This is a genomic window from Actinomadura oligospora ATCC 43269 (assembly GCF_000518265.1).
Classification (GTDB): domain Bacteria; phylum Actinomycetota; class Actinomycetes; order Streptosporangiales; family Streptosporangiaceae; genus Spirillospora; species Spirillospora oligospora.
The window spans coordinates 398,287-453,539 of the sequence record NZ_JADG01000008.1 but is presented as its reverse complement, the minus strand read 5'-3'; the positions used below and the strand labels follow the sequence as shown (position 1 = coordinate 453,539).

56 protein-coding genes, 2 tRNA genes and 3 pseudogenes (2 of these 61 only partly in view) are annotated in these 55,253 nt (G+C 68.4%); 23 read left to right on the top strand and 38 right to left on the bottom strand.

Going from position 1 to position 55,253, the window contains the following annotated elements; translation table 11 throughout:
* Positions 1–1,117: the 5' portion of an adenylate/guanylate cyclase domain-containing protein gene (locus P696_RS45320; protein ID WP_064744014.1), read on the bottom strand. It extends 755 nt beyond the left edge of the window; the window shows 1,117 of its 1,872 coding nt (coding positions 1–1,117); its start codon is at positions 1,115–1,117; its stop codon lies off the left edge, out of view.
* A gap of 218 nt (positions 1,118–1,335) precedes the next feature.
* The gene (locus P696_RS0113950; protein WP_026412832.1) at positions 1,336–2,748 is read right to left on the bottom strand and encodes an amino acid permease; all 1,413 of its coding nucleotides are present in this window, start codon (positions 2,746–2,748) and stop codon (positions 1,336–1,338) included.
* A gap of 437 nt (positions 2,749–3,185) precedes the next feature.
* On the opposite strand from P696_RS0113950, the gene P696_RS0113945 reads away from it, so the two are divergent.
* The 5 genes from P696_RS0113945 (at position 3,186) to P696_RS0113925 (ending at position 6,040) form a co-directional block, all read left to right on the top strand.
* Positions 3,186–4,163 (top strand): ABC transporter substrate-binding protein, encoded by a 978-nt coding sequence (locus P696_RS0113945; protein ID WP_034484626.1) that lies wholly within the window; start codon positions 3,186–3,188, stop codon positions 4,161–4,163.
* Positions 4,160–4,948 carry an ABC transporter permease gene (locus tag P696_RS45315; RefSeq protein ID WP_051467509.1) on the top strand — a complete coding sequence of 263 codons (789 nt, stop codon included), beginning with the start codon at positions 4,160–4,162 and terminating at the stop codon, positions 4,946–4,948. The genes P696_RS0113945 and P696_RS45315 overlap by 4 nt, the downstream gene beginning before the upstream one ends.
* A complete protein-coding gene (locus P696_RS0113935) occupies positions 4,945–5,715 on the top strand; it encodes an ABC transporter permease (protein ID WP_051467508.1) in 771 nt (256 codons plus the stop codon). The genes P696_RS45315 and P696_RS0113935 overlap by 4 nt, the downstream gene beginning before the upstream one ends.
* A 153-nt stretch (positions 5,716–5,868) precedes the next feature.
* Positions 5,869–5,943 (top strand) — tRNA-Asp (locus P696_RS0113930).
* A gap of 23 nt (positions 5,944–5,966) precedes the next feature.
* Positions 5,967–6,040 (top strand) — tRNA-Phe (locus tag P696_RS0113925).
* Positions 6,041–6,127: 87 nt separating this feature from the next.
* On the opposite strand, the gene P696_RS0113920 is transcribed toward P696_RS0113925, so the two are convergent.
* From P696_RS0113920 to P696_RS0113875, 10 genes are all read right to left on the bottom strand, one after another.
* Positions 6,128–7,498 carry a tyrosine-type recombinase/integrase gene (locus P696_RS0113920; protein ID WP_026412829.1) on the bottom strand — a complete coding sequence of 457 codons (1,371 nt, stop codon included), beginning with the start codon at positions 7,496–7,498 and terminating at the stop codon, positions 6,128–6,130.
* Positions 7,498–7,677, bottom strand: coding sequence for a helix-turn-helix domain-containing protein (locus tag P696_RS0113915; protein WP_026412828.1), 180 nt, complete (start codon positions 7,675–7,677; stop codon positions 7,498–7,500). Before P696_RS0113915 ends, P696_RS0113920 begins: the two co-directional genes overlap by 1 nt.
* Positions 7,674–9,089, bottom strand: a complete 1,416-nt coding sequence (locus P696_RS0113910) for a replication initiator (RefSeq protein ID WP_051467505.1) — start codon at positions 9,087–9,089, stop codon at positions 7,674–7,676. The genes P696_RS0113915 and P696_RS0113910 overlap by 4 nt, the downstream gene beginning before the upstream one ends.
* A gap of 82 nt (positions 9,090–9,171) precedes the next feature.
* Positions 9,172–9,327, bottom strand: coding sequence for a hypothetical protein (locus tag P696_RS55885; protein ID WP_157429688.1), 156 nt, complete (start codon positions 9,325–9,327; stop codon positions 9,172–9,174).
* A gap of 33 nt (positions 9,328–9,360) precedes the next feature.
* A complete protein-coding gene (locus P696_RS0113900; RefSeq protein ID WP_026412826.1) occupies positions 9,361–9,696 on the bottom strand; it encodes a hypothetical protein in 336 nt (111 codons plus the stop codon).
* On the bottom strand, positions 9,660–9,992 hold the full coding sequence (locus P696_RS45310) for a hypothetical protein (protein ID WP_051467503.1): 333 nt from the start codon (positions 9,990–9,992) through the stop codon (positions 9,660–9,662). Before P696_RS45310 ends, P696_RS0113900 begins: the two co-directional genes overlap by 37 nt.
* A 19-nt stretch (positions 9,993–10,011) precedes the next feature.
* Complete coding sequence (locus P696_RS0113890; RefSeq protein WP_026412825.1) at positions 10,012–10,716, bottom strand: DUF2637 domain-containing protein; 705 nt, start codon at positions 10,714–10,716, stop codon at positions 10,012–10,014.
* Positions 10,716–10,955, bottom strand: a complete 240-nt coding sequence (locus P696_RS0113885; RefSeq protein ID WP_026412824.1) for a hypothetical protein — start codon at positions 10,953–10,955, stop codon at positions 10,716–10,718. The genes P696_RS0113890 and P696_RS0113885 overlap by 1 nt, the downstream gene beginning before the upstream one ends.
* Positions 10,956–11,046: 91 nt before the next feature.
* Positions 11,047–12,411 (bottom strand): FtsK/SpoIIIE domain-containing protein, encoded by a 1,365-nt coding sequence (locus tag P696_RS0113880; RefSeq protein ID WP_026412823.1) that lies wholly within the window; start codon positions 12,409–12,411, stop codon positions 11,047–11,049.
* 17 nt (positions 12,412–12,428) lie between these two features.
* Complete coding sequence (locus tag P696_RS0113875) at positions 12,429–12,779, bottom strand: SCO3933 family regulatory protein (protein ID WP_026412822.1); 351 nt, start codon at positions 12,777–12,779, stop codon at positions 12,429–12,431.
* A gap of 136 nt (positions 12,780–12,915) precedes the next feature.
* On the opposite strand from P696_RS0113875, the gene P696_RS0113870 reads away from it, so the two are divergent.
* The 3 genes from P696_RS0113870 to P696_RS45305 all read left to right on the top strand — a co-directional run bounded on the left by P696_RS0113870 (position 12,916) and on the right by P696_RS45305 (position 15,176).
* Positions 12,916–13,302: a winged helix-turn-helix domain-containing protein gene (locus tag P696_RS0113870; RefSeq protein ID WP_026412821.1), complete on the top strand. Its 387-nt coding sequence runs from the start codon at positions 12,916–12,918 to the stop codon at positions 13,300–13,302.
* A gap of 273 nt (positions 13,303–13,575) precedes the next feature.
* Complete coding sequence (locus P696_RS0113865) at positions 13,576–14,616, top strand: P-loop nucleotide/nucleoside kinase family protein (RefSeq protein ID WP_034484623.1); 1,041 nt, start codon at positions 13,576–13,578, stop codon at positions 14,614–14,616.
* A complete protein-coding gene (locus tag P696_RS45305; RefSeq protein ID WP_034484620.1) occupies positions 14,613–15,176 on the top strand; it encodes a guanylate kinase in 564 nt (187 codons plus the stop codon). Before P696_RS0113865 ends, P696_RS45305 begins: the two co-directional genes overlap by 4 nt.
* Positions 15,177–15,394: 218 nt before the next feature.
* Here the strand turns inward: P696_RS45305 and P696_RS0113855 are convergent, their stop codons facing one another.
* Both P696_RS0113855 and P696_RS0113850 read right to left on the bottom strand, forming a co-directional pair.
* Positions 15,395–15,616, bottom strand: a complete 222-nt coding sequence (locus P696_RS0113855) for a hypothetical protein (protein WP_026412819.1) — start codon at positions 15,614–15,616, stop codon at positions 15,395–15,397.
* 212 nt (positions 15,617–15,828) lie between these two features.
* On the bottom strand, positions 15,829–16,065 hold the full coding sequence (locus tag P696_RS0113850; RefSeq protein ID WP_026412818.1) for a hypothetical protein: 237 nt from the start codon (positions 16,063–16,065) through the stop codon (positions 15,829–15,831).
* Positions 16,066–16,220: 155 nt separating this feature from the next.
* On the opposite strand from P696_RS0113850, the gene P696_RS45300 reads away from it, so the two are divergent.
* Entirely contained in the window at positions 16,221–17,141 is a 921-nt protein-coding gene (locus tag P696_RS45300) for an AAA family ATPase (protein ID WP_084337423.1), read from the top strand.
* A 777-nt stretch (positions 17,142–17,918) separates the two neighbouring features.
* Here P696_RS45300 and P696_RS54395 read toward each other — a convergent pair.
* Together P696_RS54395 and P696_RS0113840 are read right to left on the bottom strand one after the other, a co-directional pair.
* Complete coding sequence (locus P696_RS54395; protein ID WP_170026436.1) at positions 17,919–19,496, bottom strand: reverse transcriptase domain-containing protein; 1,578 nt, start codon at positions 19,494–19,496, stop codon at positions 17,919–17,921.
* 434 nt (positions 19,497–19,930) lie between these two features.
* The gene (locus P696_RS0113840; RefSeq protein WP_157429687.1) at positions 19,931–20,566 is read right to left on the bottom strand and encodes a hypothetical protein; all 636 of its coding nucleotides are present in this window, start codon (positions 20,564–20,566) and stop codon (positions 19,931–19,933) included.
* Positions 20,567–20,961: 395 nt separating this feature from the next.
* On the opposite strand from P696_RS0113840, the gene P696_RS0113835 reads away from it, so the two are divergent.
* A complete protein-coding gene (locus tag P696_RS0113835) occupies positions 20,962–21,903 on the top strand; it encodes a tyrosine-type recombinase/integrase (RefSeq protein WP_051467499.1) in 942 nt (313 codons plus the stop codon).
* Positions 21,904–21,965: 62 nt separating this feature from the next.
* Here the strand turns inward: P696_RS0113835 and P696_RS0113830 are convergent, their stop codons facing one another.
* The 5 genes from P696_RS0113830 to P696_RS0113820 all read right to left on the bottom strand — a co-directional run bounded on the left by P696_RS0113830 (position 21,966) and on the right by P696_RS0113820 (position 24,010).
* The gene (locus P696_RS0113830) at positions 21,966–22,196 is read right to left on the bottom strand and encodes a hypothetical protein (RefSeq protein ID WP_211245732.1); all 231 of its coding nucleotides are present in this window, start codon (positions 22,194–22,196) and stop codon (positions 21,966–21,968) included.
* A gap of 79 nt (positions 22,197–22,275) precedes the next feature.
* A complete protein-coding gene (locus P696_RS0113825) occupies positions 22,276–22,569 on the bottom strand; it encodes a helix-turn-helix domain-containing protein (RefSeq protein ID WP_157429686.1) in 294 nt (97 codons plus the stop codon).
* 204 nt (positions 22,570–22,773) lie between these two features.
* Entirely contained in the window at positions 22,774–22,953 is a 180-nt protein-coding gene (locus P696_RS58745) for a DUF397 domain-containing protein (RefSeq protein WP_084337419.1), read from the bottom strand.
* Positions 22,954–23,034: 81 nt separating this feature from the next.
* Positions 23,035–23,241: a DUF397 domain-containing protein gene (locus P696_RS54385; RefSeq protein WP_084337417.1), complete on the bottom strand. Its 207-nt coding sequence runs from the start codon at positions 23,239–23,241 to the stop codon at positions 23,035–23,037.
* Entirely contained in the window at positions 23,225–24,010 is a 786-nt protein-coding gene (locus P696_RS0113820) for a helix-turn-helix domain-containing protein (protein ID WP_245627662.1), read from the bottom strand. The genes P696_RS54385 and P696_RS0113820 overlap by 17 nt, the downstream gene beginning before the upstream one ends.
* 24 nt (positions 24,011–24,034) lie before the next feature.
* On the opposite strand from P696_RS0113820, the gene P696_RS56920 reads away from it, so the two are divergent.
* Both P696_RS56920 and P696_RS52410 read left to right on the top strand, forming a co-directional pair.
* Positions 24,035–24,223: a hypothetical protein gene (locus tag P696_RS56920; protein ID WP_170026423.1), complete on the top strand. Its 189-nt coding sequence runs from the start codon at positions 24,035–24,037 to the stop codon at positions 24,221–24,223.
* A 717-nt stretch (positions 24,224–24,940) separates the two neighbouring features.
* Complete coding sequence (locus tag P696_RS52410; protein ID WP_051467497.1) at positions 24,941–25,651, top strand: ATP-binding protein; 711 nt, start codon at positions 24,941–24,943, stop codon at positions 25,649–25,651.
* Positions 25,652–27,030: 1,379 nt separating this feature from the next.
* Here the strand turns inward: P696_RS52410 and P696_RS59285 are convergent.
* The 4 genes and pseudogenes from P696_RS59285 to P696_RS58075 form a co-directional block, all read right to left on the bottom strand.
* A pseudogene (locus P696_RS59285) lies at positions 27,031–27,324 on the bottom strand (relaxase/mobilization nuclease domain-containing protein); the annotation flags it as partial.
* A gap of 199 nt (positions 27,325–27,523) precedes the next feature.
* Positions 27,524–27,952 carry a plasmid mobilization protein gene (locus P696_RS59280; protein WP_425394147.1) on the bottom strand — a complete coding sequence of 143 codons (429 nt, stop codon included), beginning with the start codon at positions 27,950–27,952 and terminating at the stop codon, positions 27,524–27,526.
* Positions 27,953–28,091: 139 nt separating this feature from the next.
* On the bottom strand, positions 28,092–28,487 hold the full coding sequence (locus P696_RS0113800; protein ID WP_211245731.1) for a DUF6193 family natural product biosynthesis protein: 396 nt from the start codon (positions 28,485–28,487) through the stop codon (positions 28,092–28,094).
* Between the two features lie 315 nt (positions 28,488–28,802).
* Positions 28,803–29,816: a HEAT repeat domain-containing protein gene (locus P696_RS58075; RefSeq protein ID WP_157429684.1), complete on the bottom strand. Its 1,014-nt coding sequence runs from the start codon at positions 29,814–29,816 to the stop codon at positions 28,803–28,805.
* Positions 29,817–30,056: 240 nt separating this feature from the next.
* On the opposite strand from P696_RS58075, the gene P696_RS54380 reads away from it, so the two are divergent.
* Positions 30,057–30,827: a DUF3800 domain-containing protein gene (locus P696_RS54380; RefSeq protein WP_170026430.1), complete on the top strand. Its 771-nt coding sequence runs from the start codon at positions 30,057–30,059 to the stop codon at positions 30,825–30,827.
* Between the two features lie 1,754 nt (positions 30,828–32,581).
* Entirely contained in the window at positions 32,582–33,217 is a 636-nt protein-coding gene (locus P696_RS0113785; protein WP_051467493.1) for an SMI1/KNR4 family protein, read from the top strand.
* 142 nt (positions 33,218–33,359) lie between these two features.
* On the opposite strand, the gene P696_RS56905 is transcribed toward P696_RS0113785, so the two are convergent.
* From P696_RS56905 to P696_RS59270, 3 genes and pseudogenes are all read right to left on the bottom strand, one after another.
* Positions 33,360–33,683, bottom strand: coding sequence for a DUF7507 domain-containing protein (locus tag P696_RS56905; RefSeq protein WP_425394150.1), 324 nt, complete (start codon positions 33,681–33,683; stop codon positions 33,360–33,362).
* A 124-nt stretch (positions 33,684–33,807) separates the two neighbouring features.
* Positions 33,808–33,852: pseudogene (locus P696_RS59275) on the bottom strand (hypothetical protein); the annotation flags it as partial.
* Between the two features lie 157 nt (positions 33,853–34,009).
* Positions 34,010–34,537: pseudogene (locus P696_RS59270) on the bottom strand (RCC1 domain-containing protein); the annotation flags it as partial.
* A 378-nt stretch (positions 34,538–34,915) separates the two neighbouring features.
* On the opposite strand from P696_RS59270, the gene P696_RS0113775 reads away from it, so the two are divergent.
* A complete protein-coding gene (locus P696_RS0113775) occupies positions 34,916–35,713 on the top strand; it encodes a bestrophin-like domain (RefSeq protein ID WP_084337411.1) in 798 nt (265 codons plus the stop codon).
* Positions 35,714–35,868: 155 nt separating this feature from the next.
* Positions 35,869–36,435, top strand: a complete 567-nt coding sequence (locus P696_RS0113770) for an EF-hand domain-containing protein (RefSeq protein WP_026412808.1) — start codon at positions 35,869–35,871, stop codon at positions 36,433–36,435.
* A 44-nt stretch (positions 36,436–36,479) separates the two neighbouring features.
* Here P696_RS0113770 and P696_RS0113765 read toward each other — a convergent pair whose 3' ends face one another.
* A complete protein-coding gene (locus P696_RS0113765; protein WP_026412807.1) occupies positions 36,480–37,055 on the bottom strand; it encodes a dihydrofolate reductase family protein in 576 nt (191 codons plus the stop codon).
* 72 nt (positions 37,056–37,127) lie between these two features.
* Between P696_RS0113765 and P696_RS0113760 the strand changes: the two genes are divergently transcribed.
* From P696_RS0113760 to P696_RS0113750, 3 genes are all read left to right on the top strand, one after another.
* On the top strand, positions 37,128–37,715 hold the full coding sequence (locus P696_RS0113760) for a TetR/AcrR family transcriptional regulator (RefSeq protein WP_026412806.1): 588 nt from the start codon (positions 37,128–37,130) through the stop codon (positions 37,713–37,715).
* A 76-nt stretch (positions 37,716–37,791) separates the two neighbouring features.
* Entirely contained in the window at positions 37,792–38,349 is a 558-nt protein-coding gene (locus P696_RS0113755; protein WP_026412805.1) for an RNA polymerase sigma factor, read from the top strand.
* A gap of 10 nt (positions 38,350–38,359) precedes the next feature.
* Entirely contained in the window at positions 38,360–38,827 is a 468-nt protein-coding gene (locus P696_RS0113750) for a peroxiredoxin family protein (protein WP_026412804.1), read from the top strand.
* 35 nt (positions 38,828–38,862) lie between these two features.
* On the opposite strand, the gene P696_RS0113745 is transcribed toward P696_RS0113750, so the two are convergent.
* On the bottom strand, positions 38,863–39,378 hold the full coding sequence (locus P696_RS0113745; RefSeq protein WP_245627651.1) for an HAD domain-containing protein: 516 nt from the start codon (positions 39,376–39,378) through the stop codon (positions 38,863–38,865).
* 94 nt (positions 39,379–39,472) lie between these two features.
* Here P696_RS0113745 and P696_RS0113740 point away from each other — a divergent pair, with 94 nt between their 5' ends.
* Positions 39,473–40,081, top strand: a complete 609-nt coding sequence (locus tag P696_RS0113740) for a dihydrofolate reductase family protein (RefSeq protein ID WP_026412802.1) — start codon at positions 39,473–39,475, stop codon at positions 40,079–40,081.
* Positions 40,082–40,552: 471 nt separating this feature from the next.
* The gene (locus P696_RS45255) at positions 40,553–41,203 is read left to right on the top strand and encodes a response regulator transcription factor (protein ID WP_051467490.1); all 651 of its coding nucleotides are present in this window, start codon (positions 40,553–40,555) and stop codon (positions 41,201–41,203) included.
* Between the two features lie 9 nt (positions 41,204–41,212).
* On the opposite strand, the gene P696_RS0113730 is transcribed toward P696_RS45255, so the two are convergent.
* From P696_RS0113730 to lanKC, 5 genes are all read right to left on the bottom strand, one after another.
* The gene (locus P696_RS0113730; RefSeq protein ID WP_026412801.1) at positions 41,213–43,210 is read right to left on the bottom strand and encodes a prolyl oligopeptidase family serine peptidase; all 1,998 of its coding nucleotides are present in this window, start codon (positions 43,208–43,210) and stop codon (positions 41,213–41,215) included.
* Positions 43,211–43,233: 23 nt separating this feature from the next.
* Complete coding sequence (locus P696_RS0113725; protein WP_245627650.1) at positions 43,234–44,853, bottom strand: ATP-binding cassette domain-containing protein; 1,620 nt, start codon at positions 44,851–44,853, stop codon at positions 43,234–43,236.
* Positions 44,854–44,999: 146 nt separating this feature from the next.
* Entirely contained in the window at positions 45,000–46,748 is a 1,749-nt protein-coding gene (locus P696_RS45250; RefSeq protein ID WP_034484842.1) for an ABC transporter ATP-binding protein, read from the bottom strand.
* A 170-nt stretch (positions 46,749–46,918) separates the two neighbouring features.
* Positions 46,919–47,050, bottom strand: coding sequence for a SapB/AmfS family lanthipeptide (locus P696_RS55875; protein WP_157429682.1), 132 nt, complete (start codon positions 47,048–47,050; stop codon positions 46,919–46,921).
* Positions 47,051–47,110: 60 nt separating this feature from the next.
* The gene (gene lanKC, locus P696_RS45245; RefSeq protein WP_051467486.1) at positions 47,111–49,855 is read right to left on the bottom strand and encodes a class III lanthionine synthetase LanKC; all 2,745 of its coding nucleotides are present in this window, start codon (positions 49,853–49,855) and stop codon (positions 47,111–47,113) included.
* Between the two features lie 687 nt (positions 49,856–50,542).
* On the opposite strand from lanKC, the gene P696_RS0113700 reads away from it, so the two are divergent.
* Together P696_RS0113700 and P696_RS45240 are read left to right on the top strand one after the other, a co-directional pair.
* Positions 50,543–51,784 carry a L,D-transpeptidase gene (locus P696_RS0113700; protein WP_245627649.1) on the top strand — a complete coding sequence of 414 codons (1,242 nt, stop codon included), beginning with the start codon at positions 50,543–50,545 and terminating at the stop codon, positions 51,782–51,784.
* Between the two features lie 216 nt (positions 51,785–52,000).
* Positions 52,001–52,669 (top strand): rhomboid-like protein, encoded by a 669-nt coding sequence (locus P696_RS45240; RefSeq protein WP_157429681.1) that lies wholly within the window; start codon positions 52,001–52,003, stop codon positions 52,667–52,669.
* Positions 52,670–52,695: 26 nt separating this feature from the next.
* Here the strand turns inward: P696_RS45240 and P696_RS45235 are convergent, their stop codons facing one another.
* The 3 genes from P696_RS45235 to P696_RS45230 form a co-directional block, all read right to left on the bottom strand.
* Positions 52,696–53,895, bottom strand: coding sequence for a hypothetical protein (locus P696_RS45235; protein ID WP_157429680.1), 1,200 nt, complete (start codon positions 53,893–53,895; stop codon positions 52,696–52,698).
* 295 nt (positions 53,896–54,190) lie between these two features.
* Positions 54,191–54,808 (bottom strand): hypothetical protein, encoded by a 618-nt coding sequence (locus P696_RS57430; protein ID WP_211245730.1) that lies wholly within the window; start codon positions 54,806–54,808, stop codon positions 54,191–54,193.
* 98 nt (positions 54,809–54,906) lie between these two features.
* A protein-coding gene (locus P696_RS45230) for a molybdopterin-dependent oxidoreductase (RefSeq protein ID WP_245627648.1) crosses the window boundary here: on the bottom strand, positions 54,907–55,253 show its end. Its footprint extends 784 nt past the window's final position; 347 of the gene's 1,131 nt are visible here — the last part of the coding sequence; the start codon falls outside the window, past its right edge; it ends in the stop codon at positions 54,907–54,909.

Sequence of the window (55,253 nt, the reverse complement as noted above, 5' to 3'; positions counted from 1 at the left end):
CGAACAGGTCGCGCAGCCGCTCGTGCTCGCGCAGCCCGGCGACCATGTCGTTGAACCCGGCCTGGAGCTGCCCGACCTCGCTCGCGTCGTACACCTCCACCTCTCCGGACAGGTCGCCGCGCGCGACCCGGGTCATCCCGCCGCGCACCGCCTTGATCGGGTCGGCGATCGCCCGGACGGCCAGGAACGTCACCCCCGTCCCGACGCCGAGCGCGGTCGCGCCGAGCGCCAGGATGGTCAGCGCGAGCTGCGTGGTGCGGATGCCGGGCGTGACCAGCGCGGCGACGCCGACGCACACCAGCCCGAACACCGGGACGGCCGTGCCGAGCGCCCACGCGAGCATGACCCGGGTCGTCACCCCCGGCAGCCGGACGTCCTGCGCCGACCGGGCCGCCGCGACGCTCTCCGCCACGACATTCCCCGCCGCGACGTTCCCCATCGCGAGGTTCTCTACTGCGGCGTCCCCCGCCTCGAGGTTCTCCGCCACGACGTTCCCCGTCGCGAGGTTCTCCGTCGCGCCGTTCCGTACGACGCTTTCCGCGGCGTTCCGTCCGGAGCGGCTCTCCAGCGCGAGCGCGGCGGCGGGGCGGAGCAGCCGCTCCGAGAGCAGGTAGACGAGCGTGCAGGTGGTGATCGCGCCGAGCAGGCAGGTGGAGCCGACCTTGGTCGCCATCCGCGCGTTGAACAGCGCCGCGTCCAGGGCGGCCCAGCCGATCGCGCCGACCGTCCAGAGCATCCCGACCAGGAGCGTCAGCCGGAGCGGGCCGAGCAGGACGGCCCGCCGCTGCGCCGCGTCCGGGACGCCGCCCTCGCGGGCCAGCCGGATCACCGGACGCCACAGGAACAGGCCGGTGGCCATCGCGACCGGCCCGGCGACCAGCGGATAGCTGAAGAACGCGACCGTGTTCACGAAACGGACATGCTCGACGTCGTGGATCGGCGGGTCCGGAATGACGAAGGTGGCGAACAGCAGCACCACCAGGGCGCCGCCCAGGTTCGCCGTGCCGACCACGATCAGCAGCACCCAGCGGACGCGCAGCTCCAGCATCGTCCGGGGCGCGATGGGGATGAGATCCAGTCGCGCGACCAGGCCGCGCTTCACGGTCCTGCCGGTCACCGGTCCCTCCCCCGTCGGGTGCGTCCACGATAGATCCGCACCCGGCCGGCGGCCCAGTCCGACTCACCCCGCTATGACCGCGTTCACTCGCAGTTACACCCGCCGTGACGGCCGGACCCGGCCGAAAACCCCGAAACCAGGACGGGGGCTCCCAGCGGATGCTGGAAGCCCCCCTCTGGGGAACGGCCTGGGCCGAAGGTCGGCCTGAAGCCCGGTCGTCAGACCGTGACCGGAGCCTCTTCGGTGGTCTCGGCGGCGCGCACCGAGGAGCGCCGCACGAACGGCCAGCCGATCAGCATGATGGCGGCCCAGCCGAGCATCGCCCACAGCGCGACGCGGGTGTCGGCCTCCCACGCGATCGTCACGACGACGAAGGCGAAGAACGCCAGCACCAGGTAGCTGGTGTAGGGCGCCCCCGGCATCCGGTAGGACGACGCCGGCAGCAGCCCGCGCGCGACCTTCCGCCGGTAGACCAGGTGCGAGACGACGATGACGCTCCAGACGAGCAGCGCGCCGCCGGTCGAGACCGAGGTGATGTAGTCGAACGCCTTGCCCGGCGCGATCGCGTTCACGACGACGCCGACGCACATGACCAGCGCGGAGATCACGACGGTCAACACCGGGACGCCGCGTCCGTTCAGCCGGCTCAGGATCGCCGGGCCGTCGCCGTTCACGCCCGCCGTCCGCAGCATCCGGGACGTGGAGTACAGCCCGCCCGCGTTGCAGGACGACAGCGCCGAGGTGAGCACGACGAAGTTGACGATGTCGCCGCCGTGCGCGATGCCGACCTTGTCGAAGGCGAGCACGAACGGGCTGGAGTCCGGGGAGAACGCCGTCCACGGCACCACCGACAGGATGACCAGCAGCGACCCGAGGTAGAACAGCGCGAACCGGATCGGCAGCGCGTTGATCGCGCGCGGGATGTTCTTCTCCGGGTCCTTGGCCTCGGCGGCCGTCACGCCGACGAGCTCGACGCCCAGGTAGGCGAACAGCACCATCTGCAGCGTCATGATCACCGGCGTCGCGCCCTCGGGGAAGAACCCGCCGTGCGACCACAGGTTGTCGACGGCCGCGGTCTTGCCCGCGTCGCCGAACCCGAACGCGACCACCGCGACGCCGATCGCGATCATCGCGACGATCGCGACCACCTTGATCATCGCGAACCAGAACTCCAGCTCGCCGAAGAGCTTCACCGAGATCAGGTTCACCACGAACAGGATGACCAGCGCGATCAGCGCCGTCTTCCACTGGTCGACGTCCGGGAACCACTTCTGGATGTACTTCCCGGCGGCGGTCAGCTCGGCCATGCCGGTCGTGACCCAGATGATCCAGTACGTCCAGGTCGTCGCGTAGCCCCAGAACGGTCCGAGGAACTCGCGCGCGTACCCGGCGAAGCCGCCCTCGGCCCGGCGGTACATGAGCAGCTCGCCGAGCGCCCGGACGACGAAGAACAGCATGAGCCCGGCCACCAGGTAGGTGACGATGAGGCCCGGCCCGGCCTTGGCGATGTTCTTGCCCGCACCGAGGAACAGGCCCGTGCCGATCGTCCCGCCGATGGCGAGCATCTGGATCTGCCGGGTCCCGAGGCCCCTCTGATACCCCTCAGCGGGGGTGGATTCAGATTCAGCCATGAGCCGCCTTTCTCTTCCGGACGCGCCCGGTCGAGCGGCGCGCCACGACGGGAGCTGGTGCAAAAGGCTACAAAAGCGAAGGAAGTGCTTTAAGCGCCACACTCTGCACCAAACCCGGTATCCGACCGCTACCGGCTCGTTACCTGGCGTGGATCTTTCTCCCCCGATTCCGGGGCGGAACACCCGCAGCGCCCACACCGCAAGGGTTCCGGACGTCCAGCCGGGTGTTTCGGTGGGCACCTTGGGGGTGGTTTCGGTGGGCCCGTCACCCAGTTTCCGCAACCGCCCGAACACGTTTCAGCAGGCCCGCGTCGGCGGCGGGCGGAGACGCCCCTCCCGACCCTCGATCGGACGTTTCGGCGCGCTCCGTCACGGAGAGATGATCTTCCGTACACTGACGCCTCTTCGCAGCTCCCCCGACGAGGAAATCCCCCCAGATGAAGCGCTCCCTCCTCGGGCTCGCGGCGGTCGCCGCGGGCCTCGTGCTGTCCGCCACCGCCTGCGGATCCGAGTCCGGATCCGGCGCGGACAACCCCCAAGGACTCGAGAAACCCGTCCTGAACGTGGGCGTCGTGCCCGTCCCCGACTCGGCGCCGCTCGCCATCGCGCAGCGCCGGGGCTTCTTCAAGGACGAGGGCCTGACCGTCCGGACCAGGCCGATCAAGGCGTCGCCCGAGGCCACGCCGATGCTGCTCAACGGCTCCCTGGACCTCGCCCTGCTGAACTACGTCTCCACCTTCACCGCACAGGACAAGGGCGCGGTCGACTTCCGCCTGGTCGCCGACTCCTACCAGGGCGCCAACGGCTCGTTCGCCCTCCTCACCGGCAAGGACTCCGGTGTCCAGGGCCTCGCCGGCCTGAAGGGCCGTAAGATCGCCGTCCCGGCCGTGCAGAGCATCACCGACCTGCTGCTCGCCGTCCAGCTGAGGAGCGCGGGCCTCGACCGCACCAAGGACGTGACGGTCGTGCCCGTCCCGCTGCCGAACATGGGCGCGGCTCTCAAGCAGGGCACCGTCGACGCGGTCGCCGCCGTCGAGCCGTTCGTCACCGACATCCAGTCCGTCCAGGGCGGGCACCTGCTCTCCGACCTGGTCACCGGCCCGACCGAGGACTTCCCGATCTCCGGCTGGGGCGGCACGTCCAAGTTCGCCGAGAAGCACCCGAAGACCATCGCCGCCTTCCAGCGCGCCATCACCCGCGCGACCAAGGTCGCCGCCGACCGCGGCGCGGTCACCGCGGTCCTCCCGACCTACACCCAGATCACCGCCGCCACCGCGGGCCAGATCTCGCTCGGCGCCTACCCCACCGCCCTGGACGCCGCGAAGCTGCAGAAGGTCGCCGGCCTCATGGAGCAGTACGGCTATCTGCAGAAGGCCCCGGACGTCCGAAAACTGATCGTGGCCCCGCCGAAGTGACCCCCGCGGCAGGAGCCCTCCGGAAGGCGGCGTGGACCCGGACGAGGCGCGGCGTCCAGGGCGTCGCCGCGTTCCTCCTCCTCGCCGAGCTGGCGTCCCGGACCGGCCTGGTGGACCGGGACGTCCTGCCGCCCCTCTCGTCCGTCCTGACCGAGGCCGGACGACTCGCCGGGGACGCCGCGTTCCGCACCGACCTGCGCGCCACCGTCACCGCCTGGCTGCTCGGCCTGGCGGAGGCGGTGGCGCTCGCCGTCCCGCTCGGCCTCGTCCTCGGCTCCCTGCCGCGCCTGGACGCCGTCGTCCGCCCGGTGCTGGAGTTCCTCCGCCCGATCCCGGCCGTCGCGATCATCCCGCTCGCGATGCTCCTGTTCCCGGACGCGCTGGACCTGAAGACGACGATCGTGGTCTACGCGTCCTGCTGGCCGGTGCTCATCAACACCGTGTACGGCCTGCGCGAGGTGGACCCGGTCGCCCGCGAGTCCCTGGCGTCCTTCGGCTTCGGGCCGCTCTCCGTCCTGTTGCGCGTGTCCCTGCCGTCCACCGCCCCGTTCATCGCCGCCGGCGTCCGCATGTCGGCGGGCATCGCCCTCATCGCCACGGTCAGCGCCGAACTCTTCGCGAGCGGCTCGGCGGGCATCGGCACGTTCATCAACACCGCCGGAAGCTCCGCCCGCATGGAACCCATGCTCGCCGCGGCCCTCTGGGCGGGCGTCCTCGGCCTGCTCGGCAACGGCGTCCTCGCCGCCCTGGAACACCGCCTGTTCCGCTGGAGGACGGCCCGATGATCCACCGCCTGGCCCGCCTCGCGTCCCTGCCCGCCGCCGTCGTCCTCTGGGAGATCGCCACCCGCCGCGCGGACGACCCGTTCTTCCCGCCGCCGACCGAGATCCTCACGCGGATGCACAAGGACTGGTTCTCCGGCCCCGCGTCCCACCTGTTCCTGACCCCCCAGGCGACCGGCAACATCTTCCCGAGCCTCGCCCGCCTCCTCACCGGCTGGGCCCTGGCCTGCGTCCTCGGCATCACGATCGGTCTCCTCGCCGGACGCTCCCCGCTCGTCGCCGACCATCTGGCCCCCTTGATCCACTTCTTCCGCGCCATCCCCCCGCCGGCCCTGGTCCCGCTCTTCCTCGCCGCCTTCAAGATCGGCACCGGGATGCAGGTCGCCACGATCGTCTTCGGCGTCGTCTGGCCCGTCCTGCTGAACACCATCGAGGGCGCCAGGGGCATCGACCCCCTCAAACTCGAGACCGCCCGCGCCTTCCGCCTCTCCCGCCGCGCGCGGATCCTCCGCGTCCTCCTCCCCGCCGCCGCCCCCAAGATCTCCGCCGGCCTCCGCCTCAGCCTCTCCACGGCCCTGATCCTCATGGTGGTCTCGGAACTCGTCGGCAGCGTCAACGGCATCGGCTACCTGCAGATGCTCGCCCAGAGCACCACCGACATCCCCGGCGTCTGGACCTGCATCGTCCTGCTGGGCGTCCTCGGCCTCACCCTGAACGCCGCCTTCCTCACCCTGGAACGCCGCCTCCTCGTCTGGCGGGGCCAGGCCTGACCCGGCCATCCAAACCCACCCGATCCCACCCCCGCTTATCGAGTTGGCACTCACCTCGAGCATCCCGTAAGCTCATGCCTGTCGCCGAGAGCGAGGGCCCGAAAAGCCCCGGTCACGGAACACCTCCGAACCAGCTAGACTCGGAGCACGCAAGGTCCTGTGGAGCAGCTAGGAGTGCTCGCCACCCTGTCAAGGTGGAGGCCGCGGGTTCAAATCCCGTCAGGACCGCAAGACGCGCGGACGCGTGTCATGGGTAGGTAGCTCAGTCGGTACGAGCGTCCGCCTGAAAAGCGGAAGGTCGGCGGTTCGACCCCGCCCCTGCCCACATCTTCTGAACAGCCAAAAAGCCCGGACACGTGATCGTGTCCGGGCTTTTTGACGGCAACCCTGACGGCAACGTCCAGCTACAGCCTCAGCCGAGCGCCTCCCCCAGCTTCCCGAGCGCCGCCCGCTTCTCGTCGAGCGAGGTGTGAGCGTAGATCGTCATCGTGACCTCGATGTCCGAGTGCCCCACGATCTCGCGGACGACATCAGGGGCAACGCCCAGGTGCAGCAGCAGCGAAACGCAGGTGTGCCGCATGTCATGGAAGCGGACACCGCCCAGCCCCGCCGCCTCGCGGACACGGCCCCAGCTCCGACGCAGGTTGTCCGGCTCCATCGGCGTCCCGACCCGAGACGGGAAGACGAGCCCGTGTTCCTGCCAGTTCGGCCAGGCGTCCGCGCGCTCGTCCAACTGGCGGGCCCTGTGCTTCGCCAGGCTCACGGCGCAGAACAACGGCAGCGGGATGGTTCGCTCGGAATCCTCACTCTTGGGCGAGACGAACCGCAGTTCGCCCCCGACGCGTTGGAGCGTCTGGACCACTTCGAGGGTGCCGCCCTCGACTCCCTGCCCTGAGCAGACCTCGCAGTCCTGACCGTCGACCTCACCGCCCTCACCGTCGCAGGCCCGGCAGGAGATCCAGCTCACGTCGTCCCAGCGCAGGCCGAGCAGTTCCCCGCGCCGCAGGCCAAGGCACAGCGCCAGGACGTACAAGGCGTGGAGCCGCTCATCCTGCGCGGCCCGCAGGACGGCGCGCGCCTGGTCGACCGTGAGGCCCCGGTTGACCCGATACTTGGGCGCGGAGACCCGGACGAGCTTGGCGACGTTGCGAGGCACAACTTCCTCCCGGACGGCCGACTCCAGGGCGTTCCGGAGGACGGCGTGGATCGACTGGACCATGCGGGTCGAGAGCAGCGACTCGCAGCACTTCCCGCCCTTGAGGGCACAGCAGCGCGGAACCTCCCGTGCGGCGTCCGCCCCGTGCTTGCAGCAGAGGCACTGAGCCCGGACACGCGAGATGAAGGCCCGGACGTCCCGCGCGGCCAGCTTCCCGAGCCGCTTGTTGCCCAGCTCAGGGATCAGGTAGAGCCGGATGACGCTCTCGTACCCCTGAACCGTCTTGGGCTTCCGCTCAGGCCGGACGATGTGTTCCAGCCAGTACGCGAGGTACTGCGCGAGAGTCCAGCTCTCAGCGGCGACAGGGATCCCCTGGTCTGCCTGCTCCAGAAGCTTCGTCAGCTTCCGACGGGCCTCGTCGCGAGTCCGGCCGTAGACGCGGATGCGCTTGAAGGTGCCCGCCGTGGTGGGGACGAAGGCCGCCCCCTCGTACCGGCCGTCCTTTCGCTGGTAGATCGTTCCTTCGCCGTTGGCCCGTTTGCGGGAGCGGGAGCGGCGGGCCTTGGCGGGCTTCTGCTTCTCCGACTCCTCCGGCTCGTCCGGGAAGGCGAGAGTGGTGACGGACATCAGGCAGCAACCTCCGAGAGCAGGTCGAGGCACTCCACGAGCGAGCTGACGGGAACGAGACGACGACGGCCGATCTTGACCGTGCGGAGCTGGTTGGAGCGGATGAGGTTGTAGACCGTCCAGCGGCTCACGCGGAGCCGTTCGGCGGCCTCGTCGACGGTGAGGACGAGTTCGGTCATGTGGACCTCCCTTGCGGCGAGCTGGACGGATCGAACAGCCGGACCGGATGGCCGGAGAGCGCAGCGGCGAGGAGAGATTCGCCGGGTGTGAGGCCGCGTCCCGCGTAGGACCAGTGCGCGACGACAAGCACCTGGTCTTCAGGTGTGAGGGGTAGGCGTCCGGTCGAGGTCTCGTGTTGTTGCTGGTTGTGGGTGATGCGTGCCTGGCGGAGTGCGCCGAGGGTGGTGGAGTACCGGCGGCTCTTGGTGGAGAAGTGGCCCCGGAAGCCGAGCATGTGAGCCCACTCGGTCAGGCGGAGTGCGGTCATCTCTTCGAGGGAGCCGAGGCGGAGGCATTCGGCGATCAGGCGGCGGGCGTGGGGTGTGATGGGGAGTGCGTTGAGGTTGTCGGCTGGGCCGATGCGACGGTCGAGGGTGCCGAGGCACTCAGCGGCTTTGGTGGCGTACTTGGCGATGTAGCCCGCAACGGCCTGGTCGGTGAGGTCTCCGCTTGTGGTGATCGGGCGGACGTCGAGTTGTGCGCCCCAAGTGAGGCGGCGGGACGGGACGCCGGGGGCCTCTGGGGTGGTGACCGAGACGGCTGGAACAGCCTGGTCAATGGCGTCGGCCAAGGCGTCATAGGTGGCCCAGGGCTGCGGCGATGAGGTTGGGCCGCCTGGTCCGTCGAGGCGGATGACAGCGTGGAAGTGGACGATGCCCCGGCGCTGGTACTCGGCGACTTTGGCGAACGAGAGGGTTGCGGCGGCGTTCAGTTCGGCGAGGGTGAGGCCCGCGGCTTTGGCGACGCGGCGGCGGAGGGCGAGGGTGAAGCGTCGCCACAGTTCCGGAGCGAGGGCGTTGAACAGCACCGATCCGGCGTAGTCGTAGCAGTCCGGGCACAGGGGTTCGCCGAGTCGGGCGTCTTCGGCGGAGTGACGTGTGGTGCAGGACTGAGAGCGGCCGTGGGGGCAGGCTCCCGCGTTGCGGCGAGGGTGGCAGGGCTGGACGTGGCCGTTCTTCTCGCGGTGGGTGTGGACGACACCGAAGGACGGGGCGGTGAGGGTGACGAACGCTGCCGGGTGCGAGGTCACCGAGTCGGGGACGCCCTTTCCGCCGACCAAGCCCGCGCGGATGAGCTGGTAGGTGTCGGCCCGGTAGGTCTCGGCGCAGGCGGGGCAGCGGGACGCCCGGCGGGTCTTGCAGGCGACGCGGAGGACGCCGCCGGGTTCGTGGGCGGTGGTGTAGCGGTGGAGCTGTTCGCCGGTCAGCGGGTCGCGGTGTTCGACGTGGCCGCGCAGGTGGATCGGTTGGGCACAGCCGTTGAGGCGGCGGAGCCGGGCGGCGAGACGCGGGTAGTCGGGGCGGTCGAGGCAGGCTGCGAGGGAGGACGCGGCGAGCGGGGTGACCAGTGGCGCGGCGGGTGAGTCTGGCATGGTCGGCGGTCCTCCTGTCGGTGGTGGGTGCCGGGGTCGGGCGTAGCCGGCCCCGGCATGGGCTGGCGTGCGGCGTGGTGGGTCAGAAGGCGGTGGCGAAGCGGGCCAGGCCCTCGGCGATGTGGCCGAGGAGGGCGAAGATGCCCTTGGTCGTGTGGGCGGCGACGGCGGGGTTGTTGACCATGAAGAGGATGAGGACGATCCAGAAGGCGGCGAATCCGAGGCGGCGGAAGAACATGGGCCGTGGTCCTTTCCGGACGGGTGGGACGGTCTAGAGGAAGCCCGTGCCGAGGCAGGCGGGGCAGGTGTCGCCGTCGCTGGTCAGGCCGCCGGAGCCGCAGTCAGCGCAGCGGTAGCGGACGGGCGGCGGGATAAGCAGGCGAGGGAGCCGGATGGCGCGGCGGGTAGCGATCTCGAAGAGCGTGATCTCTTCCGACCCGCACGAGTTGCAGGACGTTCCGTCCAGGTCGGGCGGCAGGTCCGGCCAGTCGGAGACGCGGGAGTGACCGCAGGTCCGGCAGCGGCACCAGAACTTCGGCGCCGGTTCCGGCGGCGGCTGGACGGCGAGCATCAGGCGGCCCGTCCGGTCTTCGAGGAGCAGCGGCACTTCTCGGGGATGAACACCGCCTTGTAGGCAAGCGGCCCGAAGTGCTTGATCGCGGTGTAGTGGCCGCGATCGGTCGTCCCGTCCTCCGGGACGGTGTCGAGGAGGGCGGCGATCCGGTCGATCTCGGCGCGCTGGCAGAACTCGCAGTCGTCCGAGTTGGTGAAGACGATCAGGTCGCGGCTCGCATGCGGAACCGGGACGCTGGGGTTTTCCTCCAGGAAGGTCGCCAGGGCGCGCAGGCCCATGACGAACTTGAGGCGGTCGAAGAGCTGGGACGGGCGGATGAAGTCGGTCATCGTGCGTTCTCCCTTGGGTTCAGGCGGCGGCCAGGTGGCCGAGCAGGTCGCGAGCGAGTTGGTCGGAGACGCCCAGGCGGGCGCGCAGGGCTTCAGCAGTGATCGGGTGTCCGTGGCGGGTGTAGTGCTCGTCAGCGACGCGGCGGGCGAAGGCGACCAGCGGCGCGGGCGGCGAGGCGGGCCCGTCCGCCGGACGAACCGGAGCAGGCTCAGGAGGAGCCGGACCCGTGATCTGCGGACGGGCGGGAGCAGGAGCGGCAGGAGCGTCCGGCTTGGCATCCGGGTTGCCGAAGGACGGCGGGACGATCAGAACCTCGGTGTCCTGCCCGGTTGACGTCCCGGGCGTCGAGGCGCGGCGTTCGAGCATGGAGACGGCGACCAGGAACGCACCAGCGGGAGTGGCGGCGACCATCCAGCCCCAGGCCGACAGTTCGGCCTGTGCGAGGTTGGCGGCCAGCGAGAGCAGGATGCCGCCGACCAGGACGAGCGCGGGCCAGGACGCCGCCCCGCCCGAGCGTCGACCAGTTCGGCGGTCGCGCTGGCGTTCACGTGCGGCCATAACACACGTCAGGTCGATGCAGACCGCCACGGCCCAGGCCATCAGCCCGTGCTGTCCGTGCTGGTCGGCGGTGTCGTGGATGTGAGTGAACGAGCCCGCAGCCGCGATGAGGGCCAGGACCAGCACCGGCCCGGAGTCTGCGAGCACCGCGCGGGGCCGTCCCATCAGGCAGCCCGCCCGACAATGACGACCTCGGCGAGCAGGGCGACCAACTCGGCGTCGCAGGTGTGGGTGTCGGCCCAGTCGTCCGCGTCGGCCAGGCCGAGCGCGGTGAACGCGTCGGCGCACCGGGAGCAGCGGGCGACATAGAGAAGCCGGGCGACGTCCCAATCGACCGTGACCAGCGAGACGACGACAGGGACGGGACGCGGACGACGCGGGAACGGGATGATGCGCGCGTTCATGGCGGGTGCCTCCAAGGCGGTTCAGGCATGGATCGGGTAGGGACTTGGCGTGATCAGGGCTCACGCCGAGCCGAAGGGCGGGTGTGATGGGCTATGCGGCCATGGGCCAGCCCCGGCCGGACGCGGGTGGGGCGGACGAGCCGATCAGGTCGCCCCAGGCCGGAGCGAGGTGCGCATACTCGCGGGCGGCGGCTTCGGCGTCTTCCTCGCTGACGTAGACCGAGCGCGCCCGGTACCAGGAGCCATCCGAACCAGCGACGATGCAGACGCCTGGAGTCTCGGCAGGGATGGCGCGCGCGGCGTCCAGAGCGGCGGGGTCCATGTCGCCAAGGGTCATGTTCGCGGTCTCGGGATCGTTGACGCGATGGCAGATGCGCCCCGAGAGCTGAGCACGGAGCGCGGTGACGCCGGGCCCGAGGTCAGAGCCGATGCGCTGACCGCAGATCACCAGGTAGACCGCGAACGCCCGGCCGAGCTGGGCGACGCGCAGCAGCGCGGTTCCGGTCTTGGCGATCTCGTCCTTCTCGCTCTTGTCCGCCATGAGGAACAGTTCGGCGACCTCGTCCACCAGGACGACGATGGGGACCGGCCGCAGGTCCTCCGGCAGCTTCCAGACGTTGCGTGCACCATGCGCCCGGCACAGCGCCATCCGGCCTTCCAGTTCGCCCACCAGGTCTTCCAGCAGGCCGACCGATTCCCTGCGCGTCGTGGCCAGCGCCGACAGCCGCGGAGCGTAGGGCGTGAGCTCCACCCCGCCCTTGAGGTCGAACCCGACGAGCGCGACCGGCTGAGGGGCGAGACCCTTGATCATCGCGTTCATGAGCGTGGACTTGCCCGACTGAGTTGCCCCGGCGTTCAGGTGGTGCGGCATGGTCCGGAAGTCCATGATCCAGTCCGTACCGTTCTCCAACTTGCCCGGACGGACCTTGAGCAGCTCCCCGGTCTCGGGCGACACCCTGACCTCGGTCAGCGGGTCACGCATGGTCGCCCACAAGGTGACCCGCCCAGGACGGGGATCCACCACGCGAACAGAGTGGACGCGCCAGGCGTGCGCGATCCCTTCGGCAGCCTTCTCGTAGTCGGCCGGAACCTGACCGTCCGCGAGCCGGACGCGCACACGCCAGCCGAGCCGAGTGGGTCGCATGAGCCCGATGCGCGGCGACTTCTCGACGTCGACCCGCCGCATCCGACGCCGGTACTGAACGACCGTGGCCGCACTCTTAGCCGCCTGTCCGACGACCGGGAGCGCATCGAGGGTGAGCCGCCACCGCCGCCGGTTCCGGGTGAGTGAGCAGCCAGACGCGACGTGATGCCACGTCAGGTAGGCCAGCACCGCGCGGCCAGGGAACTGGACGACGTACCACCACGACACGGGGTGGAACTTGCGCCAGGCCCAGAGCCCGGCCGCCACCGCAGCAGCGGCCAGGCCCACCAGGGCGAGGATGACGTTCGTCATCTCGGGACAGTCCCTTCTCAGGCCGCGTCAGCAGCAGCGGCGACGGCGGATGTGACGGCGTTGAGCTGCTTGGCGCGGTAGGCGATCCCCCACCGCTGGCGACCGCCGGTGTTCTGCTCCCAGGCCATCCCGATCAGGCCGACCGGCTGGACGACCTGTCCGATCGTCAGGTCCGGGTCGTGGGAGACAGAGACGTTGATCAGCTCGACGCGCCCCATCGCGTCGGCGGCGGACAGACCGACCGTGAACACGGTGTTGCCCTCCTTGTCGACCTTGATCTCTCCGGTCTCCTGCGAGACGAGCTTGGGACGGGGCGGCGAGACGCAGACGAACGTCAGGGCCGTGGTGTCGACGGGGATGTTGCGCATGATGTGACCTCCTGTGATCGAGTAACTACGTAGACAACATAGTCGGCTTGGTCGACCAAGTTGTCAAGGACTTCCTTGTTCACTTGGTCGACGAGCTGTGCTGAACTGGGAGGCGAGCCCCTACGGAAGGCGGACAATGGTCAAGAAGACCGGGCGGCCTGGATACCTCCAGATCGCCGATGACCTGCGGAAACAGATCAGTGACGGGACCTTGGCCCCCGGCGACGCGCTCCCCTCGATCGCCGAGTTGGTGAAGCGGCACGAGTCGTCCACCGGCGTGGTGAAGTCCGCGATCGGCGTCCTCCGCACCGAGGGGAGGGTGATCGGCCAGCAGGGCAAGGGCGTGTTCGTCCGCGACGCAGCCGACGCCGACACTCCCGGCGAGCCGACTGCCGGTGACGACCCGCTCATGAAGCAGCTTTCGGAGGTTCTGACGGCTGTCCGGGACCTCGGCGCGCGTGTCGGCCGACTCGAAGCGGCCGTGTACCCAGCGCCGCCGCGATCTGATCAACCCGACAAATGATCTCGTCCAGCTCTTCTAGGATCAGTTCCAGACGTTCTTCCGGACTCTGACCCCGCCCGCCGTTCGTCGTCACCGGGAACCGCCCCCTCGTGGTTCGTCCGTGCTGCCGTTCGGTAGACGAAATTCCATCGGAGAAGGCGAGTGATTCCCATCACACGTAGTTCGCCAGGATGCTGAACAGCGGTTTATACATCCGCTTTCACAAGCCTCACGCAGATCATTTAAGACGCCCGGAATGCTCCGCTTTCTGTAGTGATCGGAAAGGCAGGAACCATGGTCGCGACCAAGCCCCGTCCCGGATGGCAGCCCGAGCGCCTGCGCGAGCGACGCGAGAGCCACGGCCTCAGCCTTGAGGCGGCGGGCGACCAACTCAGACGGGTGGGCGAGCGGCACGGGCTGCACATCGGCGGCGACTTCCAGACCCTCTGGCGGCACGAGAACGGCACCGTCTACCCTGGCCCGCACTACCGGCGCGCCTACTGCCTCATGTACCGCTCGACCGAGCCTGACCTCGGATTCCGCCTCCCGCTCCCCGGCGAGAACATGACCGAGACCGCAGCCGTCCCGGTCCCCAGTCCGGCAACCGAACCAGCCGTCACCGAAGAGGCCGCGTTCACCATCACCAAGGGCCTCGACCAGGTCACCGACGCCACCCAGAACCGCGACCCGGAGGCGGGCGACGTCCTGAAGAACCGCGTCGTCACCGCCTGGCGCGGACGCGCCCTAACCGACGGCCTGAACAAGCCCGTTCTCGTCCTGGTCGGCGGTTACGCGGGATCGGGAAAGACCGAATTCGCCCGCTTCCTCGGCGACATCTCAGGCTGGGCATTCCTGGACAAGGACTCACTCACCCGACGTCTCACAGAACGCCTCTTGGAGAGCATGGGCGGCGACCCTCACGACCGCCACTCAAGCCTCTACCTGGATCACGTGAGGCCACTCGAATACAAATGCCTCATGGACACCGCAAACGACAACATCGACTGCGGAATCTCCACGATCCTCGCAGCTCCGTTCATCGCGGAACTCAATGACGAAGCGTGGCTGAGCCGCCTCACGAACCGGTGCCGCGCGAAGGGCGTGGACGTCGCGGCGATCTGGGTCCGGTGCGACGCCGACTCGATGCGCGAGTACATCGAGTTCCGCGACGCCCCACGCGACGGCTGGAAGCTGACCAACTGGGACCAGTACGCCGACGGCCTGAACACCCAGAGCAGCCCGCCCAGCGTCCACCTCACGATCGACAACCGCTTGGGCGCAGCGATCAGCACCGCCGACCAGACGAGGGAGGCGCTGCGTAAGATCCTGGCGTGACCAGGCGCGGCATCATCCTCTACGGCCCCCCGGCCAGCGGCAAGGACACCATCACAGCCGAACTGTCCCGGCTGGACAGCCGCTTCGTCCTGCTGACCAAGCTCAAGGCCGGGACAGGCCGAACCAACGGCTACCGTCACGTCCCCACCGCCGAACTAGACGCCCTCCGAGCCGCAGGCCGCCTAGTCCTGGAAACCGAGCGCTACGGCAACCGCTACGCCGTAGACCGCCAAGACATCGACGCCCTCACCAACACGGGACGCATCCCGGTCATCCACGTAGGCGACATCCCCGGCGTGACCGCCCTCAGCACGGCCGTCCCGCTCACCTGGACGCGCGTCCGCCTATGGACCCCACGCGACGTGACCGCCACCCGCTCGAAGCACCGCGGCGACACCGACACCCCCAGCCGACTCGCCGCATGGGACGAAGCCGAAGCCGACCGACGCACGAACGGTGAGGCCGTCACGTTCGACCTCACCATTCACACCCACGAGACAGACCCCGCCGAGGCCGCCAAGAGCATCAGCCACGCCACCCTCGGCAAGGCCCCGTCATGAAACGCGACGGCCACCAGGCGGCCAAGGCCACACATCAGCCCGCAGCACCGCTTCACGCAACTGCCGAGGCGTAGAAGCCTCCACCAGCCGCGAACCCCAAGGCACGCGCACCAGCGCCCACCAAGTACTGGTCGACTGTCCGTACCAGGCCGACAGCACACTCCCGAACTCACCCTTGAGCGCGGCCGCCACCTGCCGTTCGTCCACCACCCCGACCATCACTCGATGCCCGGCCTAATGCCCCAGGACCGCAACAGCTCCCCGAGCGTCTCAGCCGCGCGCGACGGCGCGTAGCAGGGCCCGAGCCATGCGCCCGTGCTGGACCGGTACCACCACAGCCGCTCACCCCGAACGACGCTCACGGTGTCGCCGATCGAGGACGTGAGCGAGGCCCGGACGAGCAGCTCCGGCGGCGAGTTCGAGTACCGAGGCGCGGACACCCAGCCGATTCGCCCCAAGTCCCGCGCGAGCCGATCCAGGCGGCGGCACGCCCACCGTGTCCGCCACCGCTCCCGGAAGGATTCAGAAGACGGCGCAGCCGACGAGGCAGGGGGTACCCCCGCCGGCCGCGCCGCCTTCCCTTCCCCTCCCGCAGGGGCCGCCCGGCCAGCGGCCCCCTCCGGTGACGAGCCGCCCGGGGGGACGGGCGCCATCACCGGTCCTCGTTCCGTACGGCCGCCTGCCGCTTCTCCTCCACCAAGGCGGAGCGCAGCGCGGACGCGTCGGAACAGATCACTGTCGGGTCGATCCCTGCGGCCGGATCGTGCAGGGACGCAACCCAGTCACCCAGCCGTCCATCCGAGCGCGCGGAACGCCAGATGCGATGGCCGGGGAAGTCGATTCGAAGCTGAGCCAGAGCCACATCGTCGGGACACTGCCTGGAAGCCATGACGAGACCTCACGAAGAATGCCGAACTCGTCCAGAGGAGGACGGATTCGTTCGCTGAAGTGGAACGCCACGAAGCATTCCGCGCACTCGACTTCCACGGAGGAGCCTGACAGGGGGCCAGGAGGGGGCCAGACTTGGAGCACGGGAGGTCCGTGATGCCCACGCAGCGCCAACGAGACTTCGGCCAGTACCTCGCACGCCTACGCGGAGAGCGCAGCCAACGCCAGCAGGCCGACCTACTGTGCGACCTCTCCGGGAAAGCCACTCTCACCCGGCACGAGGTGTCCCGCTGGGAGCGAGGCGAGCGCATCCCTGACGACTGGTTGCCCTACATAGCCCGCGCCAGCGAAGTCCCGCTCTCCGTCGTAGAAGCCAAGGCAGCGCACGCCAGGGGCAAGACCCCAACCCCGCCCGTGGACCTGTCGCCGTTCTTCCCCCAGGCCGAAGCACTCAAGGCGCGCATAGCCAGCGCCCTGCACACCCGCCGCGTCACCAGCGCCACCGCGGCCCCGCTCCTGGTGTTGGTCGGCGGCTACGCCGGATCAGGCAAGACCGAGTTCGCGCGCTTCCTGTCCGACCTGACCGGCTGGGCCGTCCTGGACAAGGACGCCATGACCCGCCGCATGACCGAACGCCTACTCATCTCCCTCGGCGGAGATCCCCACGACCGCCACACCGACCTCTACCAGGACGAGATCCGCCCGCACGAGTACCGGTGCCTGATGAACAGCACCTACGCCAACGTCGACGCCAACATCTCCATGATCGTCTCAGCTCCGTTCGCCACCGAACTCCACGCCCCGGGCTGGCTCGACCGCCTCACCCACCGCTGCAAGGCCCGAGGCGTCGATGTCGCTGCCATCTGGATCAACAGCGACAACGACACCATGCACGACTACATCGAAACCCGAGATGCCCCACGCGATGCCTGGAAGCTCAACCACTGGGACGAATACACCAGCACCCTCCAACCCGACCCGCCACCCGGCATCACCACCATGATCGACAACCGCCACGGCGCAGCCGTCAGCCTCGCCGACCAAACCCGCACAGCCCTCCACAAGCTCACGCCCTAACCCACGTGACACCCGTGACGCCCGCGCCGGATGAGAACTTTCTCTACGTCTTCAAGGGCGCCGCTTCGCGTCGCCAGCGGCCGCCCGCCCCGGCGGGCGCCGGGCGTGCGGCCTGTTCCGGCCGATCCCGGCGCCCGCCGGGGCGCCCGTCCACCTAGCGCGGAGGCAAAGAAGGCACGGCCGTCTGCCATCTTGCTCGAACGGTCAGGTCAAGGCTCTCTATGAAGTTTCGACACGACAGAGCAGCGGTGAGCAAGCTTTTATCTGAGAGAATGATCCTGTCTCCCTCAACTGTGATGCCTGCGGCTTTCAGCTTCGACTTGACGCTCTGTTCATTCCGGAGCTGGCGCTTCGTTAGTCTCCCCAAGCCATGGGCGACGGAATTGCGTGCTTCAGCTAGCCGTTCGATCGCCTTCCAATCAACCTCCACGCCGAGCCAGTCCTTGTAACCCTTCTTCTGCTCCTGCCATGTGCTGGTTGCGCGTATGACGGCCTCTTCTGCGAGCTTGATTGCAATGAGACTTTGCCCATTTGCTATTTCTCTGCTGACCTCACGCGAAAGTAGGTCCGCTGCGAACGATTCGGTGATCGAAAGAAGTCTTACTAGTGTGGCTTGGCATCGGTCTTGGAAAGAATCGCCAGCCGACGACTGTCGAAGTCGCTTCGATGGCTGTGATTCCAGCGTCGATATCGTATCGCGGTGGGCCCCCAGAGTGCGAAAAAGCAATGCGGCTGCAGTCTCGGCCTCCGTCGAGGGGACTTGAAGTTCTGGCGCTGTCAAGATGCATCCGTCACAGAAAGCAGCAGATGATCCAACTGGTCATCCGCTGTGTCTTCTGCCATTGACCGGTCTAGACCAATCAATCCCCAGAAGGCTAGCCGCCTCCATTCGGGAGCAATGCGATTTACTGCGGCAGCTACTCGGGCAGCGTCACCCCGCCCAATGCGCCCCAGGGCTGCTGCTGCGGTCGCAGCGAGGCCGTCATGGCTGTCATATACACATCGACTGAGCCACTGTTCGTAGCCATGCTCCTGAACTGAGCGTTTGACACCGCCAGCGACCTGTGCGAGCCACATTCCCTGCCATGCACTGATGATGTCGCTGTTGACGACCTCATCTAGAGCTTGACGAACATTTGTGCGCGCGTGCCCGCCACTCTGACTGAATGCATCCAAGTAAGCCGCAACTTGTGGAGTGAGAGCGGGCTCAAGCCGAAGCAGAGCCGACAGGTTCATCAGGGGCCTGCCATCGCCAGCCGCACCAAGCGTTGGCAATGCCCGACCAAGTAGAGACTGAGTGATCGCAGCAGTTTGGGCAGCCTGCGCATCTTCACTCTCATCCTCAAAAAGCCACAGATTCCAAGCTCGCTCCGCAGCCTGCAATTTGGACGAATCGACATCAGGAGAGGCTTCATCGTCTACCTGAAAGGCGTCAATTTCATCCACTCTACCACTCAGTGAAGCGGCACTAAGAGCCGCGGAGAGCGCACTCTCATCGTCCTCTTCGTAGTCAGTTTCCAGAAAACCCAGGAAGTTGATTGCCTCGGCGTCATTGTCGGCAGCAAATAGACGTTGCTCTGCGTCGGCGAATGAGGTTAGAGACTTAGAGTAATTCTGTTTTCCATACGTGTAGGTCTTGCGTTCATTGAGCACTAGGCCGAGGGTGCGGACTTCCATCTCACACGCCTCAAGCGAGGCGCGAGCTTCGCCGAGCGAAGAGGAGGCAATCCTGAAATCGTCAGAGTAAGTAAATACTGCATGTCCTCGACGAATGAGTCGCCTGCGAACTGGATCTATATACGTATCACCAAGAATATCGCTAGATGGATGAACCTGTGGCAATCCAACATAACGTCCGAGAACTGAGGCCAGAAGAGTAGAAAGGGTGTCAATAAGAAGTGCTTCACCTGTCTGTGCAATTAGCTCGGACATGAGAAGTTCGTGGTCAACAAATTCATAGTAAGAAGTAACATCGGTCTTGGCGATGTACTCTACATTTGATACCTCCAGAGGTGCTTTTCTGAATTGATCGATAGGTGCACGAGTGCGCAGCCTCTCCGGAAGTGACTCGCTGATAAGATTTACGATTGCCCTATAAAGCACTCTGTCTTCCAAAGTCATAATGTGTAGCGGCCGTACACCGCGCCACCCCTTGTCTGCGAAGACGACACTGGCTGCCCTGCCGGAGGGGCTGCGCCGCAACTGGGGGCGCAGCCAGGACGCTACTTCGTCTGCCTGTGCGACAAGTCCTAGATAGTCCCAGCGACGCGGCAACAGCCGGACTCTTGTAGACAGTTCACGCTTAACCGCCTCTCCCAAGTCCAAGCGGCGAAGGACATCTGGGCTGATCGGCATGCCTGCTCCCGGTTCGTTCAACTCAACGAGTCGACACGATTTTAGGCTTTGTAGTGGAACTTTGGGCGCATACATGGACATCCGTCGTAAAGGCCTAAAAGTGCGCGTCACGACCCAGGTCAGGCCGTGCCGGGAGCGCTGTTGATCTGAGACGAGAAGGTGACATGGAGGCAGTCAGGTGGGTTGAGCGGGCGTGAAGCGGGGGCCTCGCGGCCCCCAGCCCCCCGCGGGCCGGAGGGCGCGCCTGCGCGAAGCTGTCTGTCACACCGTCTCGCCGTTCGCGCAGGCGCACCCTCCGGGGCGGGTGTGCGTGCTAACGGTGGTGCTAACAACGGGGTTGGATGATCTTGGACGGGTGTGGACTTGTGGGAGGGGTTGGCGCTGGTCGGAGGGCATATGTGGACAGCCCCGGACGGCCTTGATCTTGCTATGGATCAGAAGGTCATGTCGTCGAATGTGTCCGCATAGTCGGTACGCATCTCATGCATTTCATGCTGGTAATCGACGTGGGCGTGAAGCTCGGTGAGGACGCCGCCGTGAACGATGGCGAAGGCGTCACGGAGTAGTTTTGTGAGCTGGGGAACGTCCACCGTGCGTGCACTCGTCTGAAGATGGTCGGCGTAGCGGAACGCCTCCCCTGTGGGGTCAAGCTGGTGGAACCGAGCCAGCAGACGCATGGTGTCGCCCGGGAGACCGTCGAGCGCAAGCTCTTTAAGCAACCGACCGAGCTGATCAGCCAATGGCCCCAAGCGATGGCGCTGCTTGCGCTTGAGATGGGCGTCCAACTCAGCGGGACGGAGTGAAGGATTGTCGTGGCCATCGGAACGGAGGCACGCTGCGGCGTCGCGGATAGCTTGCTTGAGGGCCAGTTCGAGCGCATGCCGGTAGTTGTGGATCAGCGGCAAGAGGAGCTGATCGCCCGTTCGGGGGCTGCGTTGCCACTGCTTGAAGACGGCCTCGGCTGCCTCCGCAAAGCCCTCCGCCAGGCCAGCGTCACCATCGCAATACCCGACATAGGCGATGTCACGCCAGCCTTCCGCGTCGGGCAACGAGTTGAGCAGATCTCCCATAAGACCAAGCATGGCCCAGCGGAAGGTACGCAGCAGCTTCTTTTCACGGGCCCTGTCGCGGTGGCTTGCCCAGAGGAACCGGACGTCTCCGCATTGGTTTCACACTGACGCCATGAACGTGGGATCGTCGGCCGGAGGGCCGAGGTCAGCGTCATCAAGGCCGACGGCAACCTTGACGGCAACGATGGCAACCGAAGGGCACCAGGGGCGTACTCCGGCAGCCGCCCAGCCACGGCGAACGCGCCCCCGCCATGCGCCTTCCCACACCTGAAAAGCGGAAGGTCGGCGGTTCGACCCCGCCCCTGCCCACATCTTGCCTCTGACCAGCGAGAACACTGGTAACGGGTTGATCACCCCAAGTGTACATCGCTGGAACAGAGGAAAACTTTCCCACGATGGGTACGCATCGCAGGCGGCCCAAGAACCTGCAGGCAGGTTCCTTCCAGGCCGCGATCAACTCTTTCGCCCTGCACCTCAACGCTGAGGGCAAATCCCCTAAGACGGTACGAACCTACGTCGAAGCGACGCAATGGTTCGCGGCCGCACACCTCCGCGACAAGACCACCCGCACCGACTGGGACGACGTCATCCCCGACGACGTCCGAGCCTGGATGGTCTGGCTGCTCGACGCCTACTCCGACAGCTACGCGAACAACCAGTACCGGGCCCTCCAGCAGTTCTTCCGCTGGTGGTCCGACGACGAGGAACTCCCGAACCCGATGGCCAAGCTCCGGCCTCCGTCGGTCGGCGAGAAGGTCGTCCCCGTCTTCACCGAGGACGAGCTCAACAAGCTCCTGCGCAGTTGCGAGGGCCGGACGTTCGTCCAGCGTCGCGACTTCGCCATCCTGACGCTCTTCCGCTCGACCGGCCTCCGCCTCTCGGAACTCGCCGGCATCACCTACGACCCCGACGACCAGGACCGCAGCGACCTCGACCTGATGCGCCGTGAACTCCTGGTCACTGGCAAGGGCAATAAGCAGCGCATCGTCCGCTTCGGCCATGGAGCGGCCCGCGCGACCGACCGCTACATCCGCGTCCGCAACAAGCACACCTACGCGTCCAACCACGCTCTCTGGTTGGGCACCAACAACCGCCCGCCCATGACGGCGAACGGCATCTACCAGATGGTCGCCCGACGCGGTGAGGAGTGCGGCGTCGCCGTCAACCCGCACAAGTTCCGCCACCACTTCTCGCACACCTGGCTCGACCGGGGCGGCGCCGAAGGCGACCTGATGGAACTCAACGGCTGGACGTCCCCACAGATGCTCCGCCGCTACGGCAAGAGCGCCGCAAGCAAACGCGCCCGCCGCACCTACGACCGCATCATGGAGGACTAACCACGAACGCGAAGGCCCCGGACACTCCTTGGCTTCAAGAGAGTGCCCGGGGCCTTCGGCGTTCACTGCTTCTGTCTCGCCTGGGCCGACCGTTTGGCTAGACGCAGCATGTAAGCCCGTTTCGCATGCTCGGCCCGCTGCCGCCGTTCCGCGGGATCGAGCTGCCCGTCTGGATCGACCTCGCGCTCGAACCGAGCAAGGAAGGCGTCACGGGCGGGCTGGGTGCGTTTCTTGCGGTCGTGCGTTCTGCTCCAGGAGGTCAGGGCGGCGATGCGCTTGTCGATACTGCTCACAATCACCTGCTTCACGGATCGTCGCGCCGCTTACGAACGACCCTCCGCCGTCGCAAGCGCACGCGGATGGATAGCCGGTTCAGTTCTCGCTGTCAGTCGACGCAGCGCCAGACCGGGCCCGGCGCTGCGCGCGGTAACCCGCGCCCTTCTTCGGCTCGGGTTCCTCCGGGACGGACGTCTCCGGCTCACGATGCGGCTGCCGTAGCACCTCGCGGACGGCATCCCAGGAGTACCGGAAGTCCTTGCCGGTCTTGAGCGCCGGGATCTGCCCGGCGTTGGCCATCCGCCGGACGGTCTGCGCCGACAACCCCAACTTCGCCGCCAGCTCCGCGGTGGTCAGCACATCGGGATCACGGCCTGCCTGCTCGGACATCAGCGCACTCCAGATCAGCGAACGAGGCACTCAGCAGCACACTCTTCGACTACTTAACAAAGCTTGAAGCTGTTTGCGCTCCAATATTGCCACGCTGGGTAGTCGTTCAACAACCACCACACCGCACGTCCGCAGATCTACTCAAAGACGCCAAGCACCTGGCCAGGCAGGCAGGACGACTCCCTTAGCTGCTCGCCCGATCCCTCACGCGACGCACACCGCGTGCCATGCCGTCGGTGTCACGAATAGGGTCCCCGCGTCCGGGGCTTTCGAGTCGCGGACGGCTACGTACGAGGCGCCGGCCGCGACCTCCACGCACTCTCGCGTGGCGTCGCTTCTGGAGCTCTTACGCCAACTCGCACCGGCGAGGTCAAGGCCGTCCACTCTGCAACTCCCTGGGTCATGCAGGCATGTACTCCTTCGCCGCGACAGGGAGGAGGCGGAGGAGGTGAACGTGAATCCCTGTCAGTCGTTCGTCCGGTGTCCCACGGAGTGCAGCAGCGCGCGCCACACAGTGGGAGTCACGAAGAGAGCGCCCGAGTCCGGAGCCTTTGAGTCGCGAAGGGCGATCAGCCTGGAGACGGGTGCCACTTCGACGCAGTCGCTGTCCGTGCTCCCGCTCCAACTCGACTTGCGCCAGCGAGCTTCGGAGAGATCAACGTGAGGACTCATAAGACCGCCGGTACTCCTCTGCGAGGTCCTCGATCAAGGCCAGCGAGTCGTCCTCGGAGAGCGCTTGATCAGTCAACCAGTCGAACCTCACCGTACAACGGGCGACCTGTTCCACGTCCTCGATGAAAATCTCGCCCGCGACTCCGCCGACGTAGACGACGTCGGGGTCGAAGGCCCCCTCGAATCCGAGGATGACGAACGATCCGTTCAGTCCGCTGTGCTCGCCCACGCTCGCCGGGAGCACTCGGAGACTGACGTTGGGCTTGCGAACAGCGTCGGCAAGCGCGTCGAGTTGGCGCGCCATGACCGACGCGCCTCCCACGGAACGTCGAAGCAGCGCTTCGTCGAGCACGGCCGTGAACTGTGGCCCGTCCTGGCGTTCGAGCACGGCTTTCCGAGCCATACGCGCTTGAAGTCGCCGCAGTTGGACGGCCTCGGGCTCGTCCTTGCTGCCCGCACGGATCACGGCGAGCGCGTAGTCGCTGGTCTGGAGGAGGCCGGGCACCGTCTGGACCTGCCACGTGCGGATGCTGCCCGCGTCGTTCTCCAACTCGGCGAAGGATCCGGTCAGCACATCGTTGAACGCCGACCACCAGCCCCTCTTGCGGACATGCTTGGCCAGTCCCACGAGGGCAAGCTTCATCGCCTCGTCGCCGCCGTAGAGATCGAGCATCGCTTCGACATCTGACGGCCTCGGCCTCGTCTTGGCCGTCTCGAACCGCACAAGTTTGGGGCGGCTCCACCCGAGCGCCGCAGCGGCCCGCTCCATCGTCACGCCCGCACGCTCACGTTCTTGACGAAGCTGGCGGGCCAAACGCCGATGCCTGACGGTCGGGCTCTGCTCGGTCATGGCGTGAAGCCTTACACAGGTCACGTGATCCTTTTGGTTGATCAACTCAAGAATGTCACGGCTGAATCTGAACAAGTGCATGGACAGGTGAGCGATCGAAGGCGCATGATTGCGCCACGACGCGATGACTGAACGTGTCCCACTAGATCCACTGAGTGACGTACGACAAGCGATCCGACCCGAGAGACCAAGGAAGGAGAGCCCCGCCAGACGAGGCGGTCCCGGCCGGTGCTGGCACACCGACCGGGACCTTGATCGGATTCTGGAGATCCAACCAATGCACAATCGTACGAATCCCCCGGGTGCGGGGACAGTCCAACCCGCGGGCTCCTCCCCGCCAGCACGTGTTCGGCTTCCGCAGACGGGTGCCTCCTCCCTGAGGCAGTCGCCTTGGGTGAGGCACGAACCTGACCCGGAGCAGGTGCTCGCTGAACTGCGCGTCCGCAATCCGGCGCTTGTCGCGTGGTGGGGAGATTGGACGGGGAGCTACTGGCACCTTGACCAGGCGCCGGACGGTACCTTCCGTCTCTTGGAAGCGGCCACGGCTGAGGAGCTGCATGCTCAGCTCCTCGTCCTCGCGCGACGGGCAGGGTGGCGTCCTGGTTGGACGTCAGTTCCTCAGCCGTCGGCCGCGGCTTACCAGCACGACCCCACCGGCTCGGCACGGCGCGTCCCGACTCCGAAGACAAGGCGCGTCCCGGTGGCTCCCGAGGTCCGGCGCGGAATGCTCCACCGGTTTCTGCGCACATTCACAGGACGCCGCCCCGAGCGTCCGGCCAAGGCCGGCTCGTGCAGGAAGGCGTGCTGCGTCCCTCGGCAGCGCGGGCGGCAGGACGGGTGGGATGCGCCGTGCTGAACAGTCTCTCCCCCGACCTCATCACCGGAGGGCATTGTTCCTTCCCGCTGCCGAGTGACCCGAGCTGCGCGTCCGTCGCGCGCTCGTCGCTCACCATCGTGATGAACGAGCTCGGACTGCCGTCCGACCTCATCGACGACGGTGCACTCGCCGTCTCGGAGCTGGCCACCAACCAGCTCCTCCACGCCCCCGGCTGCATCGCCGAACTCTGGACGTGGATACGCACCGCCCCGTCCCCGCATCTGGTGGTCACGGTCTTCGACACCGCCCGCGACGTTCTCCCCGTCCGGTCGGACGATTACCTGCTGGACGAGCACGGGAGAGGGCTCGCGATCGTCACTGCCCTCGCGGCCTCGGTCGGAGCGCACCCCAGCCGGGCACGCCTCCAGGCGAGCCCGGTGACGGGGAAGGCGGTCTGGTTCACGTTGCCTCTGCCGCAGCCCTGGCCCGGCAAAAGCCTGAGACCGAATCCGCTTCGCGCAAGGCAGCAGCTCCTTCTCGCACTGCGGTCACGTGGCCTGCCCGCCAAGCGCGTGAGCGACGTGCCCGGTACGACGACGATCCACCTCGACAGGCTGCGCATCGACATCACAAGCGACGTCTTCGCCTGGTGCACCGAGGATGGTCTGCCCATCAGATATCCGCTGCTCGATCTGCAGGACGCCGTTGAGGCGATCATCCTGCAGATCGACACCTCGTCCTGAAGCCCCGTCGCGCATCGGCAGGCCGTCACGAGCATGACGGTCTGCCGATGCTGGTTTAGCGGGTCGGGCCGCGTCGTCTTGGCACTGGAGCCGGACTGCACCGAGTGGGCGGACTGACTGTGAACGAGGGCTGCCATCCCTGTGGCAGCTCCGCCCGCACCAGTGCTACTGGATCCGGGACGTCCGAGACTGGGTTCGAGGCGTTCGCTATTGGGCTCTGCACTTCCTCTCTCTGGAGCAGCCAGTGTGGCTCGGGCTGCTTCGGCGCCGCCTGGCGGGTGAGTGTCGCCGCGTTCCTGGCCGCGTCCGCTTGGGGTTGTCTGCGATGGAGGCGGTGCAGATCCGCGATCGCTTCGATGAGCGTCACGAGTGCGGCGGCGAACTGGAGCATCAAGCCTCCGTCGCCGGCTCTGGTGGCTGCCAGGACTCGGGCGATGCCGCGGAGCCGCGTCCCTGCTGGCGTCGCGCGGGGAACGCGTCCATATGGTGCGCGAGCTGCGCGGTCGTAGGCGTCCGCGGCCTGGTCCATGTGGCGATTCCCGGTCGCGAGCGCAGCCGATCGGAGCACGTCGGCCGCGGCCCAGCAGGCGTCCTGGGCACGGTGCGGATCGACGACCGTGTTGCGGCGGATCTCGGCAGTCGCGAACTCCGCCGCCCTCGTCGCGTCCCGGTAGATCGCCTTGCGCTCCTCCATCGTCAGTTCCGGCGCTGAGGGCTCTGGCGCCTCGCCGCGTAGCGCGCCACAAGGCCGGCCACGAGAGGTCAGCCGCCAGCTTCCCTCCGCTGAACCATCGGAGCTGGCCATCAGCATCGAAGTGATCGGGAAGAGCGACGGCGTAGCCTGTGATCTCACCTGGATTGATCTCGCTCTGTCGAAGCCGAATCACCAGCCCCGCGCGTTCCAAGCGCTGGAAGAACTCGGCAGGCGTCCGCGCCTGTCCGGCGGCTTCTCTGAGGACGGTCCGCAGGTAGACCCGCACGGTCTGCTCTGACAGATCCCGTCCGGACACGGCCGGACTGCCGGACCGCCAGCGCGCTCGCAGCTTGGGAAGGGTGAGGTCAGCAGCCAGCTTGCCACCGCTGTACCAAACCGCGAGTCCGCTCGCCGTGCGGCCTTCCCGCAGCGCAACCGCGTAGCCGGTCACCTGGTCCGGCTGGCGTTCGCTGTACCGGAACCGGACGAGGACGCCTGCCTCCTGGAGCCCAGCAAAGAACGCGGCCTCACTCCCCGCCCCGGCCGCCGCAGTCTGCACGCGCCGACGCAGTTCGGACCGCGCATCGCGTGGCATGCCGATACGCCGCGCCTTCTCCGCTTCTCCTCGTGCCGGACGTCGGGCCGCAGTCCGGTCGGCCGGAGCCGTCCGCCGCAGTCCGAAGCTCTCCTCGATCGACCGGCACGCGGACCGTACGCGGTAGGCGTCGTTCCACACCTTCGGACGCGTCCCGTCCTGGCGGGCCAACGTGGCGACCAAGTGGACATGGTCGTCAGCGTGCCGGACCGCGATCCAGCGGACGCCGTCCGGATCGCCGTCCGGGGCCAGTCCGGACCGGTCCATCACCTCGGAAGCGACCTGTGCCCACTGCTCATCGCTCAGGATCGGGTCCTCGGGCGCCGCTCGCACCGGCACATGCCACACCGGCCGAGGGTGGTTCCGATCCCCGAGAACCTCCACTGGCAGCGACAGCAGTTCAGCCAAGTGCCGGATGTCCCAGCGTCCGTCCTCTCGCTGCGTCGGCTGCAGGAGATGCGCAGGCCGAAACCCCGCCACAATCCGCGGCGCAACGTGCTCACCATTCGCACCCGGCCCGAATAGGTACCGCAGCACGCCATGAACCCGATCCCGCCGCAGGACCTTGGCGATCAACGAGCCGTCACCGCAGCTTCCTCCGGGCCTCCTGCACGGCCTCGTCCAGTCGCAGCAGGACGCGCTCTGCCGTCCTCGCGTACCCCTCAAGCGCAGCGGTTGGAGCCCCCGACGCGTGCAGCGCAGCTACCGCCTGATTGAGGTTGACCCCGACCCGGTTCACCTGCCCGGACGCCTGCATGAGTCCGGTCACGACCTCTCGCCACGGCTCACACTCTGGCGGTTCCCGCTCTTCAACCACCGCCAGAGCCGTCTCGGCGACGAACGCCCCCAGCGCCCAGCCCGACCGCTCCGCAGCCGCCGCCAACGCGGCCCGCTCGTGCTCCGAGACCCACAGCGGAATCCGACACGTCCGCCGATCCACCCCGCGCTGATAGCGACGCCTTCGTGCCCTTCGCCCCGCCCTCACTCCGTCGTTGCTGGCTGTCTCTCCCATCAACCCCCGTCCCCCGCTCACGGACCGCGCCCGGTCCCCATCTCCTCGCCTGAATCGCGCCCGATCCAGGCCAATAACGCGCCGAAAGGCCATCTCTTGCCACCTGCGGGGCAGGGGGCAAGAGACTCACAACGGGGGATCACTCATGGCTCTTCGGCTGCTGCTCGACGGCTTCGTGAGCAGCGAGTTCTTCCGGCGTGCCGACGAAGGCCGGCCCACACTTTTCCGGGAGGTGCTGGACCACCATCGCGACGGCTTGGGCGGCAGTTGCCACTGGCCCCAGTGTCTCGGACCGTGATGGGCCCGATACCCAATACCCCTCCCGCGCAGGCTGAATGAAGAGGATGTCCCATGTCCAGCGCTGGCCGGTACAGCGGCTGAAGTGCAGCTCTCCCATCCCCGTCCACGGGAACAACTCGCGCAGACGAGGCTCGGCATAGGCGGCATCGATCAGCTCGGTGCGAACCCGCCCGTCGTCCCTCACGGCTTGCCAGGCGGCCTCGACGACGACACGACTGGACGGTTCATTGCTCACAGCCACCACCGCCGCCAGTGCGCCCAGCCCGTGCAGATCGAAGGCACGCAGTACAGGTCACGGACTCGTGCACGCGAGCCGCAGGCAAGTTGAAGGACGCAGTCATCGTTCGACGTTCCCAGGCTCGTTCACGATGCGTCTCCGGCATCGGAGAGAGTCCGATCACCAGCACCTGCCTTCCGTCTGAGCCTCACCCAAGCAGAAGCTCCTTCAGACGAGGTCGCAAGCTTTGCGCTCCATACTTCCCCGTCGATGACACAGAGTCAACACTCCATCGACACCTGTAGCCGCCGGTTGGAACTGCACGGCCGGGCTCTACTTACTCGGCTCGGCCCAGGGATCGCCATGCACTGCCCACCAGACCACCTCGGGATTGAGCATCAGGTACACGCAGCGTCGTAGACCGCCACCGTCCCAGTCGACCCCTTCCATCCACGGGACGCCTCCCAGCTGTTCGGCGAGTTCATCGGTGATCTGCGTGGTGAGCAGGGTTCGAAGGTCCTCAGGGACCGGATCGTCGACCAGGCAGAGCCAAGCGATCGCGGCACTCACCCGCCAATCGACGGGCCGGTCCGGGGCCGACCACCATTGCCGCAGCAGCTCGGCGGTGGTCCCATCGTGATGCTCTCTGGCCAGTTGAGCGAGCGCCAGAATGAGGCTCATGCGCGCGGCCGGCACATCCTCAACGTCCAACCGTCGCCGCAACGCGAGGGAAATCAGTTCGGTGCCATCCAAGGCCGTGGCCAGCACGTAGCAGGCGCCAGACCGGACCCGCGCATCAGCATCATTGAGCAGCTCCAGCAGCAGAGACACGTCAGCGGTGACAGCGATGCGCACCGCCCGTATCGCCCACCTCTCCAGATAGCCGCTCGAGAGGATCCTCAGGCGGTCATCATCGACCTGAAGCAGGCCCGTCCTCGTTCCGTCTCGATAATGCTCCCGCCGCGCCGCTCCACCGACCAGCTCAAGGATGTCGGCACGATAGTGCGCCGCTGATGGGAGAGCCAGACGGAGCAGGAATGGGGCAGCCAACGCCGCTGGCGGGTAGGTATCACCCTGATGCAATACACCGTCCCAGAGCCTCTTCAAGGCTCGCCCCGCGGTCTCCTCGTCAGGAGACGTTATCCGCTCCAAGTCCTCCGGAACGTTCACGGCCGGTCCGCCGGCATGGGAGAAACGACCCCATGGGATCTGGTCGTACCTCAGCTCGTCCTTGACGTCTTGCGGGATCTCCGCGACCACAACACGCACATCCAGATCCGACCCCTCATGACGCATCACCTCGTCGTATGACCACGACCCGAACCCTTCGCCGAACACATCACTCATGCGCCCAATTCTGGCAGCACACATGGGCCTCATATCCAAGCAAAGGAAGGGATACACCCCACCTTGCGACAATCCGTACCGCCTGGATTACTGTCCGTGTCCACAAAGGTCGGTTCCGCTCCAGGGCACGGGATTCGCACACAGGGCACACGGGCGATTCAAAGGGATTTATCGCGGGTTGTCGGTAGTATGCAGTCCGCCCATGAAGCCCCGATCGCGCGGATAGGTGGCAAAGGTTCCTTGAGTAGTAGGCGCAAGCTCCTGCGGGTCTATGTTGACGAGACCGGCGACAGAGGTCGCCAAGCCACTTCATCCCCCTACTTCGCCTTCGCGGCAGTGCTCATTGCTGACGAGGACGAGCCGGAACTGCGCGCAACGATGTCTATGCTGCGACGGGAAATGAAGGTTCCTCATGCACGGGCGCTCCACTGGAAAGATCATGTGAAGACCTTCCCGCGAAGACAGTACGTTTCCCGCAGCCTCTCGGCGGTCGATGGACTAAAGATCATTTACGTTGTCGTCGAGAAGGCAGCGATTCCGGCGGGCTCGGGAATGCGCTTGGACCATGCCATCTTCTACAATTACGCGGCCGGTTTCGTACTGGAACGTGCCCTACTCGCCGCAAAAGATTGGCATGACGGTCCGCGCGATCTGGTGATCCGATACGGACACGTCAAAGGATTCGACCACACCACCACTGCCTCTTATTTCCGACAGAAGCCCAGCCAAGGGCCTTCATGGGTTCCATGGCACCTCCTACGCGGGCAACCTCGTTTCGAGGATCAAGCGAACTGGGATGGCCTGCAGGCCGCCGATATGTATGCAGGAATGCTACATGTGGCCGCATTGCGCACAGATGACTTCGGAGGATACGAAGAACATCACCTGCTGAAAGTCCGCCAACAGATTAGGCGAAACAGAGCGGGCAATTGTTGGGGATGGGGTTTCAAGTGGCTCGGCAACGAGGCAACTGTCAAGTCACTGCCCTGGTGGCCAAGTGAGGGGCTATAAAAAGATGAGCCCCTCAGGGGGCTCGGGGTGCCTCACCCAACTCCTGTTGGGAGGGTCTGGCAGCAGACCAAGCATAGTTCCCCGCAACCCCCTGAAGGGCTCACTAGGTAACATACCCCAAAACGGACATCAGTACACCCTCGTTCTCCGTGAAACTTTCGCAAGATCGAGAGGGATGCCTTACGCGCAGTTCAGGCACCATCATCGACAGTCAGATCTCTGTTACCTGGTGACGTGTGCGAAGCAGGCGCTCACGCCATGCGATCACTCTGATGCGACTGAGGTGCCTTTGGCCAGGTGATCGACTCACTTGGGACTCGATGGTTGGGCGAGCGCTAAGCGGAGGCCCCGCTGCTGCGTCAGACTCGTCATGAACCGCTCCACGCCCCTGGCCTTACTCGCCTCCCATCGGGGCTGCACCGACTTTCCATCGGCATCGCCGCAGCCTCAAAACAGGGTCTCGGTGTCCCTGCGAAAGGTGCGCCCACACCATCACGCCTTGGCGCCCACGTGGAGCGACCTTACGTCCGGGTGAGGTGTGCCTTCCGTGGCTAGGGCTGCGGGAGAGCACGGTGGTAGCTTGCCTGGGAAGACAATCCGCTTATCGGGTTGTCGCTCGTCAGGGACCAGGGTTTTCGCAGGTCAGTACAGCGTTGGGGCTGTGTGACCTGAAAAGCGGAAGGTCGGCGGTTCGACCCCGCCCCTGCCCACATTCGTGATCATCAAAGATGGCCCTTGATCTGCGGTTTCCGTAGTCAGGGGCCATCTTCGTCTGTCCGGCTACGTCCGGGTGCCGCCGGCCGTCAACGGGTGGCCGTGCCGAATACGTGCCGAAGATCAGCCGTCCCGTAGTGCCTGTTCAATGCGGCGGCGGGCCGCCCCGTCCTGCCTCTGAATGTAGGACGCGTAGACCCTCAGCAGCACTTCGACACTGTGCCCCGCCCACTCGGCCACCTACATCGCCCGTTGAGCCACGTGGACACGCAGGCGTGGCGCAGGTCGTAGACGCGCCGGGCGAGCGGGGAGGCGTATTCGTCCGGGGTGAGCTCCTCGGCCCGCGCGGCGTCCCATGCCCGGCGGTAAGTAGTGGCCGCCAGCTCGCCCCCGCGCACTGCAGAAGACACGCCTGCCAGGGCCAGTCCCGTAGTCGGACTCGACAAGCTCCTGCGCAGCTGCGAGGGCTGGACGTTCGTCCAGCGTCGCGACTTCGCCATCCTGACGCTCTTCCGCTCGACCGGCCTCGGCCTCTCCGAGCTCGCTGGCATCACCTCCCCCCCGACGACTAGGACCGCAGCGACCTCGACCTGATGCGCCGCGAACTCCTGGTCACCGGCAAGGACATCCGCGCCCGTGCCGTGCACATACGCGTCCAACCGCTCTGGTTGGGCACCAACAACCGCCCGCCCATGACTGCGAACGGCATCTACCAGATGGTCGCCCGACGCGGTGAGAAGTGCGGAGTCGCCGTCAACCCGCACGAGTTCCGCCACTACTTCTCCCCCACGGCTCGACCGGGGCGGCGCCTAGGCGACCCTGGTAGAACTCAACGGCGGACGTTCACGCAGATGCTCCGCCGCGCGGCAAGAGCGCCGCAAGCAAAACGCGCCCGCCGCACCCACGACCACGCCGGGAGGACTGACCACGACAGCGACGGCCCCGGGCATTTGCCTGGGGCCCGTCGCTGTCACCTCGCACGCGAGGGTTGGCTTAAATAGCCGTTCGGACGGCGACTTGGGAACGGTCATCATCGACACATGCTTCGCAAGCTCCTCGGGCGGCAGAAGACCGGGCCCGTTCCCAGCCGGCGTTCCCACGGACCTCTGACGGAAGTCGAGGTCACCGACGCTGAGCATGACCTCGGTATCAGCTTCCCGGCGGAGTATCGCGACTACCTGCTGAACGTCAGTGCGGGCGGTGAGGTGGAACTCCTGCGCCGTACCGCCGAAGGCTGGGGCTGGAAGCATCAGGACGTGTGGGGAGAGCAGCTCCGGGCGTCGTTCCCGCATCCGGACACTTGGGCCGAGTACCAGGACGCTCTGTGGGAGCGGCATCCCGAGCGAGCAGATCTGGCTGACGACGCGGCGTTCGCGGCCGCCATGGACCCCTGGGTCCGAGAGTTTCGGGAACTCGAGTGGTGGCAGGTCGCGGGCACGTTCATCGCGCGAAGCCACGGCTGCACCTTCAACACCCGCATGGTCGTCTCCGGACCGCTGGCCGGCACCATGTGGTGGGAGGACCTGGGCTGCTGCGGCGTGATCGTCCCCCTCTCCCTGGATCACACCGTCGCCGCACCACGCCCCATGACCTTCAACGAATGGCTCCACCACGGCGCCGACTCGTATGCACTGAAGCCCCCCAACGACCCGAGCCCCACACCGGGGCCGTTCTGATGGCGGTGGTCCGAGGCGGGCATGCGACCAGGTTCTTGGGCTGCTGGGGGAGCGTTGGGACGGCCCCTGGTTCTGAGGAGCGGCCTGCCGCCCCGGTGGTGGGTGGGGGCGGCGGGTGGTTATTTGTAGGTGATGTCTACTTTCAGGTGGGTTTTGTTGGAGGTGATGGGGGCTCCGTTGTCTTGTCTGGTGCTGTGGCTGTGGCGGTGTTGGTTACGTAGCCCTGGGACTTCTCTTTTGAGGTGGCCTTGTGGGTGGTGTGGCAGGTGGTCGACTGGCCGGGCTGCAGGGTTTCGGACGTGCAGGGCATGGTTCCCGTGAGGGAGTCGTGGATGGTGATGGTGTTGATCGGCACGTCGCCGTCGTTGGTGACGGTGAAGCGGTATCTGAGCACGTCGTGGTCGTGCCAGGCGCTGAGGCGCGTGTTGTGTGCCTTGTTGACGAAGCCGGCGAACTGCTTGGTCAGGTGCAGGCTGGCGTGGGTGGTTCGGCGGCGATGGTGACCGTGACCGGGCCAGACGTGGACGGCGGGCAGTGTCGCCCTCGTAGTGGGCGGTGATGTGGTGCCGGCCCTCGTCCAGGTCGGTGGTGGTCAGGGTCGCGGTGCCGTTCGCGTCGAGGTCGGCGGCGCCGATCTGCTGGTCGCCGTTCCAGAAGGTGACGGGTGCCGGACGGGTCGCCTTCGCTGCAGGTGACCGTCGCGGTGAGGGTGACCTCCTGGCAGGGTGCGGCGTGGGTCGGGTCGGCGGTCAGTGACGTGCTGCTGGTGGGCTGGTCGGCCAGCATCGCGGAGTGGTAGCGGCCGGCGGTGATCTGGGTGACGGTGACGTAGTCGGGCAGGATCACCTCCACCGGGGTGTCGCGATGGGTGGTGGTGCCGTCTCCCAGCTGGCCTTGGGTGTTCTGTCCCCAGGCCAGGACTCGGCCGTCGGACGTCACCGCGAGGCTGTAGTGGTAGCCGCCGGAGACCTGCGTGACGGTGGCCCCGGAGGGCAGTGCCGCCTGCACCGGGATGTGGACAATGCCGCTGGTGCTGCCGTTCCCCAGCTCACCGTAGGCGTTCTGGCCCCAGCCCAGGACCTGGCCGCCGGACGTCACCGCCAGGTTGTGGTGATGACCGGCGTCGATGTTGGTGAGGGTGACGCCCTCGGGCAGCACCACCGGGCCTGGGATGTTGCGCGTGGTGGTGGTGCCGTCCCCCAACTGCCCGTTGAAGTTGTAGCCCGTGGCGAGGGCCAGGTTCGCCGGGGCCACGGGGTTCGGGGCCGCGGCGGCCGAAGGGCGGACGGCCTGGTCGGCGACCACGAACGTCACCGCCATCACCACGGCCATCACGCCGGCGAGCCGCGTCCGGGCGCCCCCCTGATCTGATTCTCACGCCGACCTGGCACATCCTCATCGCGCATCCCCCGGCTGACGCTCACAGGTGTGGGAAACCAGGCCGGTCACGGCGGTGTCCAGGTGGACGTGCGAGCGTCCGGACACGAGCAGCGGGACCAACCCTTATAACGTTGCGCAATCACATCATCACCGACTGTCGCGTCAGGTTATTTGATCACCGCGTGTTACCCGGTGGGTGTGGTTCGGGCTGACGTGCAAGGAGAGGGGAAAGGTTGGGGCGACACGAGGGCTCGCGGGACTGGACGAGTCGTTGCTGTGTGTAGTTTTCCCTGCTAGTTGACCTGGTCAGGGGGACGAATGTCGGTTGTCATTGTGGCGGTGCTGGTCGCGTCCGTGCTGATCGGGTTGGGGGCGATGTGGATTCGGCGGAGCCGGGGCGGTTCGGGCGAGGGGTCCGTGGCGGCCAAGGACCTGTTGGGGCCGGTCCTCACGCTGACGGTGCTGGTGCTGGCGTTCGTGCTGGTCGCGGCGTCCAAGTCGTACGACGACGCGCGGAACGCGGCGGCGGACGAGGCCAACGCGGTGAGCAATCTGTACGAGAGCGCGGCGTATGCGCCTCAGGCGCAGCGGCAGCAGATCGAGGCGTCCATGGCGTGCTACGCGCGGGCGGTCGTCCATCACGAGTGGGAGATCGACAACGGGAAGCTCTCGCCGGTGGTGAGTCACTGGTCCTCGCAGGTGCGCACCGCGTTCGCGGGCGTCGCGACGTCGTCGTCACCGATCTTCGGGACGCTGATCTCCGCCGACCAGAAGCGGGGGGAGTCGAGGATCACGCGGGTGGACGAGTCGCAGTCCAAGACGCCGGGTGCGATCTACATCGTCGTGCTGATCGCCTTGGCGATGGCGCTGATCGGGTTCGCGTTGCTGATGCCCACCACGGGGAACCGGCCGCACATCATCGCCCTGGTGGCGGTGGGGGTGCTGTTCGGCCTGGTGCTGCTGTTGATTCGCGACCTGGAGGCTCCGTTCACCGGGAACGTCACGATCGCCCCCACCGCCATGTCCCACACGGCGGAGCGTCTCGCCGCCGAGTACAACCAGCACTTCCCTCAGCAGCCGCTGCCCTGCGACGCCACGGGCAAGGCCACCGCCTGACGGGCGCCGTCCTCATGCAGAGGGGCGCTGCCTGAAGTGGCAGATGTATGAATTCGTCCGGACAGACTCTCCTGTCACCCGCTTATCACCGCCGGAATCGTCCGCGACCGCCGGTTACCGTGAGGCGATCCGCTCCCGGTGACGAGGAGGCGTTCGTGCCCGCTTCTGACATGCTGACCGCCAAGATCAATCAGGGATTCGCGTCGCTGGACGCCGACGGCGACGGGCGGCTGACCGAAGACGACCACGTCCTGATGGGCCGGCGGGTCGCCGCCTCGCTCGGGCATCCGCCCGGGTCGGACGCCGAGGCCCGGATCATCGACGCGTACCTGCGGATCTGGCGGGACCTGCATCTGCCGCACATCCCGGGCGGCGGCACCGCCATCACCAAGGAGCAGTTCGTGGTCTCCACGCGCTCCCTGGCCGAAGACCCGGACGCCGCTCGCGCCACTGTGGGCGCGCTCGCCGAAGCCTTCCTGGACATCGCCGACACCAATGCGGACGGCACCGTCAGCCCGGCCGAGTTCCTGGCCTTCCAGCGCGGCCACTTCCCCGGGCTGACCGATTCCGACGCCGCGGAGGCGTTCCAGCACCTGGACACCGACGGTGACGGACTGCTGTCCCCGGCGGAGTTCATCCGGGCGGTCATCGAGTTCTGGTCCAGCACCGACCCCGACGCCCCCGGCAACTGGTGGATGGGGCGTCCCGCCTACCTGTCCTGACCTGCGCCGCGTCACCGGTCCGCCAGGCTGATCGGGCGGGCCGGTCACGCGTTTCTGGTGAACCAGGTGACCTGGGTGCCGCTGGCGAGGTTCTCGCGGTGGGCCGGGGTGAAGAGGGTGGGGCTGAAGGCGCCGGAGAAGACCGGAATGCCCGCGCCCGCGACCACGGGGTAGCTCTTCAGGACGATCTCGTCGATCTCGGGAAGCAGGGAGGCGGCGAGTCTGCCGCCGCCGCAGAGCCAGATGTCCTTGCCGGTGTCCTCGGCCTTCAGCCGGCGGACGAGGTCGAGCGGGTCGCCCTGTTCGACATGGACGGACGGGTCGTCGATCTCCAGGGTGCTGGAGGCGACGTATTGGCGCAGGTGGGCGTACGGGCTCGTCGTCGGGACGGTCAGGGCGGGCTCGTAGGTGCCGCGTCCCATGACCAGGGTGTCGAAGTGCCTGTTGGGGGTGTCGGCGAGGCCGAGGAAGCCGCGGACGTGAGTGGGGAGGGTGTCGGGATAGCGGTCCTTGATCCAGGCCGTGATCTCGTCCAGCCCGGGGAAGAAGCCGACCTCGCCGTCCGGACCGGCGATGTAGCCGTCGATCGAGGCGCCGACGTAGTAGACGAGCTTTCGCATGGGTTGTGCTCCGTTCGTAGTACTCTGCTTGCAGTGGTTTGAACGTAGTACTACGGATGGAGTGGTGTCAACGTGCGGAAGAACCAGGAGCGGCGGCTGGCGTTGATCGACGCGGCCATCGAGGTGCTGGCCCGGGAGGGCGCGCGCGGGCTGACCTTCCGGGCCGTCGACGCGCAGGCGGAGGTGCCCGCGGGCACCGCGTCCAACTACTTCTCCAACCGGGACGACCTGTTCACGCAGATCGGCGGGCGCATCTATGACCGGCTGCTGCCCGACGAGGCGACCATGGCCCGGAGCAGGGAGGGCGTGCAGGACGAGGCGCGTTACTCCGAGCTCATGCACGAGGTGGTAAACCGGGTCAGCTCGTTCAACTCGGGGTATCTCGCGCTGCTCGAGCTGCGGCTGGAGTCCACGCGGCGGCCGGAGCTGCGCGAGGTGCTGACGAAGCGGATCCGCGAGGACATCGACGCCAACCTCGCCCACCAGGCCGCGTCCGACCTGCCCGGGGACTCGACGTCCGTGCTGCTCCTGTACCTGGCGCTGAACTGGCTCATCCTCGAGCGCCTCACGCTGCCGGACATCTTCACCGAGCGGGAGGCGCACGATCTGGTGGACGCCGCCGTCAGGCGGATGCTGGTCACCGGAGCCCAGGTGGGGTGAAAACGCTCAGGTGGGGTGAATCCTTTTGGGACGTGGCGGCCTCTTATGGGTGTCGGCCGACCTGGAGGAGGAGGGCATGACGGATCGCACCTGGGCGAGCGCGCAGCTCATCACGGCTGCTCAGGCGGGTGACCGCGCGTCGATCGTGGCGGTGCTCGACGGCGCGCACGTCCACGTCCGGCGGTTCGCGGAGCACCTGTGCGCGACGCCGCAGGACGCGGAGGACGCCGCACAGGAGGCGCTGATCATCCTTTACCGGAAGATCGGCTCGCTGCGCGCGACCGGGGCACTGGCCTCGTGGATGTTCCGGATCGTCCGGAACGAGTGTCTGCGTCGGGCCCGGTCCCTGGTCGTCGAGCCGGAGGAGATCGAGCCCGATCTCGTGACGTCCGCCGAGGACGAGGCGATCCGGCGGCTGGAGGCCGAGCGCGTCGCGCAGGCGATCCAGGAGCTTCCGGACGTCCAGCGCCGGGTGCTCATCATGCGGGACGTCCTCGGATATCCCGGACGGACGGTCGCGGACCGGCTCGGGCTGAGCACCCCCGCGATGAAGTCCCACCTCCACCGGGCCCGCACCAGGCTGCGCCTCAGCCTGAACGGGCAGGTCGGCCCCGATTCCACTCACGCACGTTAAGGAGTTCGCCATGCTCGGAACCGGATCGCCCGCGCCGGACGTTCTACTTGAGGACACCGACGGACGGGCCACCCGCCTGGCCGCTCTGGAGGCCGACCGCGCCGCGCTGGTGTTCTTCATGCGGTCGACGTCCTGCCCGGTCTGCAACCGGCACGTCCAGGACCTCGTCCGGTCGCGCGACACGTTCGCGGCGGACGGCGTCCAGGTGTTCATCGCGGTGCCGGAGGATCGCGCGGTCGCCAGGGCGTGGAAGGCGAAGCGCGGCGTTCCGTTCCCGGTGCTCGTCGGACGTGGGGGCGTTCCGCACGAGAGCGTCGGGTTGTCGAAGAAGATGTTCGGCTCGATGCGGCAGTCGGGCAGTGTCCTCATCGACGCGCAGGGCGTCGTCCGGCACGCCCACGGCTCCACCATGCCCATCACCGCCTACGACAAGAAGGGCATCACCGCGGCCATCAGCCAGCTGAACACCCGCGTGTGACACCGCAGGCGCCCGCGAGTCGGGCGCCCGCGGGCTCAGGGTTGGGGCTGGGGGTGGTTCAGCCAGTGGGTGAGGGTGGTGAAGTCGGCGAGGGTCAGGCCGCGGGTGGCGTCGACGTGATGGAGCAGGGCCGGGGACGGGTGGTGGGCGGCGGCCCAGGCGCGGTCGGTTTCGGTGAGTTCGTCGTCCACCCAGGCGAAGGGGCGTCCGGCGGCCCAGGTGACCAGGTGCCGGGTCTTCCAGTGGAGTCCGGCCTGCTCGTCCAGGTCGTCCTGGTCGGACGGCGCGGGCCAGTGGACGACGGGCAGGTGCGGCAGGCCGAGCCGGGGCGCGACCAGGTCGTTGGCGTCGGACGTCCAGGCGGTGGCCCACACCAGTTCGCAGGGCAGCGCGCCGAGGCGGGGGCCGAGGGCGGGGTCGACGCGGGGCAGGAACGGGTTGTCGCCCTCGGGCTCGAACGTGGGGTACGGGGTCGCGGCGCCGAAGGGGATGAGCGGGCCGTCGACGTCGAGGAAGAGGAGCGGCAGGGGCCGGGGTCGGGTGATCCACATCAGTCGGACGGCGAGACCTTCGGGTGGGTTCGATGAGATTCGCCGCTGGGGACGGTCTCTTGGGGAGAACGTCGTCAGCTGGAGGAGAAGACTCATGCGGAAGATCACGGCCGGTCTGTTCATCGCGCTCGACGGGGTCGTGGAGGACCCGCAGGACTGGCACTTCCCCTACTTCAACGAGGAGATGGGAGAGGCGGTGTCGGCGCAGCTCGGCAGCGCGGACACGCTCCTGCTCGGGCGGAGGACCTACGACGGTTTCGCGGGCGCGTGGCCCGAGCGGGAGGCGGCGGGCGGCGAGGACGCGGGGATGGCCAAGGCGCTCGGCGACGCGCGGAAGATCGTCGTGTCGCGGCAGGAGCTCGAGTTCACCTGGCGGAACTCCGAGGTACTGCGCGGGGAGCTCGTCCCGGCCGTCGCCGGGTTGAAGGACGGGCCGGGCGGGGACATCGCGATGAGCGGGTCGGTCTCGGTCGTCCGGCGGCTGCTGGAGGCGGGGCTGCTCGACGAGCTGCACCTGCTGGTGCATCCGATCGCGGTGCGGAAGGGGATGCGGCTGTTCGAGGACGCGGACGCGCCGTTGCCGCTGACATTGCTGAGTTCCACCCCGTTCTCGACCGGCGTCGTCCACCTCGTCTACGCCAAGGACGAGAACGCTCCCACGGGCGGCTATGAGAAAGCCAAGGCCAGCCTGCCTCAGGAGTAGGTTCCGAGGCTTCTCGGCGGGCCCATAAAAGACCATGAGGCGGGCTTTCCGAATGGGCGTTAAGGTGTCCTGACCGAGGCGGAGTCGTCTGTTTGCCAAGGACAATTCCTCTCGTCCTGGGATACCGACGGGTATCAAATCTGTGGCCGGAAGCGGACGCCGGGGGCCCCACCAGGGGATCCTTCGTCGTCGGAGCGTGATCGCCGGAGGTCATGCGTGTGCGCGCGGACACTCTGCGCCACCACGGGCTCGAAAATACTCACCTCACGGGTATAAGGACGGCACCAATTCCGACATATCGCATTTGACGGCCCGAGGCTTCTCCAGCACGCTGGCGTCTGCCGCGCCCCAGTCCAAACACCAAGGCGAAGCCATGACCCTCGTCCTCCAGCCCGGACGTGCCCTGCCCGCTTTCCACAGATCAGCGCCGATCTCCCTGTCACGCCAGGCCCCCCTCCCGGGGCCCAGCCGGTGACCCGCGTCATCCTCGCCGAGAACGTCCATCTGTTCCGTAGTGGTCTGGTCGCCCTTCTGGACGGCGAACCGGACATCCGCGTCGTCGAGACCGTGGACTGCGCCCGCAAGCTGCTGGCCACGGCGGCGCACTGCCGCCCGGAGGTCGCGCTCGTGGACCTCGGCCTGCCCGATCTCGACGGTGTCGACGCGACCTTCCGGCTGCTCACCCTGCTGCCGGAATGCCGCGTGATCCTCATGGCCGAACGACGGCGGCCCGGCGATCTGCGCCGGGCGGTCGAGGCGGGCGCGGAGGGGTTCCTGCTCAAGGACACCTCGCCGGCCCGCCTGATCCAGGCGATCCGCGACGTCGCGAACGGCGAGCGTGTCATCGACGCGGACATGGCCTACGCCGAGCTCGCCACGTCCCGAAGTCCGCTGACCCCGCGCGAACTGGAGGTGCTCAGGGAGACCGCCAAGGGCGCGACCGTCGCCGAGACGGCGCGGTCGCTGTTCCTCGCGACCGGGACCGTCCGGAACTACCTGGCCCGCATCGTGACCAAGGTCGGCGCCCGCACCCGTCTGGAGGCGGTCGCCATCGCCGAGGAGAACGGCTGGCTCGGGGGCGTCGTCCCCCGGACGCAGCGGTCGCCGCGTCCGGGCCGGTGACGCCCCTGGTCAGGGGGTTGTCTGGGTGGTGACGAAGGCCAGGAGGTCGGCGGCCAGGTCGTAGGAGCGTCCGGCGGAGCGGGACGCGTGGCCGACGTCGGATTCCCGGCGTAGCAGGACGGGTCGGTCGCCGGCCGTCGCCCACTGGAGCGCGGCGCACATCTTGCGCGCGTGGAGCGGGTCGACGCGGGAGTCGCCGTCGAAGACCGCGAAGAGGGTCGCCGGGTAGGCGGTGCCCTCGTGGACGTGGTGGTACGGCGAGTACGCGCGCAGCCAGCCGAACGCCTCGGGGTCGGCCGGGGAGCCGTACTCGCCGTGCCACATCGCGCCCATGCCGGACAGGTCGTAGCGGACCATGTCCAGCAACGGCGCGACGCAGACGGCGGCGGCGAACAGGTCGGGGCGCTGGGTGAGCGCGGCTCCGACGAGGAGCCCGCCGTTGGACTCGCCCCAGATCGCGAGCCGGTCGGGGGACGTCCAGCCGGTGGAGACGAGTTCCTCGGCGGCGGCCAGGAAGTCGTCGAAGACGCGCTGTTTCCGGCCTTGTATGCCCGCGCGGTGCGAGGTCGTGCCGTCCTCGCCGCCGCCTCTCAGGTGGGCGATCGCCAGGACGCCGCCCTCGTCCACCCAGGCGAGCGCGTCCGCGGCGTAGGACGGGGTGAGCGGGATGCCGAAGCCGCCGTAGCCGTACAGGATGGCCGGGCGAGGGTCTGGGCCCTGGTGGGGACGGGCCATCACGTCGACGCGCACGGGGGTTCCGTCCGCCGAGGTGCAGGTGATCTGGTGCGTCTCCAGCGGCGGCAGGACGATGGGGCTAGGGGACGGTTCCCAGAGGGTGAGACTGTTGTCGCTGGTGTCGTAATGCCAGACGGCTTCGGGCGTGGCCATGCCGCTGTGGGTGAACCACAACTCGCGTCCACCGCCGGGACGGGTGGACAGCGGCCCGAGTATGCCGGGGCTGGGCAGGGGGACGTCGCGCCGCCGTTCTCCTGTGCGCGCGTCGTGAAGCGACAGTTCGGACGTTCCGCTGCGGATGCGGGTGATGGCGATCAGGCCGTCCAGGAAGGCGAAGTCGGAGAGGACGGCTTCCTTGTCCTCCGGGATGAGTTCGGTCCAGTCGGACGGGTTGGTCGGGTCGGCGACGCAGAGGCGCACGCGGGGGGCGTCCCGGTCGGTGACGATGTAGAGGCGGCCGTCCGGGCCGATGGCGGCCGCGGCTCGGGCGTCCACGTCCTGCTGGACGGGCCTGAGCTGGTGCGTGGCGGTCGTCAGGTCGGCGATGTACAGGTCGTTGCGGGGGTCGGAGCCGTCCGCCGTGGAGATGACGAGCCAGTGACCGTCCGCGCTGATGCCCACGCCGTGGGACGTGGCCGGTTCGGTGACGGGTGTGTCGTGCTCGGGTGGCTCGCCGATGAGGTGGAGGCGGACGCGGCGTCGCGTCTCGTCGCCCGGCTCGGCGCGGACGTAGTAGAAGCCTTTTCCGTCGGGGAGCCAGGCCACCGGGGAGTAGCGGCAGCGGTCGATCGGGCCGTCCAGGGTCTCGCCGGTCTCGACGTCCAGGACGAGGAGTTCGGCGCGTTCGGTGCCGCCCCGCGACACCTGACAGGCCAGCAGCCGTCCGGACGGGTCGGACCGCCACGCGTCGAGCGTCGTCGTGCCGGACGGGTCGAGCACGGTCGGGTCGAGGAGCGTCCGCTCGGGCTCGCCGCCGTCCGCGACGTGCAGGACCGCGTGCTCCTGACCTGCGACGCGGCGGAGGGTGAAGCGCCGGTCGCCGCGCCAGACGGGGGCGCTGACGCTTCCGGTGTCGGCGAGTTCGACGACGCGGCGGCGGAACGTCCGCCGGAGTTCGGGGTCGATGTGCTTCTGGTACAGCTCGTCCTGGGCGTCCAGCCAGGCGCGGGTGTCCGGCGCGGCCGGATCCTCCAGCCAGCGGTAGGGGTCGGCGACGCGCTCGCCGTGCAGGACGTCGATGACGGGCCCGCGTTCGGCCTCGGGATATCTCATGGTTTCGCCACCTCCGGGCGGTGTCACCGTGCGGGGCGCCAGCGTCCGGCCAGGGCCGCGTACGGGGGTGAGCTGCGGATCAGGTCGTCGTGCGTCCCGTGGTGGGGGCGCGTGCCGTCCATGAGCAGGACGCGGTCGGCCCGGCGGGCGGAACTGATCCGGTGCGCCACGACGATCAGGGTTCCGGGGCGTCGCGCGAAGGCCGTCTCCGCGCGGGCCTCGGCGGCGGGGTCGAGGTGGCAGGTCGCCTCGTCCAGGACGACCAGCCGGGCGGGCGCGAGGTAGGCGCGGGTCAGCGCGATCAGCTGCCGCTCCCCCGCCGAGAGCGCACCGGGGTCGAGTTCGGCGTCCAGGCCGCCCAGGCGGGCCACGAGGTCCGCCGAGCCGATCCTCTCCATGGCCTGCGTGAACGGTGGTTCCGCGTCGCGCGTGAGGTAACCGAGGTTCTCGCGGACGGTGCCGCGGAAGACGTACGCCTCCTGCGGGATCAGCACGCGCGCGGAGGGATCGACCTGGTCGGCGCGGACGCCGCCGATCTCGACCGTCCCGTCGCGCGGACGCATCAGGCCTGTGATGACCGCGGCCAGCGTGGATTTTCCGATGCCGCTGGGCCCGACCACCGCCAGATGGCCGCCGGACGGGACGTCCAGATCCAGCTCGTCGATCACTGGCACCGCGTCCGGGCCGTAGGCGGCGGTGACCGCGCGGAGCCGCACGTCCGTCTCCGCTGGTGTGGTGCAGGATGCCGGCGCTGCGTCGGCGGTGGTGGCGGTCAGGACGCGGTCCACGGAGACGCCGAGGCGGACGGCGCTCACGCCGACCCCACGGACCAGTCCGCCGAACGCGGGGACGAGCGACTGCGTCAGGTAGGTGAGCGCGCCGATCACCATGGCCGCGCCGACACCGTGGCGGCCCAGCCAGGGCACCGCGAGCAGGAGCAGAAGCACCGGGGCCCAGCCGCCGACGGTCAGCGCGACCGTGCGGAGGGCGGTGACGCGGGCGAGGGCGCGGCCCGCCGCCTCCTGCGTCGCCACGCGGTCGCGGACCGCGCCGCCGACGCGGTCCTCGGCGCCGCAGGCGGCGATGTCGCGGAGTCCGCCGATCATCTCGGCCGTCGCGGCGACCGTCGCCTCGTCTGCGAGGAGGTACGCGCGCTGGCGGCGGGCGAGCGCGGGCAGCGACGCCACGAACAGCGTGAGGCCCGCGACGAACGGCGGCAGCACCCAGGGCAGGACGAGCGGCTCCAGGACGGCCAGGCCGACGACCACGCTGACAGCGGTGAACGCGAACGAGCGAACGACGGTGACCAGCGCGGCGAGCGCGTCGCGTGCCAGCTCCACCTGAAGGTTCACGCGCGCGACGGCCGCCGATCCGGGCGGGCGGCCTTCGGTGGCGGCGTGCCGCAGCGTCCCGGAGACGGCCTCGGTCAGCAGCCGGTCGCGAAACGGCTCGACCGTGGCGGCCACGGCCAGAACGACCTGGCGCGCCCCGACCGCGGCGACCGTCCAGACCAGGGCGAGTGTCGCGAGCCAGGCGGTGCCCACCCATGGACGTCCCGCCGCGAAGCCGTCCCCGATCGCGCGCGCGACGGCTTGTCCGACGAGCAGCGCGGGCCCTGCTTCTACGACCGACCACGCAAGCACCCGCAATACCGCCCGCGGTTCCGCGAGCAACGCCTGAACCACGAACGTCCGCGTTCCGCTTCCCGCGCGTGCGGGAAGCGAGACCCCGTCGGGCGTTCGTTCTCTGTGCGCGGGGGGTGGGCTCGTGCGGGGGCGGGGGGTGGTGGTCATGCCTTTCCCTCGGGGGAGGTTGTGGGGTCGGCGAAGAGGGCCCGGTAGGACGGGTGGTCGCGCCAGAGGTCGGCGTGGGGGGCTTGGGCGCGGACGTGTCCGTCATCCAGCCAGAGGACGTTGTCGGCCTCGGCGGCGGTGGCGACGCGATGGGCGACGAGCAGGCGGGTTCGGCCGTCGGCCGCGCTGGTGAGGGCCGCGCCGATCTCGCGTTCGGTCACGGTGTCGAGGCTCGAGGTCGCGTCGTCCAGGACGAGGAGCCGTTCCCCTTGCGCGAGCGCACGAGCGATTCCTAGGCGTTGTCGCTCGCCACCCGACATCGGCGCGTCCGCCAAGGCGGTGGCATAGCCGGAGGGCAGCCGTTCCAGGTAGGAGTCCGCGCGGGCGGCGCGGGCCGCGTTCCGCACGTAGTCCTCGTGCGCGCGCGTGTGGGAAGGGAGGCCGAGTGCCACGGCGTCGGTGACGCTCTCCCCCAGCAGGACGGGACGTTCGAAGGCGTAGCCGACAGCGCGTCGCAGTTCGGTGCGCGACAGGTCGTGGAGTGGGACGCCGTCCAGGAGGACGACGCCTTCGTCCGGGTCGAGCAGGCGTCCTGCCAGGGCGGCGAGCAGGGATTTGCCCGCGCCGGAACGTCCGACCACGGCGGTCGCACCGCCGCCCGGGATCACGAAGTCGACGCCGCGCAGCCCTTCGCCGTCTGGTGTGCGGATCGCGACGTTCCGGAATTCGAGGGTTCCGGAACCGTGCAGTGAGAGACGGCGTGCGCCGTGCTGGACGACGGGTTCCGTGAGCACTTCGGTGACGCGGCCCGCGGCTGCGCGCGATCGGGCGAGCTGGCCGATCTGGCCGAGCGCGCCCGAAAGGCTCGCGCCGAGCACGGCATAGCGCGCTGCGGCGTACAACTCGCCCAAGCTGAGTCCGCCTGAGACGAGTCGCCATCCACCCACGGCGAGGACGGTCGCCTCCAGCAGCGGAACGGTCAGCCCTGCCTGCACCCCCGCGCGCGCGTTGGCGCGCCAAAGTCGAAGCCCATGTTCGCGAAGTGTGGGCAGCGGGGTGAGGATCCGGCGGGTCTCTAGGTCCGCGGTTCCGGCGGCGGCGATCGTGCGGATTCCGTTGAGCGCGTCAGTGAGACGGGCCGCGATGTCGCTCTGTGTGCGCTGGTATCCGGCGGCGTGGACGGTGGTCGCGCGCAGGAATCCGCGCAGGACGAGCGTGATCGCGACCAGGCCCGCGACCAGCGCGCCCAGCAGCCAGGGGTCGATGAGGGCCAGGGCGACCAGCCCGCCGACGGTCGGGATGAGCAGGGCGGCGGCGGTGACGAGCGCCGCCGGGGCCTGGCCGAGTTCCTCGGCGTTCAGCCCGATGCGGGTCGCGAGGTCGCCCTCGGGGTGCCGCCTGGTGATCGCCGGTCCCGCGCCGAGGACGCGGCCGAGCAGGACGCGGCGCAGCCGGGCCGCCGCCGCGGCGCCGGTGACGCCGGTCGCCCAGGCCGTCAGGACCTCGCATGCCGCTATGCCCGCGACGACGGACGCGGCGATGGTCGTCCAACGGTCGTGGAGGGGGTTGCCCGAAGTGAGGCCGTCGATGTTTCCGGAGGTCAGGCCGTCGATCGCGCGTCCGATGGCGAACGGCAGGAGCAGCTGCAGGACGGCCCCGCCGAGCGCGCCCAGGACCAGGAGGGCCGTCCAGAGGCCGCCCTCGCGCGCGGTGCGCGTCACCAGGCGGTCCGCCGCCGTCCGCATCCGTGCATCCTTCCTTCTGCGTGGACGGCCGTCCGCGTCCGTCCTTCTTCCGTGGACAAGGGACCGCCGCGTGCGGCGCGGCAGGGACCGCGCCGCACGCGGCGGCTTTGGGCGTTGCGGGTGGCCCCTCAGTGGCGGCCACCCGGATGATCACGCCCGAGTGCCGGGGCTCAGTGGCAGAGCGCGAGGCTCAGGTTGCTCGGCGTGTGCGATGCGCAGGTAACGATGGTCAGACCGCTACCGCCGCTGGCTCCGCCGGAGGCGGTGGGGGCCTGGAGGCCCTGCAGGTCGAGAAGCGCCATGGTGGTTGCTACACCTCCTTTCCCTTCCGTGGGTGGACGGGGGTCGGGCCTTTTCCGGCGTCACGCGAGAGGGGTCTCCTTGGCCAGGCTCCCTACGCGGCCGGAAGGGCCGATCATGAGGCCGGACGAACCGGCCGGGGTGACGGACGGACCGTCGGTGACGGGCAAGGTCTCGGGGGCGGGGCGAGCGGGCGCGGGGGCGTCGAGGAAGGGCAGCGCGGGCCGCCGGTCGTCGAGCGCGGACGCCAGGGCGAGCAGCACCCCGGACGTCCCGGTGGCGAAGTCCATCGACAGCCGCATGAGCTGGTCGCCGGTGAAGGCGAGGCCGTCCCCGTAGGGCATGGCGTGCCAGCGGAGGCCGCTGATCTGCGCGTCCAGCCTCGGATCGTTGGCGTGCGTCGCGTCCGGGTTCGAGTCGTGAGCGTCCGGGGCGTCGTGCGGGTCGGGGGCGGCGTGGAGGCCGGTGGCGAGGGCGGCGATGATCCCGGCACGTCCGGCAAACAGGCCGGACTGGACGAAGTAGCCGGATTCGGCGACCCGGGCGAGGCGGGTCAGCGCGCGTTCGAACTCCTCGTCGTGGCGGTGGCGGAGGTAGCGGGCGACCACGAGTCCGATGCCGACGGATCCCTCGTCCAGGTAGGGCAGGCTGCGCCAACCCTGGTTGACCTGGAGCGATCCGTCCTCGGCGAGCATGCAGCGGCGCAGGTCCTGGCGGAGCGCGTCGGCGGCGCGGTCGAGAAGCGTCGCGTCGCCGCCGCGTTCGTAGGCGTGCAGGAACAGCAGCGCCGGGCCGGACGAACCGTGCATCAGTCCCGCGCGCGGATGGTCGCCGCCGCTGATCTCCGGGACGTCGTCCGGGCCGCCGATCCGCTCCGCGCACAGCTCGACCATGCGCAGCGCGGCGTCGGTCAGGCCGGTCTGGCCGGTGGCCTCGCCCAGGTGAAGGAGGTTGAGGCCGGTTCCAGCCAGTCCGGAACACAGGTTCAGGCTGAGCCGGTCCCAGGTCTCGCGGAGGCAGATGTCCGCGACGTCCAGCGCTTCCTGGCGGCGGCCGAGCCGGTCGAGGACGTGCGCGACGCCGTGGAGGCCGTCGTACAGGCCGAGCGGCATGCCCACCTCGGGGTTCAGCGCGCGTTCGACCAGCCAGTCGACGTGTTCCGGCGGGACGTCCGCCCCGGTTTCGGCCAGGGCGTAAAGGACCCCGGCGGCTCCGTGGGCGATGTTGACCGCGCCGCCGTCCCGAAACTGCGCCGGGTCGCCGGGGTAGAGGCGGTCCTCGCGGTCGGGGGTGGCCGAGGCCAGGATCGCCCGGTGCATCGCGTCCCGGACGTCCGGCCAGGGGGCCTTGCCCGGGAGCGGCAGCGTGTCGAGCGGCGACGGCTCCGGATCGGGGTCCGGTCCGAGGAGGACGGCGACGGCGTCGTCGAAGTCCGCGTGCGGCACCGGGAACGTCTCGGCGATCAGGCCCGCGAGCTGGCGGGCCTTCCGCGGGTGCATCAGCAGGGTGATCGTGGTCTGCGGGGCGAACAGGTAGTAGCGCATGCAGGCGAGCGCGTACCGGTCGACGTCGACGCCCCGCCGGTCGCGCGGCGCCAGGAACGCCGGGTTGGCGAGGGTCGTGCGGGCTTGCGCCTCGGCGGGGACGGCCACCTCGAAATCGATGAGGCAGAGCCGTCCGGACGCCGTCACCAGGATGTTGTTCGGATGCAGGTCGCCGAACACCACCCCGCGCTCGTGCAGCAGCCGGACGGCGTCCTCGATCTTGGCGAGCATGTCCAGCGCCCATTCGGTGTACCCGGCGAGCGCCGACGCGTCGTGGTCCGCCTTCGTCAGCGGATACCGCTGGACGATCTGACGCTGGAGCGGGTTCCCGTCCACGAACTCCTCGACGAGGAAATGGTGCTCCCCGAGGACGAAGTAGTCGCGCAGCGCCGGCACCACGTCCAGTCCGGAAAGGCGTTCGAGGATGTCGCGCTCATGCTTGAGGCGGGTCACCGCGTCGCGGCCGAGAACATCGAGTCCGGCGTGCGGACGGGCCTCTTTCAGGACGACGCGCTCGCCGGAGGCGCGGTCGCGGGCGAGGTAGACGCCGCCGCCGTTCGAGAAATGCAGGACGCTTTCGAAGTCGTAGGGCATCTCATCGATGCGGACGGAGTTCCGCTTTTCCAGATGCGGCTCGAGGAAGGACGGAAGCGTCATCCATTCGGGCACCGAGAACGTCGCTCCCCGAACGTCCGGGACGAGTTCGCCCGCGCCGTTCTCGATGGCGGGGACGAGTTCGCCGTCCTTGCCGACGCAGCGCCGTTCGGCGAAACCGCCGTAGCGGACGAAGAGCGGACCGTCCGCGTACCGGAGATCACTCAGGATGTAGGGGCCCTCGATGCCGTCGAGCAGCTCGTCCAGCTCCTTGAGGACGATCTCGCATTCATTCTCGTCCCTCGGGTAAATGGTGACGAGTTTTCCGCTGGCGCCACGCGAGGCGGCCTTGGAATTGCGCATGAGAAGGACGGACCGGCCGCGCAGGTACTTGAACACGATCCCGCGCGGGACGCAGTAGTCCCAGATCACGGCGAGGGCGCGCTCGGCGTCGTCCAGCCGGGCGGACACATGGATCTTCCAGCCCTGGGACGGGAGCGTCCCCTCGCCTTCCGGTGCGTAGTACATCCAGACGTCGGAATCGTGCCGGACCCATCCTTCGGGAACCGGACGTGCGACGAGCGAGAAGTCCGACGCGTCGTTCTGCCTTTGGCCGAGTTTGTCGTAGAAGAACAGATCGGCGAGGCAGTAGGGCTCGTACTGGTCCACCGCGGTCCTCCTCTGTGCTCGGCTGAAATTCAGCATCACCGGCCGAGGCGCTCGAGCCAAGTTGAATCCGCAATACTTGATTGTGAGGAACGCACTATCGCGTGTGTGCGTTTCTCCACGCCGTCCCGTGAAGGCGGAGGACGTGCGCGCCGAAGCGTTCGGGCGCGCAGGGCGCTGACGGCGCCGCGCAGCCTGGACCTACCCGTGGGCGCGCGTCGCGATGGCGTGGACGTCCCTGATCGGCTCCTCCGGGGGCCGATGCCGTGGGGGAGCGTCGCGGGCTCGGCGGACGTCGGCGGACCACCTCGTCCGTGGGGTCGTGCCGTGGGCTCGTCCGGCGGGCGGAGGCGTGATCGCCCCGGGCCGGTGCGCGCGACCTGAAGCGCGCTGAGAAGGGACCGGAGCCGGGTCACGGCATGGCCGGGACGCGACCGAGGCACGGAACGGGCGAACCGGGGCACTCCACGGTCCGTGTACAGGCAGGTGGACTGCGGTCACTTCTGGGAAAGATGCGAACTCCTGGGAGGTTTCCGACGTCTTACTGACCGACGTTCGCCCGGACGGGGGGACGGAGCCGGGGCGCAGGTCCTCCCAGGTGTCGGGGCCGGGTGGGGAATGCGGGAAGAAGCACCGGCATTCTTGTCGCTAATGTGCTTTCTGCGGATTGCGTGCTGATGAGGGAGAACCGTGCGAGGTAAGGCACTGGTGGCGGTGGCTGCGGCGGTCTTGGGGCTGACGACGGCGTGCGGTGGTGGCGGCGGCGGTGGCGACGCCAAGACCGCCGGACATGAGGAAGGCGTTCCCCAGATCTCGATCACCCCGGCGAACGGTTCGGCCAAGGCGAAGCCGGACGCGGGCGTGACGGTGACGGCGTCCGGCGGGACGTTGAGCCAGGTGCTGGTCAAGCTGAAGGACGCCGACGTGCCCGGCGTCCTGTCGGCCGACAAGAAGACCTGGAAGTCGTCCTGGACGCTGATCCCGGGCGGGAAGTACACCGTCCAGGCGGTCGCGGCGTCCAGCAAGGGCAAGACGGCGACCGCGAACAGCTCGTTCAGGACGGTGAACGACACCGCGCGGACGACGATCAACAACGTCATCCCGAGCCCGGGCGAGAAGGTCGGCACGGGCATGCCGATCTTCATCCAGTTCAACAAGGAGGTCCCGGAGCGGGCCAGGGAGGCCATCGAGAAGGCCATCGAGATCAAGTCGACCTACCCGACGGTGGGCGCCTGGCGGTGGCTGAGCGCGGGCGAGTCGTTCAACGGGCTGCCCTCGCTGGTGTTCCGCACGAAGGACCCGTGGAAGGCGAACCAGAGCGTCCAGGTGAGCGTCCACTACGCGGGCCTGAAGATCGGCGACTCGGTCTACGGTGACAAGGACGTCACCCGCAAGTTCAAGATCGGTGACTCCCACGTCATCACGGTCAACAACCGGTCGCACAAGCTGACCGTGAAGAAGAACGGCGCGGTCGTCCGCTCGTGGGGCGTCAGCCTCGGCACCGGCGGCGAGGTGCAGAGCGACGGCATCGACCACCTCAAGACCACCAGCGGCGTGCACCTGACCATGGACCACGTCCGGCTGGAGCGGATGGTCGCCCCGGGCAAGAAGAAGGGCGACGCCGGCTACTACGACGAGCAGGTGCCGTTCGCCACGCGCATCTCCAACAGCGGCGAGTACATCCACCAGAACATGGACGACCCGTCCTGCCTCGGCAACCGCAACTGCTCGCACGGCTGCGTCCGCTCCCCCTCGTCCGACGCGCAGTGGTTCATGAACTGGTCCTACCGGGGCGACATGGTGGTCATCAACGGCACCGGGCGTGAGCTGCAGTGGTCCAACGGCTGGGGCTACCGCCAGATGCCGTTCGACAAGTGGGTGGGTGGCAGCAAGCTCGGCCAGCCCGTCACCACCGCCGCCCTCGGCCAGTAGGCCCTCCCTTCCTCGGAAGCAGACCCTCCCCCGACGGTCAGTAAAGCCTCCCGCCACGACCTCACCCGCACCCTCCGGACACGGCTCGGCGCTTCTCCTCCCCGAGAGCGCCGGGCCGTCTCCTTTGCCCTGGATGGTCGATCCGGCCGGGTTCCGGAATCGTCGTGGGGCACGCTCCGACCTCGTGGCGCGTGCGCGACGGTGCACTATGGACTCGTGCTGAGGACGAGAGCGGCCACCTGGGCGTATGTTGCGGCGCTCGCCATGGCCGAGGCCGTGGTCTGGGCGCTGTCCCCGGAGTCCAAGGCGCACGTCGTCGACTGGGTGAGCACCAACGTGGCCAACCTGTCCCACCATCCCGTGGGCTCCCTGGCCGGATCCGCGTTCGTCCCCGATTCGTATCCGCTGGCGTGGGTCGGTTTGGCGCTGGTGGCGCTGTCCCCCGTCAACGCGCTGCTGGGCAACCGCCGGACGGTCCTGCTGTTCGTCCTCCTGCACGTGACGGGGACGCTGGTCAGTGAGGGCGTCGTCGCGTGGCGCGTCGCGCACGGGGCGCTCCCGGAGGCCGCCCGCCACCAGCTCGACACCGGGCCCTCGTTCGTGCTCGTCCCCGGCCTCGTCCTGGTGATCCTGTTCGGGACGTGGTGGTGGCGTCCCCTGGCGGTGGTCGGCATGTGGGCCCTGTGGCCCTACCTCTTCCAGGGGCTCCGCCAACTGGACGTCGCGGCAGTCGGACATGTCACCGTGATGGTGCTGGCCGTCCCTTCGTTCCTACTGTTTCGGCGCAGCCGACGGGCCACCCTCGCGCGCGACGCACGAGCCGCGCCCCAACCGACAGCTGGGGCTGCCGACGCCTCCACGGCGACCGAGCCCTCAACGCCTTGAGCGGGCCTGTCGACGAGCGGGTCGGCTCACCACTCGGAGAGCACGAGCGCTTGGACGAGCAGCGCCGTCACCACCTGTGCTGTCAGCCATCCTCGTGCGGGCGCGCGTAGAACACTCGCCGCTGGCAGCAGCCACGCCGCGAACGGAAGCCAGATGCGCTCGACCTCGCCTTTCGTCACTCCCGCTACGTCCAGGCTGAGGACTGCGACGATCGCTGCGGCCGTCAGGAGGACGACTGGCTCCTCGCGGAGTTTCCGTCGCGCCGTGATGCCCCGCCTAAGGAGCGGGGGCAGGACGCACGCGACGGCCGGTCCCGTGAGGATGCCGAGGACGGCGATGTCCGCGCCTAGGAAATAGGCATAGGACCTGCGTGCCGAGCCGCCGCTGACGAGATAGGTGTCGAGCGTGGCGCGGATACCGTCCAGCCACCAGAAGCCTCCCAACGTCAAGGCCGTGGGGATGACGGCGAGTCCGACCGCCATCACTATCCAGAACCTCACCGGTGGACGAGTCATCCACAGAACGACGCTCGGTACGGCCAGCAGGGGGAGCAATCCGTAGCTTAGGTAGGGCAAGGCGCCGAGCAGCACACCACCGGCCAACGGCCTGCGCATCGCGAGGAACGCGACGCCCCAGGCCCCGACCCCGAGGAAGAACGCGTCCATCGACGTCGCGATCCAGAGCGAGAGAGGAGACAGCACCAGGAAGGGCAGCGCCCGCCGCGCCACCCGCTCCCCCGCCAGCACCCGCACCGTCACCGCGATGGCCGCCGCGGACGACGCCCCGACCCCGATGATCAGCAGCGCGGCCCAGAGCGTCCCGTGCAACCCGATCGCGTCCAGCGCCCAGAACACCAGCGTCGGCAGCGGCGGGTGCCCCCGCACATGCGTCGGGTACGCGTACAGCTCATCGGTGAAACTCCGCAGCCAGCGCAACGGATGATCACCGACCGCCGCCAGCCCCGCCGGATACTCCGTCGGCGCGTCCAGCGGCCGAGCCAGCGCACCGGGCCCGTCACTGACCGCCAACGCGACGGCCCACCCGACCGCCATCACCCACGACACCGCAAGGAGGACCCGCCACCGCATGTTCCGCACGACCACGGGGAGAACACCGACCGCGACGGCCGCGTATCCGACCGCCGGAGCCATCTGCCAGGTCAGCAACCGCGCCTTCGCATGCAGGGGTGGCAACGCGTCCTCAGTGGCGAGCCCAGCCCTCCGCATCACCTCCCCGACGACGAACGCCCCGACGATCAAACCTGCCCAGACCACACCCCCCGAACTCCAGTACCGAAAGGCCCAATACCGAAAGGCCCTACCGGAAGGCCCAGTACCGGAGGGCTCGGTCGCGGAGGGCCCGGTAGCGGAGGGCCCGGTTCCGCCAGGGGCCGATCCCGTTCCAGCCTCGATCTCCGCGTCGCCCACCGGCATCGTGGCGACGACCGATCCGTCATGACCCGCCGCCGACTCGCTGACGCCCGGCTTCTTCGTCCGTGTGCCACCGCGCCCGGAACTCTGCTCAGTCATCCGTCCCGCCTGACTTCTGCTCACCGGCCCGACCAGCGCCTCGCCCATCCCGCCGACCAGAAGATTCATGGCCCGAGCGGCCGCCGTTCGGCTCGTCCACCCGACCGGCGACCTGTTCTCCCGCTCGCCCCGTGTGCTGCTCGTCCACCCGACCGGTGCGGGTCTCCCCCTCCACGTCGGGTCGCGGCCGGGAGTCTCCGGCGGGACCCCTCGGTGGACATCCTCGACGGCTGTTCGCGAAACCGGCGGCCAAGGCTTGTCCGGCCCTCCGCCAGGGAAAGGCCGTCGCGACCGCGACGAGGGTCACGGCGACGATCAAATTAGGGAGGTAGTGCAAAGGCAGGATCGATGGATTGTCCGGGTGGCGGCCGAGCCCGAGCACGAGCGGCAGCGCCACGAGGGTCAGGACACCGGCCACGAACAACCAGAGCCGGAACCGCCGCCACCGCCGCACCAACAGCCCGGCGAGAAGCACGACCGGCGTCAGCAAGCCGTCATGTGCGACGACCGCACCACCGACCCACAACGCCCACCCGCCCGGCCGCGAATGCGCCACCAGACCCGAAAGGCCAAGACCGATGAACGCTCCACCCACGACATACGCGGCCATGCGCCCAACGCCCACCTGCGGACGCCTGAACACAACGCTCATGAGGTGGCCGGTGTGCGGCCTGCTGCCCGACGAACGCCGCGGGCCGGTGTCCCTGTTCACTCTGCGACCAAGGCCGTGAGCCATTTGGTCTGGAGAACGCCGGGACGGTCCGGGGCGATCAGGCGGCACGGGAAACCGTGGTCCAGGGCAAGGGGCTCGCCGTTCAGGGACAGGGCCAGAAGCGTGTCGGGATCGTGCCAGTGCCTGGGGTCCACCTCGGAGGTTCGGTACGCGCCGCCACTCTGCAGGGACACGGCTCGAACCCGCGCGTCAGCCGGGGCTCCGGCCCTGGCCAGGACATCCCGCATGCGGACGCCCGTCCAGTCTCCGGACGAGGACCAGCCTTCGACGCACGTGATCGGCAGGCGGACGGTGTGCTGTGGCATCGCGCGCAGCTGAGCGA

Excerpts from the sequence above, each read along its gene's own strand:
- P696_RS0113950 (WP_026412832.1), bottom strand. The coding sequence starts at position 2,748 with ATGGCTGAATCTGAATCCACCCCCGCTGAGGGGTATCAGAGGGGCCTC.
- P696_RS0113945 (WP_034484626.1), top strand. The coding sequence starts at position 3,186 with ATGAAGCGCTCCCTCCTCGGGCTCGCGGCGGTCGCCGCGGGCCTCGTG.
- P696_RS0113935 (WP_051467508.1), top strand. The coding sequence starts at position 4,945 with ATGATCCACCGCCTGGCCCGCCTCGCGTCCCTGCCCGCCGCCGTCGTC.
- P696_RS0113920 (WP_026412829.1), bottom strand. The coding sequence starts at position 7,498 with ATGTCCGTCACCACTCTCGCCTTCCCGGACGAGCCGGAGGAGTCGGAG.
- P696_RS0113915 (WP_026412828.1), bottom strand. The coding sequence starts at position 7,677 with ATGACCGAACTCGTCCTCACCGTCGACGAGGCCGCCGAACGGCTCCGC.
- P696_RS0113910 (WP_051467505.1), bottom strand. The coding sequence starts at position 9,089 with ATGCCAGACTCACCCGCCGCGCCACTGGTCACCCCGCTCGCCGCGTCC.
- P696_RS55885 (WP_157429688.1), bottom strand. The coding sequence starts at position 9,327 with ATGTTCTTCCGCCGCCTCGGATTCGCCGCCTTCTGGATCGTCCTCATC.
- P696_RS45310 (WP_051467503.1), bottom strand. The coding sequence starts at position 9,992 with ATGACCGACTTCATCCGCCCGTCCCAGCTCTTCGACCGCCTCAAGTTC.
- P696_RS0113890 (WP_026412825.1), bottom strand. The coding sequence starts at position 10,716 with ATGGGACGGCCCCGCGCGGTGCTCGCAGACTCCGGGCCGGTGCTGGTC.
- P696_RS0113885 (WP_026412824.1), bottom strand. The coding sequence starts at position 10,955 with ATGAACGCGCGCATCATCCCGTTCCCGCGTCGTCCGCGTCCCGTCCCT.
- P696_RS0113880 (WP_026412823.1), bottom strand. The coding sequence starts at position 12,411 with ATGACGAACGTCATCCTCGCCCTGGTGGGCCTGGCCGCTGCTGCGGTG.
- P696_RS0113875 (WP_026412822.1), bottom strand. The coding sequence starts at position 12,779 with ATGCGCAACATCCCCGTCGACACCACGGCCCTGACGTTCGTCTGCGTC.
- P696_RS0113870 (WP_026412821.1), top strand. The coding sequence starts at position 12,916 with ATGGTCAAGAAGACCGGGCGGCCTGGATACCTCCAGATCGCCGATGAC.
- P696_RS0113865 (WP_034484623.1), top strand. The coding sequence starts at position 13,576 with ATGGTCGCGACCAAGCCCCGTCCCGGATGGCAGCCCGAGCGCCTGCGC.
- P696_RS0113850 (WP_026412818.1), bottom strand. The coding sequence starts at position 16,065 with ATGGCTTCCAGGCAGTGTCCCGACGATGTGGCTCTGGCTCAGCTTCGA.
- P696_RS45300 (WP_084337423.1), top strand. The coding sequence starts at position 16,221 with ATGCCCACGCAGCGCCAACGAGACTTCGGCCAGTACCTCGCACGCCTA.
- P696_RS54395 (WP_170026436.1), bottom strand. The coding sequence starts at position 19,496 with ATGCCGATCAGCCCAGATGTCCTTCGCCGCTTGGACTTGGGAGAGGCG.
- P696_RS0113840 (WP_157429687.1), bottom strand. The coding sequence starts at position 20,566 with ATGGGAGATCTGCTCAACTCGTTGCCCGACGCGGAAGGCTGGCGTGAC.
- P696_RS0113835 (WP_051467499.1), top strand. The coding sequence starts at position 20,962 with ATGGGTACGCATCGCAGGCGGCCCAAGAACCTGCAGGCAGGTTCCTTC.
- P696_RS0113825 (WP_157429686.1), bottom strand. The coding sequence starts at position 22,569 with ATGTCCGAGCAGGCAGGCCGTGATCCCGATGTGCTGACCACCGCGGAG.
- P696_RS54385 (WP_084337417.1), bottom strand. The coding sequence starts at position 23,241 with ATGAGTCCTCACGTTGATCTCTCCGAAGCTCGCTGGCGCAAGTCGAGT.
- P696_RS0113820 (WP_245627662.1), bottom strand. The coding sequence starts at position 24,010 with ATGGAGCGGGCCGCTGCGGCGCTCGGGTGGAGCCGCCCCAAACTTGTG.
- P696_RS59280 (WP_425394147.1), bottom strand. The coding sequence starts at position 27,952 with ATGGGAGAGACAGCCAGCAACGACGGAGTGAGGGCGGGGCGAAGGGCA.
- P696_RS58075 (WP_157429684.1), bottom strand. The coding sequence starts at position 29,816 with ATGAGTGATGTGTTCGGCGAAGGGTTCGGGTCGTGGTCATACGACGAG.
- P696_RS0113785 (WP_051467493.1), top strand. The coding sequence starts at position 32,582 with ATGCTTCGCAAGCTCCTCGGGCGGCAGAAGACCGGGCCCGTTCCCAGC.
- P696_RS0113775 (WP_084337411.1), top strand. The coding sequence starts at position 34,916 with ATGTCGGTTGTCATTGTGGCGGTGCTGGTCGCGTCCGTGCTGATCGGG.
- P696_RS0113765 (WP_026412807.1), bottom strand. The coding sequence starts at position 37,055 with ATGCGAAAGCTCGTCTACTACGTCGGCGCCTCGATCGACGGCTACATC.
- P696_RS0113755 (WP_026412805.1), top strand. The coding sequence starts at position 37,792 with ATGACGGATCGCACCTGGGCGAGCGCGCAGCTCATCACGGCTGCTCAG.
- P696_RS0113750 (WP_026412804.1), top strand. The coding sequence starts at position 38,360 with ATGCTCGGAACCGGATCGCCCGCGCCGGACGTTCTACTTGAGGACACC.
- P696_RS0113745 (WP_245627651.1), bottom strand. The coding sequence starts at position 39,378 with ATGTGGATCACCCGACCCCGGCCCCTGCCGCTCCTCTTCCTCGACGTC.
- P696_RS0113740 (WP_026412802.1), top strand. The coding sequence starts at position 39,473 with ATGCGGAAGATCACGGCCGGTCTGTTCATCGCGCTCGACGGGGTCGTG.
- P696_RS0113730 (WP_026412801.1), bottom strand. The coding sequence starts at position 43,210 with ATGAGATATCCCGAGGCCGAACGCGGGCCCGTCATCGACGTCCTGCAC.
- P696_RS45250 (WP_034484842.1), bottom strand. The coding sequence starts at position 46,748 with ATGCGGACGGCGGCGGACCGCCTGGTGACGCGCACCGCGCGCGAGGGC.
- P696_RS55875 (WP_157429682.1), bottom strand. The coding sequence starts at position 47,050 with ATGGCGCTTCTCGACCTGCAGGGCCTCCAGGCCCCCACCGCCTCCGGC.
- P696_RS45235 (WP_157429680.1), bottom strand. The coding sequence starts at position 53,895 with ATGCGGAGGGCTGGGCTCGCCACTGAGGACGCGTTGCCACCCCTGCAT.
- P696_RS57430 (WP_211245730.1), bottom strand. The coding sequence starts at position 54,808 with ATGGCCGCGTATGTCGTGGGTGGAGCGTTCATCGGTCTTGGCCTTTCG.